Annotated in this window: 56 protein-coding genes and 1 tRNA gene (1 of these 57 only partly in view); 22 read left to right on the top strand and 35 right to left on the bottom strand. The window is 67.5% G+C overall.

Going from position 1 to position 55,654, the window contains the following annotated elements:
- Positions 1-337 precede the first annotated feature (337 nt).
- The 5 genes from rpsA (at position 338) to BMX37_RS01460 (ending at position 5,002) form a co-directional block, all read left to right on the top strand.
- A complete protein-coding gene (rpsA, locus tag BMX37_RS01480) occupies positions 338-2,044 on the top strand; it encodes a 30S ribosomal protein S1 (RefSeq protein ID WP_093663698.1) in 1,707 nt (568 codons plus the stop codon).
- A gap of 128 nt (positions 2,045-2,172) precedes the next feature.
- A complete protein-coding gene (locus BMX37_RS01475; protein WP_093663697.1) occupies positions 2,173-2,451 on the top strand; it encodes an integration host factor subunit beta in 279 nt (92 codons plus the stop codon).
- 47 nt (positions 2,452-2,498) lie between these two features.
- A tRNA-Leu gene (locus tag BMX37_RS01470) sits at positions 2,499-2,583 on the top strand.
- Positions 2,584-3,089: 506 nt separating this feature from the next.
- Positions 3,090-4,589: an ABC transporter substrate-binding protein gene (locus tag BMX37_RS01465; protein WP_244501333.1), complete on the top strand. Its 1,500-nt coding sequence runs from the start codon at positions 3,090-3,092 to the stop codon at positions 4,587-4,589.
- A gap of 17 nt (positions 4,590-4,606) precedes the next feature.
- Positions 4,607-5,002, top strand: a complete 396-nt coding sequence (locus BMX37_RS01460; RefSeq protein WP_244501332.1) for a DUF4112 domain-containing protein — start codon at positions 4,607-4,609, stop codon at positions 5,000-5,002.
- 53 nt (positions 5,003-5,055) lie between these two features.
- On the opposite strand, the gene BMX37_RS01455 is transcribed toward BMX37_RS01460, so the two are convergent.
- From BMX37_RS01455 to nadC, 3 genes are read right to left on the bottom strand one after another with little or no spacing between them, the layout of a single operon-like run.
- Positions 5,056-5,769, bottom strand: a complete 714-nt coding sequence (locus BMX37_RS01455) for a ribonuclease T2 family protein (RefSeq protein ID WP_093663695.1) — start codon at positions 5,767-5,769, stop codon at positions 5,056-5,058.
- The gene (locus BMX37_RS01450; protein WP_093663694.1) at positions 5,766-6,158 is read right to left on the bottom strand and encodes a hypothetical protein; all 393 of its coding nucleotides are present in this window, start codon (positions 6,156-6,158) and stop codon (positions 5,766-5,768) included. Before BMX37_RS01450 ends, BMX37_RS01455 begins: the two co-directional genes overlap by 4 nt.
- 37 nt (positions 6,159-6,195) lie before the next feature.
- The gene (gene nadC, locus BMX37_RS01445) at positions 6,196-7,044 is read right to left on the bottom strand and encodes a carboxylating nicotinate-nucleotide diphosphorylase (protein ID WP_170841828.1); all 849 of its coding nucleotides are present in this window, start codon (positions 7,042-7,044) and stop codon (positions 6,196-6,198) included.
- A gap of 136 nt (positions 7,045-7,180) precedes the next feature.
- Here nadC and BMX37_RS01440 point away from each other — a divergent pair, with 136 nt between their 5' ends.
- The gene (locus BMX37_RS01440) at positions 7,181-7,558 is read left to right on the top strand and encodes a hypothetical protein (protein WP_093663692.1); all 378 of its coding nucleotides are present in this window, start codon (positions 7,181-7,183) and stop codon (positions 7,556-7,558) included.
- Entirely contained in the window at positions 7,555-8,331 is a 777-nt protein-coding gene (gene ppk2 / locus BMX37_RS01435; RefSeq protein ID WP_093663691.1) for a polyphosphate kinase 2, read from the top strand. The genes BMX37_RS01440 and ppk2 overlap by 4 nt, the downstream gene beginning before the upstream one ends.
- 123 nt (positions 8,332-8,454) lie before the next feature.
- Here ppk2 and nadA read toward each other — a convergent pair whose 3' ends face one another.
- The gene (gene nadA, locus BMX37_RS01430) at positions 8,455-9,453 is read right to left on the bottom strand and encodes a quinolinate synthase NadA (RefSeq protein WP_093664216.1); all 999 of its coding nucleotides are present in this window, start codon (positions 9,451-9,453) and stop codon (positions 8,455-8,457) included.
- A 116-nt stretch (positions 9,454-9,569) separates the two neighbouring features.
- Here nadA and BMX37_RS01425 point away from each other — a divergent pair, with 116 nt between their 5' ends.
- A complete protein-coding gene (locus tag BMX37_RS01425; protein ID WP_093663690.1) occupies positions 9,570-10,925 on the top strand; it encodes a dicarboxylate/amino acid:cation symporter in 1,356 nt (451 codons plus the stop codon).
- A 13-nt stretch (positions 10,926-10,938) separates the two neighbouring features.
- On the opposite strand, the gene BMX37_RS01420 is transcribed toward BMX37_RS01425, so the two are convergent.
- From BMX37_RS01420 to BMX37_RS01400, 5 genes are all read right to left on the bottom strand, one after another.
- Positions 10,939-11,676, bottom strand: coding sequence for a DUF4230 domain-containing protein (locus BMX37_RS01420; protein ID WP_093663689.1), 738 nt, complete (start codon positions 11,674-11,676; stop codon positions 10,939-10,941).
- Positions 11,658-12,515, bottom strand: a complete 858-nt coding sequence (locus BMX37_RS01415) for an MBL fold metallo-hydrolase (RefSeq protein WP_093663688.1) — start codon at positions 12,513-12,515, stop codon at positions 11,658-11,660. The genes BMX37_RS01420 and BMX37_RS01415 overlap by 19 nt, the downstream gene beginning before the upstream one ends.
- Positions 12,516-12,862: 347 nt before the next feature.
- Positions 12,863-13,198: a Grx4 family monothiol glutaredoxin gene (grxD, locus tag BMX37_RS01410; RefSeq protein WP_093663687.1), complete on the bottom strand. Its 336-nt coding sequence runs from the start codon at positions 13,196-13,198 to the stop codon at positions 12,863-12,865.
- A 10-nt stretch (positions 13,199-13,208) separates the two neighbouring features.
- Entirely contained in the window at positions 13,209-13,439 is a 231-nt protein-coding gene (locus BMX37_RS01405) for a BolA family protein (protein WP_093663686.1), read from the bottom strand.
- A 3-nt stretch (positions 13,440-13,442) separates the two neighbouring features.
- Positions 13,443-13,802 carry a DUF1476 domain-containing protein gene (locus tag BMX37_RS01400; RefSeq protein WP_093663685.1) on the bottom strand — a complete coding sequence of 120 codons (360 nt, stop codon included), beginning with the start codon at positions 13,800-13,802 and terminating at the stop codon, positions 13,443-13,445.
- Between the two features lie 161 nt (positions 13,803-13,963).
- On the opposite strand from BMX37_RS01400, the gene BMX37_RS19270 reads away from it, so the two are divergent.
- Complete coding sequence (locus tag BMX37_RS19270; RefSeq protein WP_280139199.1) at positions 13,964-14,092, top strand: hypothetical protein; 129 nt, start codon at positions 13,964-13,966, stop codon at positions 14,090-14,092.
- Between the two features lie 145 nt (positions 14,093-14,237).
- Here the strand turns inward: BMX37_RS19270 and leuD are convergent, their stop codons facing one another.
- The 6 genes from leuD to BMX37_RS01370 form a co-directional block, all read right to left on the bottom strand.
- Complete coding sequence (gene leuD / locus BMX37_RS01395; RefSeq protein ID WP_093663684.1) at positions 14,238-14,855, bottom strand: 3-isopropylmalate dehydratase small subunit; 618 nt, start codon at positions 14,853-14,855, stop codon at positions 14,238-14,240.
- Positions 14,852-16,282 (bottom strand): 3-isopropylmalate dehydratase large subunit, encoded by a 1,431-nt coding sequence (gene leuC / locus BMX37_RS01390; RefSeq protein ID WP_093664215.1) that lies wholly within the window; start codon positions 16,280-16,282, stop codon positions 14,852-14,854. The genes leuD and leuC overlap by 4 nt, the downstream gene beginning before the upstream one ends.
- A gap of 72 nt (positions 16,283-16,354) precedes the next feature.
- The gene (locus BMX37_RS01385; RefSeq protein WP_093663683.1) at positions 16,355-16,990 is read right to left on the bottom strand and encodes a CoA transferase subunit B; all 636 of its coding nucleotides are present in this window, start codon (positions 16,988-16,990) and stop codon (positions 16,355-16,357) included.
- Positions 16,991-17,008: 18 nt separating this feature from the next.
- Positions 17,009-17,893: a 5'-nucleotidase, lipoprotein e(P4) family gene (locus BMX37_RS01380; protein WP_093663682.1), complete on the bottom strand. Its 885-nt coding sequence runs from the start codon at positions 17,891-17,893 to the stop codon at positions 17,009-17,011.
- Between the two features lie 20 nt (positions 17,894-17,913).
- Positions 17,914-18,651 (bottom strand): CoA transferase subunit A, encoded by a 738-nt coding sequence (locus BMX37_RS01375; RefSeq protein WP_093663681.1) that lies wholly within the window; start codon positions 18,649-18,651, stop codon positions 17,914-17,916.
- Positions 18,652-18,697: 46 nt separating this feature from the next.
- Positions 18,698-19,111: a hypothetical protein gene (locus BMX37_RS01370; RefSeq protein WP_093663680.1), complete on the bottom strand. Its 414-nt coding sequence runs from the start codon at positions 19,109-19,111 to the stop codon at positions 18,698-18,700.
- A 132-nt stretch (positions 19,112-19,243) separates the two neighbouring features.
- On the opposite strand from BMX37_RS01370, the gene BMX37_RS01365 reads away from it, so the two are divergent.
- Together BMX37_RS01365 and BMX37_RS01360 are read left to right on the top strand one after the other, a co-directional pair.
- On the top strand, positions 19,244-20,893 hold the full coding sequence (locus BMX37_RS01365) for a thiamine pyrophosphate-binding protein (RefSeq protein ID WP_093663679.1): 1,650 nt from the start codon (positions 19,244-19,246) through the stop codon (positions 20,891-20,893).
- A gap of 41 nt (positions 20,894-20,934) precedes the next feature.
- Entirely contained in the window at positions 20,935-21,699 is a 765-nt protein-coding gene (locus tag BMX37_RS01360) for a L,D-transpeptidase family protein (protein ID WP_244501331.1), read from the top strand.
- A gap of 144 nt (positions 21,700-21,843) precedes the next feature.
- Here the strand turns inward: BMX37_RS01360 and BMX37_RS01355 are convergent, their stop codons facing one another.
- Entirely contained in the window at positions 21,844-22,026 is a 183-nt protein-coding gene (locus BMX37_RS01355) for a CsbD family protein (RefSeq protein WP_093663678.1), read from the bottom strand.
- A 109-nt stretch (positions 22,027-22,135) separates the two neighbouring features.
- Positions 22,136-23,143 (bottom strand): sulfur carrier protein ThiS, encoded by a 1,008-nt coding sequence (thiS, locus tag BMX37_RS01350; protein WP_093663677.1) that lies wholly within the window; start codon positions 23,141-23,143, stop codon positions 22,136-22,138.
- A gap of 98 nt (positions 23,144-23,241) precedes the next feature.
- On the opposite strand from thiS, the gene aroQ reads away from it, so the two are divergent.
- From aroQ to arsC, 4 genes are read left to right on the top strand one after another with little or no spacing between them, the layout of a single operon-like run.
- The gene (aroQ, locus tag BMX37_RS01345) at positions 23,242-23,676 is read left to right on the top strand and encodes a type II 3-dehydroquinate dehydratase (protein WP_093663676.1); all 435 of its coding nucleotides are present in this window, start codon (positions 23,242-23,244) and stop codon (positions 23,674-23,676) included.
- A gap of 35 nt (positions 23,677-23,711) precedes the next feature.
- Complete coding sequence (gene accB / locus BMX37_RS01340; RefSeq protein ID WP_093663675.1) at positions 23,712-24,206, top strand: acetyl-CoA carboxylase biotin carboxyl carrier protein; 495 nt, start codon at positions 23,712-23,714, stop codon at positions 24,204-24,206.
- 5 nt (positions 24,207-24,211) lie between these two features.
- The gene (accC, locus tag BMX37_RS01335; protein WP_093663674.1) at positions 24,212-25,564 is read left to right on the top strand and encodes an acetyl-CoA carboxylase biotin carboxylase subunit; all 1,353 of its coding nucleotides are present in this window, start codon (positions 24,212-24,214) and stop codon (positions 25,562-25,564) included.
- A gap of 10 nt (positions 25,565-25,574) precedes the next feature.
- Positions 25,575-25,901 carry an arsenate reductase (glutaredoxin) gene (gene arsC, locus BMX37_RS01330; RefSeq protein WP_093663673.1) on the top strand — a complete coding sequence of 109 codons (327 nt, stop codon included), beginning with the start codon at positions 25,575-25,577 and terminating at the stop codon, positions 25,899-25,901.
- Positions 25,902-25,924: 23 nt separating this feature from the next.
- On the opposite strand, the gene BMX37_RS18370 is transcribed toward arsC, so the two are convergent.
- Genes BMX37_RS18370 through BMX37_RS01315 form a run of 3 tightly spaced genes read right to left on the bottom strand, consistent with a single transcriptional unit; the run spans position 25,925 to position 29,268 of the window.
- A complete protein-coding gene (locus tag BMX37_RS18370) occupies positions 25,925-26,755 on the bottom strand; it encodes a beta-1,6-N-acetylglucosaminyltransferase (RefSeq protein ID WP_139197926.1) in 831 nt (276 codons plus the stop codon).
- Positions 26,756-26,805: 50 nt separating this feature from the next.
- Entirely contained in the window at positions 26,806-28,257 is a 1,452-nt protein-coding gene (locus tag BMX37_RS01320) for an oligosaccharide flippase family protein (RefSeq protein ID WP_093663672.1), read from the bottom strand.
- A gap of 3 nt (positions 28,258-28,260) precedes the next feature.
- A complete protein-coding gene (locus BMX37_RS01315; protein ID WP_093663671.1) occupies positions 28,261-29,268 on the bottom strand; it encodes a glycosyltransferase in 1,008 nt (335 codons plus the stop codon).
- 390 nt (positions 29,269-29,658) lie between these two features.
- Between BMX37_RS01315 and BMX37_RS01310 the strand changes: the two genes are divergently transcribed.
- From BMX37_RS01310 to BMX37_RS01300, 3 genes are all read left to right on the top strand, one after another.
- Complete coding sequence (locus tag BMX37_RS01310; RefSeq protein WP_093663670.1) at positions 29,659-29,997, top strand: P-II family nitrogen regulator; 339 nt, start codon at positions 29,659-29,661, stop codon at positions 29,995-29,997.
- Between the two features lie 90 nt (positions 29,998-30,087).
- A complete protein-coding gene (glnA, locus tag BMX37_RS01305; protein WP_093663669.1) occupies positions 30,088-31,500 on the top strand; it encodes a type I glutamate--ammonia ligase in 1,413 nt (470 codons plus the stop codon).
- Positions 31,501-31,807: 307 nt separating this feature from the next.
- Entirely contained in the window at positions 31,808-32,890 is a 1,083-nt protein-coding gene (locus tag BMX37_RS01300) for an SPL family radical SAM protein (RefSeq protein WP_093663668.1), read from the top strand.
- Positions 32,891-32,893: 3 nt separating this feature from the next.
- Here BMX37_RS01300 and BMX37_RS01295 read toward each other — a convergent pair whose 3' ends face one another.
- The 10 genes from BMX37_RS01295 to BMX37_RS01250 all read right to left on the bottom strand — a co-directional run bounded on the left by BMX37_RS01295 (position 32,894) and on the right by BMX37_RS01250 (position 47,473).
- The gene (locus BMX37_RS01295) at positions 32,894-33,874 is read right to left on the bottom strand and encodes a quinone oxidoreductase family protein (protein WP_093663667.1); all 981 of its coding nucleotides are present in this window, start codon (positions 33,872-33,874) and stop codon (positions 32,894-32,896) included.
- A gap of 62 nt (positions 33,875-33,936) precedes the next feature.
- The gene (gene trxA, locus BMX37_RS01290) at positions 33,937-34,260 is read right to left on the bottom strand and encodes a thioredoxin TrxA (protein ID WP_093663666.1); all 324 of its coding nucleotides are present in this window, start codon (positions 34,258-34,260) and stop codon (positions 33,937-33,939) included.
- Between the two features lie 64 nt (positions 34,261-34,324).
- Positions 34,325-37,762 carry a double-strand break repair helicase AddA gene (gene addA, locus BMX37_RS01285; protein WP_093663665.1) on the bottom strand — a complete coding sequence of 1,146 codons (3,438 nt, stop codon included), beginning with the start codon at positions 37,760-37,762 and terminating at the stop codon, positions 34,325-34,327.
- The gene (gene addB / locus BMX37_RS01280; RefSeq protein ID WP_093663664.1) at positions 37,749-40,697 is read right to left on the bottom strand and encodes a double-strand break repair protein AddB; all 2,949 of its coding nucleotides are present in this window, start codon (positions 40,695-40,697) and stop codon (positions 37,749-37,751) included. The genes addA and addB overlap by 14 nt, the downstream gene beginning before the upstream one ends.
- Entirely contained in the window at positions 40,690-41,445 is a 756-nt protein-coding gene (locus tag BMX37_RS01275; RefSeq protein ID WP_093663663.1) for a nucleotidyltransferase family protein, read from the bottom strand. The genes addB and BMX37_RS01275 overlap by 8 nt, the downstream gene beginning before the upstream one ends.
- Positions 41,442-42,410, bottom strand: coding sequence for an aminoglycoside phosphotransferase family protein (locus BMX37_RS01270; RefSeq protein WP_170841827.1), 969 nt, complete (start codon positions 42,408-42,410; stop codon positions 41,442-41,444). Before BMX37_RS01270 ends, BMX37_RS01275 begins: the two co-directional genes overlap by 4 nt.
- The gene (gene tsaE, locus BMX37_RS01265) at positions 42,407-42,847 is read right to left on the bottom strand and encodes a tRNA (adenosine(37)-N6)-threonylcarbamoyltransferase complex ATPase subunit type 1 TsaE (protein WP_093663661.1); all 441 of its coding nucleotides are present in this window, start codon (positions 42,845-42,847) and stop codon (positions 42,407-42,409) included. Before tsaE ends, BMX37_RS01270 begins: the two co-directional genes overlap by 4 nt.
- Positions 42,844-45,195, bottom strand: a complete 2,352-nt coding sequence (locus tag BMX37_RS01260) for a sensor histidine kinase (protein WP_093663660.1) — start codon at positions 45,193-45,195, stop codon at positions 42,844-42,846. Before BMX37_RS01260 ends, tsaE begins: the two co-directional genes overlap by 4 nt.
- A 169-nt stretch (positions 45,196-45,364) precedes the next feature.
- Entirely contained in the window at positions 45,365-46,804 is a 1,440-nt protein-coding gene (ahcY, locus tag BMX37_RS01255; RefSeq protein ID WP_093663659.1) for an adenosylhomocysteinase, read from the bottom strand.
- Between the two features lie 108 nt (positions 46,805-46,912).
- The gene (locus BMX37_RS01250; RefSeq protein ID WP_093663658.1) at positions 46,913-47,473 is read right to left on the bottom strand and encodes a YqgE/AlgH family protein; all 561 of its coding nucleotides are present in this window, start codon (positions 47,471-47,473) and stop codon (positions 46,913-46,915) included.
- 110 nt (positions 47,474-47,583) lie between these two features.
- Between BMX37_RS01250 and BMX37_RS01245 the strand changes: the two genes are divergently transcribed.
- The 3 genes from BMX37_RS01245 (at position 47,584) to BMX37_RS01235 (ending at position 50,330) form a co-directional block, all read left to right on the top strand.
- A complete protein-coding gene (locus tag BMX37_RS01245; RefSeq protein WP_093663657.1) occupies positions 47,584-48,063 on the top strand; it encodes a peroxiredoxin in 480 nt (159 codons plus the stop codon).
- 82 nt (positions 48,064-48,145) lie between these two features.
- Positions 48,146-49,600 carry an AMP nucleosidase gene (locus BMX37_RS01240; protein WP_093663656.1) on the top strand — a complete coding sequence of 485 codons (1,455 nt, stop codon included), beginning with the start codon at positions 48,146-48,148 and terminating at the stop codon, positions 49,598-49,600.
- An 82-nt stretch (positions 49,601-49,682) separates the two neighbouring features.
- Complete coding sequence (locus BMX37_RS01235) at positions 49,683-50,330, top strand: hypothetical protein (RefSeq protein ID WP_093663655.1); 648 nt, start codon at positions 49,683-49,685, stop codon at positions 50,328-50,330.
- A gap of 67 nt (positions 50,331-50,397) precedes the next feature.
- Here BMX37_RS01235 and BMX37_RS01230 read toward each other — a convergent pair whose 3' ends face one another.
- The 4 genes from BMX37_RS01230 to BMX37_RS01215 all read right to left on the bottom strand — a co-directional run bounded on the left by BMX37_RS01230 (position 50,398) and on the right by BMX37_RS01215 (position 54,354).
- Complete coding sequence (locus tag BMX37_RS01230) at positions 50,398-51,174, bottom strand: SIMPL domain-containing protein (RefSeq protein WP_093663654.1); 777 nt, start codon at positions 51,172-51,174, stop codon at positions 50,398-50,400.
- 65 nt (positions 51,175-51,239) lie between these two features.
- A complete protein-coding gene (locus BMX37_RS01225) occupies positions 51,240-53,096 on the bottom strand; it encodes a M2 family metallopeptidase (RefSeq protein WP_093663653.1) in 1,857 nt (618 codons plus the stop codon).
- A gap of 57 nt (positions 53,097-53,153) precedes the next feature.
- A complete protein-coding gene (locus tag BMX37_RS01220; protein WP_093663652.1) occupies positions 53,154-53,921 on the bottom strand; it encodes an alpha/beta fold hydrolase in 768 nt (255 codons plus the stop codon).
- Positions 53,902-54,354: a GFA family protein gene (locus BMX37_RS01215; protein ID WP_093663651.1), complete on the bottom strand. Its 453-nt coding sequence runs from the start codon at positions 54,352-54,354 to the stop codon at positions 53,902-53,904. The genes BMX37_RS01220 and BMX37_RS01215 overlap by 20 nt, the downstream gene beginning before the upstream one ends.
- A gap of 134 nt (positions 54,355-54,488) precedes the next feature.
- Here BMX37_RS01215 and BMX37_RS01210 point away from each other — a divergent pair, with 134 nt between their 5' ends.
- Positions 54,489-55,109, top strand: a complete 621-nt coding sequence (locus BMX37_RS01210) for a YitT family protein (protein WP_093663650.1) — start codon at positions 54,489-54,491, stop codon at positions 55,107-55,109.
- Between the two features lie 43 nt (positions 55,110-55,152).
- Here BMX37_RS01210 and BMX37_RS01205 read toward each other — a convergent pair whose 3' ends face one another.
- A protein-coding gene (locus tag BMX37_RS01205) for an aspartate-semialdehyde dehydrogenase (protein WP_093663649.1) crosses the window boundary here: on the bottom strand, positions 55,153-55,654 show its 3' portion. The gene runs 557 nt beyond the window's last position; only the last 502 of its 1,059 coding nucleotides appear in the window; its start codon lies off the right edge, out of view — the gene reads right to left on this strand; the stop codon is at positions 55,153-55,155.

The raw sequence follows: 55,654 nt of genomic DNA, 5'->3' as shown, positions 1-55,654 counted from the left end.
TACGCCCCCGTCCTGCAGCAGGTTCAACACCACTCCTGCTTCCCACGCGCCAAGCCGGCCTTGCCACGCGCCCTGGCCCGTGCGCGTCAGGGCAGCAGCCTTGCCCCAACGGCCCCGATCGGCTAAGGGGAAACGGTCCGGTGGGCAGGTGCCCGCGGAGGTCGGCGCGGAGGAGCATGCTTCTCACGCGCCCTTTTCGCATCGTCGCGACAAGATGCCTCCGCTGGTCCGACCCGCCCGGATGCCGTGGCGGCATACGGCCATGCGGCGGAATGTAGGCCAAGACCACCGGAACCAACCGGTTGGCCGGAAACGACTATTAGGAACCAATTACTTTATGGCAACCCAGGCACAGCCCAGTCGCGACGATTTCGCGGCGATGCTCGATGACATGTTCGGCGGCGCCGACAGCTTCGAGGGACGCGTCGTTCACGGCACCGTGACCGCGATCGAGAATGATCTGGCGGTTATCGACGTCGGGCTGAAGAGCGAGGGCCGCGTGCCTTTGCGCGAGTTCGCCGCCCCCGGCCAGAAGGCCGACCTGAAGGTCGGTGACGAGGTCGAGGTCTATGTCGACCGCGTCGAGAACATGCATGGCGAAGCGATGCTGTCGCGCGATCGCGCCCGCCGCGAAGCCGCATGGGACAAGCTGGAAACCGAATTCGCGAAGTCGGCCCGTGTCGAGGGCGTGATCTTCGGCCGTGTGAAGGGCGGCTTCACCGTCGACCTGTCGGGCGCCGTGGCGTTCCTGCCGGGTAGCCAGGTGGACATCCGTCCGGTTCGCGACGTGCAGCCGCTGATGGACATCCCGCAGCCGTTCCAGATCCTGAAGATGGACCGCAAGCGCGGCAACATCGTGGTGTCGCGTCGCGCTGTGCTCGAAGAAACCCGCGCTGAGCAGCGTTCGGGCCTGATCCAGAGCCTGGCCGAGGGTCAGATCATCGACGGCGTGGTGAAGAACATCACCGATTACGGCGCCTTCGTGGACCTGGGCGGCATCGACGGCCTGCTGCACGTCACCGACCTCAGCTACAAGCGGGTGAACCATCCGTCCGAAGTGCTGAACATCGGCGACACCGTGAAGGTGCAGATCATCCGCATCAACAAGGACACTCAGCGCATCAGCCTGGGCATGAAGCAGCTCGAGTCCGATCCGTGGGACGGCGCGGGCGTGAAATATCCGGTGGGTGCGAAGCTGACCGGCCGCGTCACCAACATCACCGAATATGGTGCGTTCGTGGAGCTGGAGCCGGGCATCGAGGGCCTGGTGCACGTGTCCGAGATGAGCTGGACCAAGAAGAACGTCCATCCGGGCAAGATCGTGTCGACCTCGCAGGAAGTCGACGTGATGGTGCTGGAAGTCGACGCCGAAAAGCGCCGCATCAGCCTGGGCCTGAAGCAGGCGCAGAACAACCCGTGGGAGGCCTTCGCCGCCGCGCACCCGATCGGCTCGACCGTCGAGGGCGAGGTCAAGAACGCCACTGAGTTCGGCCTGTTCATCGGCCTGGACAACGACGTCGACGGCATGGTCCACATGTCCGACATCGCGTGGGGCGTTTCGGGTGAGGACGCGCTGGCCCTGCACCGCAAGGGTGAGACCGTGTCGGCCGTCGTGCTCGACATCGATCCCGAGAAGGAGCGCATCAGCCTGGGCATGAAGCAGCTGGAGCGCGGCGGCCCGGCGGTCGGCGGCGCGTCTTCGGGCAGCGGCGTCAACAAGAACCAGGTCGTCACCGTGACCATCCTGGAGGTTCGCGACGCGGGTCTCGAGGTGCAGGCGGGCGACGATGGCGCGACCGGCTTCATCAAGCGCACCGATCTCGGCCGCGACCGCGACGAGCAGCGTCCGGAGCGTTTCCAGGTCGGCCAGAAGCTGGACGCCATGGTCACCGGCTTCGACCGCTCCAAGAAGCCGACCTTCTCGGTCAAGGCGATGCAGATCGCCGAAGAGAAGCAGGCCGTCGCACAATATGGTTCGTCCGACTCCGGCGCATCGCTGGGCGACATCCTGGGCGAAGCGCTGAAGGCACGTACCCAGCGCTGAGGCACCATGGCGGGTCGGGGCGATAAGTATGTCGCCCCGACCCGTATTGTTGATTTGCATTCGCAACGATTTTGTACGAACAGGATGACGGCCAGTATCTGGCCCTGTGAACTCGCCGGGAACCAGTAATGATCCGTTCAGAACTTGTGCAAAAGATTGCCCAGAGCAATCCGGGGCTCGCCCCGCGCGAGATCGAGACTATCGTCACGACCTTCTTCGACACAATCATCGGCCGGCTGGCGGTGGATGGACGCGTCGAACTGCGCGGCTTCGGCGCGTTTTCGACCCGGGCCCGCGATGCTCGTACCGGCCGCAACCCGCGCACCGGCGAAGTCGTGGACGTGACTGCAAAGCGCGTGCCCTATTTCAAGCCGGGCAAGGAAATGCGCCTGCGCCTCAACGTCTGAGGCAGGCGATAACTTCCAGTCTCACCGGCGCTGAGCGCCGAGTACGAGCGGGCGTGGCGGAATCGGTAGACGCTGCCGACTTAAAATCGGCTTCCGTATGGAGTGCGGGTTCGAGTCCCGCCGTCCGCACCAATGGCATCGTCGGCTCCGCGCCGAGCAATTTGCAGACTTGCGCATCTTTGCTTGCGCGGTCGGCGCAATACTGTCGGAATAGTTATCGTTAACAGCTCACACACACGGCCGGGCGGGTTGAACCGGCACTGACGACCGGACCCTCAATCTATCAGCGGGACTAAGAGCCGCGCCTGGCGATTATCGCTCATTGCCCACTGCGCGAAGCGAGCAGGTGCTGAAATCCCCGTTCGGGGCTGAACCCCATAGATCCCCTACCACTGTCATCACCATTCCGTGCCGCCGGGTAAGCCGGCGTCGGTCAGCGCACTCTACTGATCTGCCGAAGCTGCTCGATCGCTGCGCAGTGTGTGACCGCCCGCTCAACACCCAACCCCGACACAGCTCCTTCCTCCCCAGGGGCTATCCCCCATTCCGGCTTTGGACCGGCCAGCGCGACTACCGACCTGCCAGTACCATAGGCACGGGCGGTGGATCATGGTGGCGAACTCTGCGATGAGACGCGGATGCCAGCCACCCAGCCCCGCGACATGAAGTTTCGTGGCCTCCTGCGGACGGGCCGTGGCGCGGCCCTGCTGCTCCTGATGCTCGCATCCGCCGGCTGCAATCGACGGCCCGACAGCGGCGCGGTGATCGTCAGCGCGATCGGTGGTCCGTTGCGCATGGCGGACCCGGACCGGCGACCGCTCGATACGTCGGAGCGGCTGACGCTCGACTCGCTCGCTCAGGGTCTCGTCCGCTTCGATGCCACGGGCCAGATCGAGCCGGGGCTGGCGGAGCGCTGGACCGTCATCGACGACGGCATGACCTACATCTTCCGCTTGCGCCGTGCGACCTGGCCCGATGAAACGCCCGTTTCCGCCGAAGAGGTCGTCGCCGCACTCCGCAGGCACGTCGCGCCCCGGTCGAGCAACCCGCTCGCCCCTTTCCTCACCGCCGTCGATGCGATCGTGGCGATGACGCCGGAGGTGATCGAGGTCCGGTTGAAGCGGCCGCGCCCCGATCTGCTCAGCCTGTTCGCTCAGCCGGAAATGGCATTGCTGCGCCCGCGCGGCACGGTCGGCACCGGCCCCTTCCGCGTGATCCAGGCCGGCATCGCGCCCTTGCTCCGCCCGGCGCCCGATCCCGATCGCGATCCGGATCAGGAGGTTCGCGACGATGCGGCCAATGACGTCCGGCTGATCGGCGAGAGCGCCGCCATGGCCGTCGCCCGCTTCGCAGCGCGACGGTCGGACCTGGTGGAGGGCGGCACCTTCGCCGACTGGCCACTGGTCGCGGCGGCGCAGGTCGCGCCGGTGAACATCCGCACCGACACGGCCAGCGGGCTGTTCGGACTGGCGATTCTGTCACGCGACGGCTTCTTGGCCGACCCGCGCAACCGGGCCGCGCTGTCCGAGGCGGTCGACCGGGCAGCGGTGCTGGATGCCGTCCAGCCCGGTTGGACCCCGACCGAGACATTGTTGCCCGACCAGCTCGACTCGTCGCTTCCGCCCGCGGCCGCGCCCTGGACGGCACAGGCGCTTGCCGAACGGCGTTTGGCCGCCGCGGCGCAGGTCGCGCTGTGGCCGGGCCCGCCCGTTCGCCTGCGCCTGGCCCTGCCCGATGCGCCGGGCGGCCGCCTGCTGTTCGCCCGCCTTGCCGCCAGCCTGGCCTCTATCGGCGTGACGCTGGATCGCGTCGCGCCCGGCGCGCCGGCGGAGTTGGCGCTGGTTGATGCCGTCGCGCCGTATGACAGCGCCCGCTGGTACCTGGCGACCGCGTGCCGCGCCTGCGGCGATCAGGCCGCCGCCGCGCTGATTGCCGCCCGTGACGCGCCGACGCTGGCGGAGCGATCACGCCTGATCGCCGCGGCCGACGCCGCGCTGACCGCAGATGCCAGCTTCATCCCGCTGGCGCGCCCGCTGCGCTGGTCGCTTGTCGCGCAGCGCCTGACCCGCTGGACGCCGAACGCGCGCGCATGGCACCCGTTGAACCGGCTACGTGCCACCACCACTTCGGTACCATGAACCCGCACCTCACTGCCATGTCCCGGCAACTCCCGATCGGACGTGACGCCGCCGCCGTGCGCCAGCGCATCGAGACGGTGGAACGGCTGTTGGAGGGATTGATCCGTATCCCCGGCACGAACCGTCGCATGGGCCTGGACGTCATCATCGACCTGATCCCGGTCGCCGGCAGCACGATTGGTGCCGGTTTCGGCGCGTATCTGGCCTGGGAGGCGCGCAACCTCGGCATGTCGAAGACGCAGGTTGCGCGCATGGCCGGCAATATCGCCTTCGACTGGGCGCTGGGCATGATCCCGCTGGTCGGCGCGGTGCCGGACTTCTTCTTCCGCTCTAACACCCGCAACCTGCGCATCGTCAAACGCCACCTCGACCGCCATCATCCTGCCACCGCGACGATCGAGGCGCGGCGTTGATCCAGCGTCGCCGCACCTCCGCCTGACGATCTCTGAGTCCGCGCAGGGAGGGACTACCGCGCCCCGCGCCAGATCTTGATCGAGGCGGCCGGGTCCAACCCGCCCTGATGCACAGGGCAGCGGGTGTAGCGGAACTGCTTGTCCAGACAGAACCAGATCTCGTCCAGCCAGCCGTGACGATTGGCCGTGATTCGCATCATATCCGCGCTCATCCCCGGATTAGCCGCCGCCACCGCCCGCGCCAGTCCGCCGGCGGTGATCGCGCCGCGCGACAGGGCATCCATGTCCGGATACCGCAACCGCGCATACAGGCCGGTCGAGCGCTGGAAATAGGCGGCGGGGCGCACGCCCGGCATGCAGGTGCCGTGCTTCGACCATTCATGCTGCAACAGCTGTGCCGACGGCGTCGCGCACATGTTCGCCCGGATCACCGCGCGCGGCAGGATGGGCGTGGACTTGCAATATTGCGGCCAGTCCTTCCCCACCCCGTCCGGCCAAAGCCCGTGCAGCGTGAAGCCGAACCGGTTGCCGCCGCCGCACTGAAAACGGGCGGACGGCTGACGCGCATGACCGCGGCAGTATTCCGGGGCCCAGGTCACAGCCAAGGTGTAGCTGCCGATCGGCAGCACCCGGCTCGGCTGGTCGGCGCTCGGCAGGTCCGGACGCGGACGCTCGACCGTCGCTGGCACCGAGCAGCGATAGGCCTGCCCCTGCGCCGCCACCGGCAGCGACAGCGCCACGACGCCGGTAAGAATCATACGCTTCATTCAACCGTCTCCAGCTCATCAGGCGTTTCGCCGAACCAGGGCAAGGCGTCGACGCGGAACAGGCACACCGCCGCCGCGATCGAGAGCGCAGTGGACAACAGGCTCAGCAACGACAGCATCACGCTCGGGCTGTGCCCCTGGATCAGCGTCATCAGCGTGCCCAAAGCGCCCAGCGCACCCAAGCCCGCCATCATCCCGCCCAACATCCCATGAAGCTGCGGATTGGCGATCACCGCCGGGTTCTGGTCCAGCATGGCCCGCCGCGCGGTCCAGCCGACCGACGTGTTCGCCAGCCCCAGCGCGATCGACGCCAGGTACAGGCGTTCGAACGTCACGATCGATGGCGGCCGCTGCATCAGCCCACCATCTTCCCCGTCCAGCCCGACCATGCTCCGTCCCCCCCCCTGTTACCCTCTCGACGCCGCGTCAGCGCGCGGTCGCCACGTCCAGTCCGATGTCCGCCGCCGGTGCCGACTGGGTAAGCCGCCCGACGGAAATGAAGCTGACCCCGGTGTCCGCAACCGCGCCGATCGTGTCCAGGTCGATGCCACCCGACGCTTCCGTCGGCACGCGCCCGGCGACCATGGCTACTGCCTCGCGCAGAGTCGCGGGCGGCATGTTGTCGAGCAGCAGGTGCGTCGCCCCCGCCTCCAGCGCGGGCGCGATCTGATCCAGCCGGTCCACCTCGACGATGATGGATGCGATACCCGCCAACCGCGCCCGCTTCACGGCGGGGCCGATGCCGCCGGCGACCGCGACATGGTTGTCCTTTATCATCGCCGCGTCCCACAAGCCCATGCGATGGTTCGTCGCGCCGCCCATGCGGGTGGCATATTTCTCCAGCCGCCGCAGCCCGGGGATCGTCTTGCGCGTGTCGAGCAACCGCGCGCCGCTGCCCGCGATACGATCGGCATAGGACCGGGTCAGCGTGGCGATGCCCGACAGATGCTGCACCGTATTCAGCGCCGACCGCTCCGCCGTCAGCATCGCGCGGGCGTTGCCCTCCATCCGCATCAGCGCCGTGCCCGGCTCTACCCGGTCGCCGTCCGCCACCAGCCGCTCCACCTGCATGTCCGGATCGAGCGCACGAAAGAACGCCTCCGCCAGCGGCAGGCCCGCGGCCACGATCGTATCGCGGCTGTCCATCACCGCACGGAACCGGGCGTCGGCCGGGATCACGGCCGTGGAGGTAATATCGCCGGCATCGCCCAGATCCTCCGCCAGCACGTCCCGGACAAAAGCGGCGGGGTCGAACCCGTCAAGGGCGAACGGCACGGTCATCGCGGGGGTCGGGCTCCTGAGGGATCACGCCTCGATAGCATGGTTGCACGCCAAGGCCAGCCGAACCGCCACGCCGGCACAGCGAACGGATCGGACGCCCGCGCGTTACCCTGTGAAAGGAGATCGCTTGATGCCCGACACGAACCCCAGTAACACCGACGCCAGCGACATCGCCGCCACCACGAATGCCCGCGACGACCGCAACGCAGCGTCGGTGCTGAACGATCAAGGTTCCGACACGATGGTCGGCGGCGGCGGCCTTGGCGGGGTTGCCGCGGCGGACGATCCGCTCAGCGGCACGGCGGCGGCGGGCACGGGCACCGCGCCGAACGCGGTGATCGACGTGCCCTTGCCCGCCGGGACGCTGGACGAGCATGGCCAGAACCCCTCCGCCACCCGCGCCGTGCAGGAAGAGGCCGCCGCCAACCCCTCTCCCGACGAGAACCCTCTGTCCCGCTCGGACGAGCCCGGTCATGATGGCCCCGCGACCGTCGGAGGCCGGCGATGAGCAAGAACAAGCATTCCGACGATCACGACGACCTGTCGCGCGATGACGTCCTTCAGCTCGGGCTTGTCCGTACGCAGGCGGCGATGGCCGAAACCGGCGATCGCGTGGTGGTCGTGCTGGAAGGCCGCGACGCGGCGGGCAAGGACGGCGCGATCCGCACGATCGTCCAGCATCTGTCGATCCGCAACACGCGCGTGGTGGCCCTGCCCAAACCCAGCGACCGCGAACGGTCGCAATGGTATTTCCAGCGCTATGCCGGCCATCTGCCCGCGGCGGGCGAACTCGTGATCTTCAACCGCAGCTGGTACAATCGCGGCGGCGTGGAGGTCGTGATGAATTTCTCCACCCCGGAGGAACAGGCCCGCTTCCTCGACGACGCGCCGGTGTTCGAGGCGATGCTGGTCGAAAGCGGCATTCGCCTGGTCAAGTTCTGGCTCGACATCGACAAGGACACGCAGGCCGAACGGCTGGAGTCGCGGCGCAGCGATCCGCTGAAGGCGCTGAAGACGTCACCGCTCGACGCGGTCGCGCAGGAAAAGTGGGACAGCTATTCCGCCGCGCGCGACACCATGCTGGCGCGCACCCACAGCGCCATCGCTCCGTGGATCGTCGTGCGCGGCGACCACAAGAAACAGGCTCGGCGCGCGATCATCCAGCACCTGCTGCGCACGATCGCGCCGCCTGACGTGGCGACCGAGGTGGACCTGCCCGATCCGGCGATCCTGTTTCCATTCGATCGTGCCGCGACCAGCGACGGTCGGCTGGCGCGTTGATGATCGTGAGGCTGTGAGGATCAACCCGGCTACCGGCCCGATCGGACCCGGTAGCCGACGCCTCTGCTCGGCCGGGAACTCGCGCTAAGTCCGGCCAATCGGCCGGTCCAGGCCGGCCTGCGGTCAGTCGCCCGTGACCCGCGCCGGACCCAGGTCGCCCTGCCCGACGCTGCTGCTCGCCATGCTCAGCATCGCATCCAGGCTCTTCTTCGCACGCAGGCGCAGTCCTTCCTCGATCTCGATCTGCGGTTTCAGGTCGCGCAGCGCCACGTACAGCTTTTCCATCGTGTTGAGCGCCATGTACGGACAGATGTTGCAGTTGCAGTTGCCGTCCGCACCTGGGGCACCGATGAAGTGCTTGCCCGGAAGCGCCTTTTCCATCTGGTGGATGATGTGCGGTTCGGTCGCGACGATCAGCGTGTCGCCCGACATCGCCTTTGCATAATCAAGGATGCCGCGGGTCGAGCCGACATAATCGGCATGATCCAGGATCACCGCCGGACATTCCGGATGCGCGGCGATCGGCGCGGTGGGATGCTGCGCGCGCAGCTTGAGGAGCTCGGTTTCGCTGAACGCCTCGTGCACGATGCACACCCCCGGCCACAGCAACAGGTCGCGTCCGGTCTTGCGCGCCAGATAGCCGCCCAGATTGCGGTCGGGGCCGAAGATGATCTTCTGGTCCGCAGGCAGCTTCGCCAGGATCGTCTCCGCGGATGAGGAGGTGACGATGATGTCGCTCAGCCCCTTCACTTCCGCCGAACAGTTGATGTAGGTCAGCGCGATATGATCCGGGTGCGCCGCGCGGAATGCAGCGAACTGTTCCGGCGGGCAGCTGTCCTCGAGCGAGCATCCGGCGTCCATGTCGGGCAGCACCACCGTCTTGTTCGGTGATAGGATCTTGGCCGTTTCCGCCATGAAGCGAACGCCGCAGAACGCGATCACGTCCGCGTCGGTCTCCGCCGCCTTGCGGCTGAGGTCCAGGCTGTCGCCGACGAAATCCGCCAGGTCCTGCAACTCCGGCTTCTGGTAGTAATGCGCCAGCACCACCGCGTTGCGTTCGCGACGCAGACGATCGATTTCCGCACGCAGGTCTAGGCCGGACAGGTTCAGGGGTTGTTCCATGGACCGGCATTTGGCCCGCGCGCGCGCATCGATCAAGTCTCCGCCACATTCTGCCTTTGCGGGGGGCGAGATGTTCTATCTCGGGTTTGCAGCCGACAGGCCCCACATCGCGTGGCATGACTGCCTCGTCTCTTTCCTCCAGGCCGCGCCTGCGCCTGCCCTCATTCGGTGTCCAGGTCCTGTTGGGCATGATCGCGGGCGTCCTGCTCGGTCTGATCGCGCGCGACCTGCCGCACACTCCGGGACAGGCGACCGCGCTCGGCGAGGCATTGCGGACGGTGGGCCAGATCTTCGTTCAGTTGCTGAAGGCGCTGGTGCCGCCGCTGGTGTTCGCCGCGATCGTCGGATCGGTGGCGGCGCTGCGCGACCTGCAGAACGCGGCGCGGCTGGTCGCCCAGACGCTGATATGGTTCGCCATCACCGCGCTGATCGCCGTGTCGATCGGCATCGTGCTGGGCGTGGTGATCCAGCCCGGACTGCATGCCGGCATCGACCGCGCCGCCGCCGTCGCCCCGACCAGCACGGGGTCGTGGATCGACTTCCTGAAGGGGCTGGTGCCGGTCAATTTCATCGGCCTGACCGCGTCCACTTCGCTGGAGGACGGGCATGCCAGCACGGGCCTGTCGTTCAACGTGTTGCAGATCATGGTGGTGGCGGTCGCGGTGGGCACGGCGGCGGTGCGGCTGGGACACGACGGCGAGCCTTTCCTAGCCTTCAACGCGTCGCTGCTCGCCATCATGCGCCGGCTGCTGCGCTGGGTCATCGCCCTGACGCCGATCGGCACCGCCGCGCTGATCGGGGATGCCGTCGCCCGCTATGGCTGGTCGACCATGGGTGCGCTGGGCAGCTTCGTCGGCGCCGTGTATCTGGGCCTCGCGCTGGTGATGCTGGTCGTCTACCCATTGCTGCTTACCGCGCACGGTCTCAGCCCGTGGCGCTTCTTCACCTCAGCATGGCCCGCGATACAACTCGGCTTCGTGTCGCGTTCGTCGGTCGGCACGCTGCCAGTGACCGAGGAGGTGACGGAACGTGCCCTTGGCGTGCCGCGCGCCTATGCCGCCTTTGCCGTTCCGCTCGGCGCCACGACCAAGATGGACGGGTGCGCCGCCATTTATCCGGCAATCGCCGCCATCTTCGTCGCGCAGTTCTTCGGCGTGCCCTTGTCGCTGTCGCACTATCTGCTGATCGTGTTCGTCGCCGTCATGGGCTCCGCCGCCACGGCCGGCCTGACGGGAGCGACCGTGATGCTGACGCTGACGCTCACCACGCTCGGCCTGCCGCTGGAGGGCGCGGGGCTGCTGCTGGCGATCGATCCCATCCTCGACATGGGGCGCACGGCCGTCAACGTGGCAGGACAGAGCCTGATCCCGACGATCGTCGCCAAGCGGCTCGGCATCCTCGACATGGACCGGTTCCGGTCGGGCGACACGGTCGGCAACCCGCGCGGCACGGCGGAACCGCTGCCCGCCTGAGCCGACGGGCCGGTCAGCGCCGGTTCGTCAGCACCTCGTCCAGCGAGCGCGACGTGTCCCATCGCTCGCTGCTCGCGACCGGTTCGTCGGCGAAGCGGACGCGCACCTCCGCCGGCACACCGGCCGCACGCAACGGCATCGCAAAGCTGCGCTCGACCGCCCGCCGTGTCGCATCGCGCGCCAGCCGCACCGGCGTCGCCTCCCGCGCCTGCCGCACCAGTTCGGCCTGCCCAGCGCGGCGATTGGCCTGATCGAGCGCGGTGTTCGCGTCGGTCAGCCGCGCCAGCATGCCCCCGGTGCCGTATTCGCGGATCGCGTTCAGGTCGACTTCCGGCCCGGTCACCTCGACCGGCGGCAGCGTGACCGACAGCACATGTTCCTTGGCGTCCCACGCCACATCGCGCTGCGTCAGCTTGCCCAGATCGACCTCGTACCGGACCATGCCCGGCATGATCAGGGTCTTTTCGGTGGAAAAGCCCAGCTGCGACCGGCGGCTCGTCACCACCGCGACGAAGCGCGCGGCGAAGGCGGACAGGCGGTTCTGCTCCCGCAACCCTTCCAGGCTGGCCGTGGCGACCGTGACCGGATCGGGCGCCAGCCTGCTCGCGATGTACCGCTGCACCCCCCACAGGGCGAGCAGCCCGGCCAGCACCAGCAGCAGGATCACCCCCGCCGCCCTGGCGAGGAAGCTCCCGACCGTGCCCGACGGGCGCGGCGGTGCAGGATCGGGGGTCACGGTCGGCTGCTCCATACGCCATCCTCCTGCCGCACCAGCCCCCGCGCGTCGAGGTCGATCAGATGCGCCAGCACCGATTGCCGTGCCGCCGGCAGCAGCCGTTCGTCCAGCCCGGCATACATGCCCGCTACCAGCGGCTCGATCCTCTCCGGACCCGCCGCCAGCCTGCGCAGGATTTGCCCCTCGCGCTGTTTGCGATGGCCCAGCATCCCGCGCACCATTCGCTGTGGCGCTTCGACGATGTCGCCATGGCCGGGGTAATAGATGCGGTCGGACCGGCCCAACAGCTTCTCCAGGCTGGCGATATACTGGCCCATGTTCCCATCCGGTGGCGACACGACGCTGGTCGACCAACCCATGACATGATCGCCCGAAAACAGCGCGCCGCTTTCCCGAAGCGCAAAGGCGAGGTGATTGGACGTATGACCCGGCGTCGCGACGGCCTCCAGCGTCCACCCCTCCCCCTCGATCGCCTCACCGTCCGCCAGCACGCGATCCGGCCTGTAATCGGCATCGAACGAGGCGTCGCTGCGTGTCGCGGCGTCTTCGCCGACAAAGGGTGCCGCGCCGATGATGGGCGCCCCCGTCGCCGCGGCCAGAGCGCGCGCACCGGGGCTGTGATCGCGGTGATGATGGGTAATCAGGATCGCGGTCACCTGCCGGGCGCCGATCGCCTGTAGCAAGGCCCCATGATGCGCGGCATCGTCAGGGCCCGGATCGATCACCGCCAGCGTGTCGGTGCCGACCAGATAGCTTTGCGTACCGGTGAAGGTGAAGGGCGATGGGTTCGGTGCGAGGACCCGCGCGACCAGCGGCTCCAGCCCGATCGGGATACCATAGGGCGGTTCTGCCATCCGCCCGATGTGGCGGCAACGGCCGCCGGGGGCAAGTCAGGTCGAAAGCGTGGGGCGTGAGGCACGCGAACAACAAGGCGAATGTCGCGGAGCTGAAATCCGGTCCAAATGGCCAAACACTTCACACCGAACCGACACGATGACGCGTTCCGGTGCCCTCACCTGTCGAAAAAACTTACAGGAGGCGGTCCAGGCTCAGCACGTTAACCAACAGACCTTGCGGTCCCTCGTGGCTCTGATCAACTGGCACGCCCGCTGCAAGACAACCTGCGCCGAGCGTTCATCGCTTCAGTAGGGCGGGTCGACAGCTTTTCCGAGCCTCGCGTCGATCCGCCCTCACCCGGCCCTCAGTCCTGCGGCTTCTCGTTTCCGAGCAGCGTCGCCAGCTCGCCGCTTTCATACATTTCCATCATGATGTCCGAACCGCCGACGAACTCGCCATGGACGTACAGCTGGGGGATGGTCGGCCAGTCGGAATAATTCTTGATCCCCTGCCGGATCGCCTGATCCTGCAGCACGTCCACACCCTCGAACTCCGCACCCAAATGCTGGAGGATGGCAACCGCGCGGCTGGAGAACCCGCATTGCGGGAACAACGGGCTGCCCTTCATGAACAGCACCACGGGGTTGCTCTTCACGATCGCGTCGATGCGGGCGTTGGCGTCAGTGGTCGTATCGGTCATCATCTTGTCCTCAGGCTGCTGCCGTTTTGAGCTGCAGGGCATGGAGTTCGCCGCCCATCCGGCCGCCGAGCGCCGCATAGACCGCCTGATGCTGCTTGCGCAGCGGCAGTCCCGCAAAGCTCGCCGACACGACATGCGCGGCATAATGGTCACCGTCGCCCGCGAGATCGGTGATCTCGACTTCGGCATCGGGGATGGCGGCGCGGATCATCTCCGCGATGGCGTCGGCGGTCATCGGCATGGATCAGCGACCCTCCGACGCGCGCGGCAATTGTTCCAGCAACTGGCGACGCGCTTCCACGACGCGATCCTCCAGCGCCCGGCGCACCATGTCGCCGTCGCTGTCCACCCCAGCCGCGGTCAGGTCGCCCAGCAGCTTGCGGATCACGTCCTCGTCGCCGGCTTCCTCGAAATCTGCCTGCACTACCGCCTTACAATAGGCGTCGGCCTCTTCGGGCGTCAGCTGCATCAAGTCGGCCGCCCACTGCCCGACCAGCCGGTTGCGGCGGGCGGTGATGCGGAACGCCATCTCCTCGTCGCGGGCGAGGGCAGGCCCACCCGACACAGCCTCCGCGCCACGCGCTCTATGGTCGAAGCTGATCATGGTTCAACAAGGCTCCCGGTACCTATGTGTCCAGATAAGCGCGCGCCTCGGAGCGTGCAACGCGAGAGAAAGTGACGACGAGCACATTTAGGGGCTTCACAGGCTTGTTATGATAAATGATCTTGTAAAAGAACAAGCAAATATCCTGAGAGGGTATGTCGATGGCCAACCCCATTCTCCCGCCTCCCTCGCGCTCGCTGAATCCCAACGCCTTCGCCGGTGTGGTATATGGCCTTGCCGTGTCGATGTTGATCTGGGCTGCGCTGGCGCTGCTGTTCCTGGCCTTCTGACTACGTCCATGCCGCCATTCGATGCAATATCGAGCGCCGCCATTTTTACGGTCCTGGGGGCAGTCATGCCCGGGCGGGATTAAGTCTGTAAGAACCTGAATGCCACCGGCTTCAGGCTGGCGCTGCCTCTCGCGGGTTCAGAAGTTCAAATCACCGACGTACCGGCCACCACCGACCCAGCAGGCCGCGTCCAGGGCCTCGCCACCCCGATCCTGCCTTCGAACGCCGCAATCTCCGCATCGCGGGCGAGGGTAAGGCCGATTTCGTCCAATCCTTCCATCAGGCACCGCCGACGGAACGGGTCCATTTCGAACACGAACCGATCCTGGAACGGTGTGGTCACGGTCATGCTTTCCAGGTCCACTGTCACAGGGTGGTCGTGCGCAGCCGCGATCAGGCGATCGATCGCCTCTTGCGGCAGGACCACGGGGACGATCCCGTTCTTGACGGCATTGCCTGAAAAGATGTCGGAAAAGCTTGGCGCGATGACCGCACGCACGCCCATGTCCGCCAGCGCCCATGCGGCATGTTCACGGCTGGACCCGCATCCGAAATTGTCCCCTGCGATCAGGATCGGGCTGCCGGCGTAGCGCGGATCGTCGAAGATGTTGCCGGGCACCGCGCGCACCGTCTCGAACGCGCCCTTGCCCAGACCCGTGCGGGATATCGTCTTCAGCCAATGCGCCGGGATGATCACATCGGTGTCGATGTTCTTCGCGCCCCAGGGATAGGCGGCGCCGCTGACCGTGACCACTGGCGTCATGCCATCAACTCCCGCACATCGGCCAGCCGGCCCGTGACCGCCGCCGCCGCCGCCATCGCGGGGCTGACCAGGTGGGTCCGCGCACCCGGCCCTTGGCGCCCGACGAAGTTGCGGTTGCTGGTCGATGCGCAGCGCTCGCCCGGCGGCACCTTGTCCGGGTTCATCGCCAGGCACATCGAGCATCCCGGCTCCCGCCACTCGAACCCCGCCTGCGCGAAGATGCGGTCCAGCCCCTCCTCTTCCGCCTGCCGCTTGACCAGGCCGGACCCCGGCACGACCAGCGCGCGCACGCCGTCGGCGACATGGCGGCCGTTGGCGATGCTGGCTGCCGCGCGCAGATCCTCGATCCGGCTGTTGGTGCAACTACCGATGAAGACGTGCTGCACGGGCACGTCCTGCATGCGCGTGCCCGGCGTCAGACCCATGTAATCCAGCGACTTGCGCGCCGCCGCCTGTTTCGCCGGATCGGCAAAGCTGGCGGGATCGGGCACGCTGCCGGTGATCGGCACCACATCCTCCGGGCTGGTGCCCCAGGTCAGCGCAGGCGCGATGTCGGTGGCATCGATCCGCACGCTTTTGTCGTACCGCGCGCCCGCGTCGGTAGACAGCGAACGCCACCACGCGACGGCGCGATCCCATTCTTCCCCGACCGGCGCCATGCGACGCCCCTTCAGATAGGCGAAGGTCGTGTCGTCGGGCGCGATCAACCCGGCCCGCGCACCGCCCTCGATCGACATGTTCGCGATCGTCAGCCGCCCTTCCGCCGACAGGGCGCGGATCGCATCGCCGGTATATTCGATGACGTGGCCGGTACCGCCCGCCGCGCCGATACGCCCGATGATTGCCAGGATGACGTCCTTCGCCGACACGCCGAAGCCCAGAGTGCCCTCGACCCGCACCTCCATCGTTCGTGACGGCTGCAGCAGCAGCGTCTGGGTCGCCAGCACATGCTCGACCTCAGACGTACCGATCCCGAACGCCAGCGCCCCAAGTGCGCCGTGGGCAGAGGTGTGGCTGTCGCCGCACACCAGCGTCGTGCCCGGCAGGGTGAAGCCCAGCTCGGGGCCGACGACGTGGACGATGCCCTGCTCCGCCGCCGTCGCATCGATGTAATCGACGCCGAATTCCGCGGTGTTGCGGCGCAGCGCGTCCAGCTGTGCCGCGCTTTCCGGGTCCGCGATCGGCAGCAGGCGACCGGCCGTATCGACACGGGGCGTGGTGGGCAGGTTGTGATCCGGCACCGCCAGCGTCAGCTCGGGACGCCGCACCGGCCGGCCGGCGGCGCGCAGCCCCTCGAAGGCCTGCGGGCTCGTCACCTCATGGACGAGATGCCGGTCGATATAGATCAGGCAGGTACCATCCTCGCGCCGTTCGACGACATGCGCGTCCCAGATCTTCTCGTAAAGCGTTTGCGGTTTGCTGGCCATGATGCCGTTCCCGGTAATCGATTGATGCGCCGTGACCAACCTCATCTTTTCGATAGATGCGAACAGCTGGCCTTAGTCGTCGAACGACGCGGTCGTCTTCGCGCGCACCTCGTCGGCGGTGACGCCGGGTGCCAGCTCGGTCAGGCGGAACGCGCGGTCGTGATCGGGCCGCTGGAACACCGCCAGGTCGGTGACGATCATGTCGACCACGTTGCGTCCCGTCAGCGGCAGGGTGCAGGCGGGGATGAACTTGGGGCTGCCGTCCTTTGCGACATGCTCCATCACCACTATGATCTTCTTCACGCCCGCGACCAGGTCCATGGCGCCGCCCATGCCCTTGATCATCTTGCCCGGGATCATCCAGTTGGCGATGTCGCCGCCCTCGCTGACTTCCATCGCGCCCAGCACGGTCAGGTCGATATGGCCGCCGCGGATCATCGCGAAGCTCTGCTCCGATCCGAAATAGGCGGACTGCGGCAGCTCGCTGATGGTCTGCTTGCCCGCGTTGATCAGGTCCGCGTCGACCTCGTCCTCATACGGAAAGGGACCGATGCCCAGCATCCCGTTTTCGGATTGCAGGGTGACCGTCATGCCGTCGGGAATGTTGTTGGCGACCAGCGTCGGGATGCCGATGCCCAGATTGACGTAATAGCCATCGCGCAATTCCTTGGCCGCGCGCGCCGCCATGCCGTTCCGGTCCCAGGGCATAAGCTATCCTTTTCGTGATCAGGGTTCGGGGGCCCAGCGCGCATCGGCGGGGAAGATGTCGTCCAGCGTCCCCTTCAGCGCGGTGCCGTAGACCGGGTTGGGCAGCACGAACCAGCCACGCCCCCACAGCCCGGCGACCGCCGGAGCCTCCGCAGCCGAGCGACGGGCCGCCGGTGTCGCGGGCGCATTGAACAGGTCGCTGAAATCACCCAGCTGATCGCCGCCCATGGCGATGACGCAGTATCGATCCGCGATCCGCCAGCGCCGCGCGTCCTTCAGGCTGCCCGTATTGTCGTCGCCCTTCAGGAACAGGGTCTCGCCGTGCACCGCCGGGCCTAGCCCCGCACGCTCGATCGCGACGCGCGTCGCCTCGACATTGGCGGCCGCGCGGTTGCTGTTGAAGATCACCGTCACGCCCAGTCGGCGCAACGCATCGATCCCCGCCTTCGCGCCCGGCACGGCCACCGTGGTCGTGCCGCCGGTGATCTCATACGCACGCCACCGCGCATCCTCATACGGGCGCCCGCTCGCCGCGTCATATTCGAACCCGCGGTTGAGCAGCACCGTCTCGTCCACATCGAACACGGCGGCATAGGGTTTACGATCACAGGAGGCGAAGCGTGGCGCCGCCAGCGTCGCGTCCTCCTCCAGCACTACGCCGCTGACGGGCCGTTGCCGGACGCGCTCCTCCACATAGCCGGTCAGCGCGTTCCAGGCCTGGATGCTGATCGCCGCCGCCTCGCCAGACCCATAGAGATATTGCATGCCCGCGGGCACTGATTGCGCTCCAACAACCACGGCCGGGGCTATGACCGGGCCAGGGACGGGCGCAGGCTCCGCCACGCATCCGCCCAGCAACAGCGCGCAAGCGAGCACCGGACGCGCCCCCCAACCCCGCGCCATCCGACCCGGCCGCACGTCGATCAAGCGCCCACTTCCGATCCCGCCGCGGCGGTCGCATCCGGTCGCTGGCGCGTGGTGCGAAACTCGATCTTCTTGTCGTACGGGGCGCCGACGATCATCCGCTTCACATAGATGCCCGGCAGGTGGATCTGGTCCGGATCGAGCGAGCCGACCGGCACCACCTCCTCAACCTCCGCGACGCACACCCGCCCGGCGGTCGCCATCGGCTGGTTGAAGTTGCGCGCCGTTTTGCGAAAGATCAGGTTGCCGCTCTCATCCGCCTTCCAGCCCTTGATGATCGACAGGTCGGCGCGGATGCCGCGTTCGAGGATGTAATCCTCCCCGTCGAACTGCTTCACCTCCTTGCCCTCGGCCACAAGCGTGCCGACGCCGGTCTTGGTGTAAAAGCCCGGGATCCCCGCACCCCCCGCCCGGCAACGCTCCGCCAGCGTACCCTGAGGACAGAACTCCACCTCCAGCTCGCCGGCCAAATATTGCCGCTCGAACTCCTTGTTCTCACCGACATAGGAGGAGATCATCTTGGCGACCTGACGCGTGCGGAGCAGCTTGCCCAGCCCCTCGCCATCGATGCCGGCATTGTTGGACGCGATGGTCAGGCCGGTGACGCCCGCTTCTCGGATCGCGTCGATCAACCGTTCAGGAATTCCGCACAGCCCGAATCCACCCGCGCAGATGGTCATGCCGTTCTTCAGCAGCCCGTCCAGCGCGGCACCGGCATCGGGATAAAGCTTGTTCATGCGGGTCCCTCCTGCCCCCGGCGATAGCCATCGGGGCGGAACCGGGTCAAGCTGGGGTTGGGCTTGCCTTGGGCGCGCCGTCCGCCCGGCGATAGGGGATGAAGTCGCCCAGCACCACGAAGCCGTGCTGGAAATTGCCCGCCCGGCTGACCAGGTTGACCGTGTCCAGCCGGCACAACTGCCCGCCGAACACGCGCGTCACCAGGATATCGTCGTCGCGCAGATGCTCCACGCCGCCGGGCCGGTTGACGTACAGGGTGCTGCCGATCTCATACACGATCGCCCGCCCCTCGATGATGCGCGTGCTCCGCGCCATCGACAGGTCGATGCAACCGGTCGGCTTGTCCGCGACGCGGTTGCCGATCAGCTTCGCCAGCTCCGCATCCGGCGACAACCGCGCCGAAGTGGCAGGAGCGGCCATGACGGCCCCGAACGCGAGGGCGAGCAGCAGCTTTTTCATGATGGCCTCAGCATGATCCGACGCGGCTGAACGGCGGCTGACCGCGTCCGGCCACCGACCCGCTTGCCCCCCCTGCCCAGCCGTGAAAAGAACGACCACGACTATTTCAGCGACAAGGATCAGCCCCACGCCATGACCGCATCCAGAACCGGCGGACGCATCCTGGTCGACCAACTCGTGGCGCAGGGATGCGAGCGGGTCTTCACCGTTCCGGGCGAAAGCTTCCTGGCCGTGCTCGACGCGCTGCACGACACGCCTGCCATCCAGACCGTCACCTGTCGTCAGGAGGGCGGCGTGACCTTCATGGCCTGTGCCGATGGCGCGCTGACCGGACGGCCGGGCATCGCCTTCGTGACGCGTGGGCCCGGCGCCACCAACGCCGCGATCGGCGTCCATGTCGCCATGCAGGACTCCCAGCCGACGATCCTGTTCATCGGCGACGTCGATCGCGGCACCCGCGACCGGGAGGCGTTTCAGGAGATCGACTTCGCCGCGATGTTCACGCCCATCGTGAAATGGGCGGCGCGGATCGACGACGCGGCGCGCATCCCCGAATATGTCGCCCGCGCCTATGCCACCGCGATGAACGGACGCCCCGGGCCCGTGGTACTCGCCCTGCCGGAGGACATGCTGCTCGATCAGGTGGAGGCGACCGACCGGCGCCGCCTGTCGCCGGCCATCCAGGGCTGCGACCCCGACGCTCTGGCCCAACTCGGCGACCTGCTCGCCACCGCTGAACGACCGCTGGCGATTGTCGGCGGCGCCGACTGGAGCGGCGTGGCGGGACAGGACATCGCCGCCTGGGCCGATCGCACCGGTGTGCCTCTGGTCGCCGCCTTCCGGCGACAGGATGCGGTGCCGAACGACTGCCCGGCCTATGCCGGCAATCTCGGCTATGGCCCCAATCCCAAACTGCTTCAGCGTGTCCGGGAGGCCGACCTGTTGCTGGTGATCGGCGCGCGGCTGGGAGAGGCGACGACCGATGGCTACACGCTGATCGCGCCGGATCATCCCGGCCAGCGCCTGGTCCACGTCCACCCGGACCCTGAGGAACTGGGCCGCACCTACCGCACCGATCTGGCGATCTGCGCTGGCATGGCCTCCTTTGCGGAAGGGCTGGCGGAACTGGACGGTCCCTCGCACCCCGCCGGGGCGGAGGCGCATGCCGACTATCTCGCCTGGTCGACGCCGGCCGCGCGGCCGGACATCGCGCTCGACCTCGGCCCGTGCGTGACGGCGATGCGCGACGCGCTGCCCGCCGACACGATCATCTGCAACGGCGCGGGCAATTATTCGGGCTGGTGGCACCGTTACTGGCCGTACGCCGCCCAAGGGACTCAGCTTGCCCCGACCGCCGGTGCCATGGGTTACGGCCTTCCCGCCGCCATCGCCGCCAGCCTTCGCCATCCGGATCGCACCGTCGTGGCACTGGCGGGGGACGGCGATTTCCTGATGAACGGGCAGGAACTCGCCACCGCCGTCCAGCATGGCTGCGCGATCCTCGTGCTGGTGGTCGACAATCGCAGCTACGGCACCATCCGCATGCATCAGGAACGCGAGTTTCCGGGACGCACCGTGGCCACGACGCTGGCCAGCCCCGATTTCGCCGCACTGGCGCGCGCCTTTGGCTGCTGGGCGGAAACGGTGGAGCGGACGGAGGACTTCGCGCCAGCACTCGGTCGCGCGATGGAACAGGGCGGCGTGCGCCTGCTCCACCTCGTCACGGATGTGGAGGCGATCACCCCGGCCGCCACCCTGTCCGCCATTCGGAAACCACGCTGACGTTTACGGCTTGGGCACCCCTTGGCTGCTAGGATGGCTGCATGAGCGCCACTCCCGCCCAATGGGCTGCCCGCCTGATCCTGGTCGCCGCGCTGGGCGCCGGGCTGGCCTTTGCCGTGTCGCGGCTGGACATGACGTCGCCGGCATCCGACCCCCAGCCGGAACCTGCGGCGCCAGCGAAGGGCCCAGCGCCGGCTTCGGCGCCCAAACCCGATGGCCGCTACGGCGCCAGCTTCCCCATCCCCGGCGAGGAAGGACCGGAGCCGCCCGCCGCCCCCGCACCGACCGTGGCGCCACAGACAGCCGCATCGGCACCCGCCGCGAGCCCTCCGGCTGCCGACGATCAGTATCGGATCAAGCGCGTGCTCGATACCGGCGGGCCCATCAAATACGGCGCATGGTTCTGGGACGACAAGGATGTGCCGGCCGGCCAGACGATCATCACCGTCGACACTCGCGCGAACGTCCTGTCGATCTTCCGGAACGGGTACGAGATCGGGACCGCCGCTATCATCTATGGCGCGGACGAGATGCCGACGCCGCTCGGCGTGTATCCCATCATCGGCAAGGACGCGCACCACGTATCGAACCTGTACAACGCGCCCATGCCCTACATGCTGCGCCTCACCAACGACGGCATATCCATCCATGGCAGCAAGGTCGCGTTCGACGCCGCGACCCATGGCTGCATCGGCGTGCCGACGCCCTTCGCACGCAAGCTGTTCGAGGCGGTGAAGCTGGGCGACAAGGTGATCGTGACCCATGGGGAGACGCTGGCAAAGGATCGGCCCGTCACCGCCCTGTAGTCAGTGCCCTGTAGTCAGTGCCCTGTAATCGCAGCCCTGCAGCCGCCGCCATGTAACCCATCTTCCGCGCGCAAAGAGAAAGGGCCGCCCCGGACAATCCGGAACGACCCTTTTCTCGTTCAACAGCCGGTCAGGCTGGCATCATCAGATATCGTCGCCCAGCGCACCCTTCACGGCGCCCTTGAACTGCTGACCCTTGCCGGTCGTTTCCTGCGCGGCGCCCTCGGCGGCCAGATCGGGATCGTTCTGGTTCTTGCCGATGGCTTCCTTGGCCTTGCCGACGGCTTCGTTGATGTTGCCCTTGATCTTGTCGGTCAGCTCGCCCATCGGAACCTCCTTGGTGGTCTCTCGCGCCTCAGGCCGGGATTGGCCGATCGCGCCGGGTCACGAAGGAGAAAACTTCTACCCGGCCGCGATGTTCCGCGAGTTCCTTACCTTAGATCAGTCCGGCCAGCGGGCTGGACGGGTCGGCATAGCGCCGCTGCGCCATACGTCCCGCACGATACGCCAGCCTCCCGCTCTCAACCGCCGCCCGCATCGCACGCGCCATCATCACCGGGTCCTTCGCCTCCGCGATCGCCGTGTTCATCAGCACGCCGTCGCAGCCCAGCTCCATCGCCAGCGACGCGTCGGATGCCGTGCCGACGCCCGCGTCGACCAGCACCGGAACCTTCGCGCCCTCTACGATCAGGCGGATCGTGACCTTGTTCTGGATGCCCAGCCCGGACCCGATCGGCGCGCCCAGCGGCATGATCGCCACCGCGCCCGCCTCTTCCAGTTGCTTGGCCGCGATGGGGTCGTCGGTGCAATACACCATCGGCTTGAACCCCTCGCGCACCAGCACCTCGGTCGCCTTCAGCGTTTCGCGCATGTTGGGGTACAGCGTCTTGGCCTCGCCCAGGACCTCCAGCTTGACTAGGTCCCATCCACCCGCTTCGCGCGCCAGGCGCAGCGTACGGATCGCGCTGTCTGCGTCGAAACAACCGGCGGTGTTGGGCAGATAGGTCACACGCTTCGGGTCGATGAAATCGGTCAGCATCGGCGCCTTCGGGTCGGACACGTTGACCCGGCGCACCGCCACGGTGACGATCTCCGCGCCCGATGCCTCCAACGCGGCGGCGTTCTGGGCGAAGTCCTTGTACTTGCCCGTCCCAACTATCAGCCGCGACCGGAACGTCCGACCCGCGACGGTCCAGCTGTCGTCGGTGATCGGCGCGACATGGTCGCCACCCCCGACGAAGTGCACGATCTCGATATCGTCGCCATCCTCGACCAACACCTCCGCAAGGGTCGACCGGGGCACCACCTCCAGGTTGCGCTCGACCGCCACCTTTTCGGGCACCAGCCCCATTTCGGTTGCCAGCCGCGCCAGCGTCAGGCCGGCGGCGACCCGCTTGTGCTCGCCGTTCACGCTGATCGTCACGGTTCCGTCGCTATGGGGCATGGGTGTCCTCCGGGGGCATGGACCCCCACCTTCCATTCGGGCTAAGTCGATGGGGCTTACCTAGGCGCGCAGTCACGCGGGTCAACCGAAAGGCCATCATGCCCGACACCGTTTTCGTTCTGAACGGCCCCAACCTGAACCTGCTCGGCCTGCGCGAGCCGGAAATCTACGGCCACGACACGCTGGACGACATCGCCGGCATGCTGGAGGACCGGGCGCGGGAACTCGACCTGGACATCGACATGCGCCAGTCGAATCACGAGGGGCATCTGGTCGACTGGCTGCACGAGGCGCAGGCCACCAATGCGCGGGCCGTGCTGCTCAACGCGGGTGGCTTCACCCACACGTCCGTCGCGGTGCACGACGCGATCAAGAGCGTGAAGACGCCTGTGATCGAGGTGCACCTGTCCAATCCACACAAGCGCGAATCCTTTCGCCATGTCAGCCTGATCGGACAGGCCGCACGGGGAACCATCGCGGGGTTCGGCGCGCTTTCCTACATCCTCGCGCTTGAAGCGGCGGCGCGCTTCTGACAGGGCCGCGCGCTTAAAAGGGGAATTCTGGGCTCATGGCCGAAAACACCGAACGTACCGCGATGCAGATCGACGTGGACCTGGTCCGCCAACTCGCCGAACTGCTCGACACCACCCAGCTGACCGAGATCGAGGTGGAGGACAAGGACCGCAAGATCCGCGTGGCGCGCAAGGCGGCGGCTCCCGCCCCCGTTCATTACGCACCCGCCGCCTCTGCACCCGCGCCGCTGACGGCGTCCAACGTGCCCGCCGCACCGGTGGCGGCAGAGATCGGCGCGTCGGCTCCGGCCAGCACGGCCAACGCCGTCAAGTCGCCCATGGTCGGCACAGCCTATCTGGCCGCGGAACCCGGCGCGAAGGCGTTCGCGGCGGTCGGGCAAAAAGTTGCGGCCGGCGACACGCTGCTGATCGTGGAGGCGATGAAGGTCATGAACCCGATCACCGCCCCCTCCGCCGGCACGGTGACCCAGGTGCTGATCGAGAACGGGCAGCCCGTCGAGTTCGACCAGCCGCTGATCGTCGTCGAGTAAGCACGTTGCGCCAAATCAAGAAGCTGCTGATCGCCAACCGCGGCGAAATCGCGCTCCGCATCCACCGCGCCTGCCATGAAATGGGCATCAAGACGGTGGCGGTGCATTCCACCGCCGATGCCGATGCGATGCACGTGCGCCTGGCGGACGAGGCGATCTGCATCGGTCCGCCGTCCGCGACCGACAGCTATCTCAACATCCCCAACATCATCTCCGCCGCCGAAATCTCCGGCGCGGATGCCATCCATCCCGGTTACGGCTTCCTGTCGGAGAATGCGCGCTTCGCGGAAATCGTGGAGCTGCACGACATCCTGTTCGTCGGCCCGAAGCCCGAACATATCCGCACCATGGGCGACAAGGTGGAGGCGAAGCGTACCGCAGGCGCGCTCGGCCTGCCGCTGGTACCCGGATCCGACGGCGCGATCACCGATGTGGCGGAGGCGAAGCGTCTCGCCGCCGACATCGGCTATCCGGTGCTGATCAAGGCGGCGTCGGGCGGCGGTGGCCGCGGCATGAAGGTGGTGCCGAGCGAGGATCAGCTCGAAACGCTGATGCAGCAGGCCGGGTCGGAGGCGAAGGCCGCATTCGGCGACGCCACCGTCTACATGGAGAAGTATCTCGGCAACCCGCGCCACATCGAGTTCCAGGTCTTCGGCGACGGCAACGGCAACGCCATCCACCTTGGCGAGCGCGACTGCTCGCTCCAGCGCCGCCACCAGAAGGTGCTGGAAGAGGCCCCCTCCCCCGTCATCTCGAACGAAGAGCGCGAGCGGATGGGCGGCATCGTCGCCAAGGCGATGGCCGACATGGGCTATCGCGGCGCGGGCACCATCGAGTTCCTGTGGGAAGATGGTGAGTTCTACTTCATCGAGATGAACACCCGCCTCCAGGTCGAACATCCGGTGACGGAGATGATCACCGGCCTGGACCTGGTGCGCGAACAGATCCGCGTGGCGGAGGGGCATCCGCTGACCTTCCGTCAGGAGGATGTCCGTTTCCGCGGCCACGCCATCGAATGCCGCATCAATGCGGAGGATCCGCGCACCTTCGCCCCCTCGCCCGGCCTGGTGAAGCAGTATCACGCCGCAGGCGGCATGCACGTGCGCGTCGATTCGGGCCTGTACGCCGGATACCGCGTCCCGCCGTACTACGACTCGATGATCGCCAAGCTGATCGTGTTCGGCAACACCCGCGCCGGTGCGCTGCGCCGCCTGCGCCGTGCGCTGGAGGAAATGGTGATCGAGGGGCCGACCACCACCATCCCACTGCACCGCGCGTTGCTCGACGATCCCGAGTTCCAGCAGGGCCAGTACACGATCAAGTGGCTGGAAGAATGGCTGGCGAAGCAGGACGCGTGAGCGGCCGCCGATGAAGGCCACGATCTACCACAACCCGCGCTGTTCCAAATCGCGCGAAGCGCTCCGCCTCCTTCGGGAGGCGGGCGCAGAGGTAGTGGTGGTCGAGTACCTCAAGCAACCACCATCGCGCGACACGCTCGCCGCACTGATCGCGGCGGCTGGCGTGTCGGTTCGCGATGCCTTGCGCGCCGAAGCGGGCGCCTCCGCCCGTGCGAGCGACGAGGCGGCACTCACCGCCATGGTCGCCAACCCGGCGCTAATCGAGCGTCCGATCGTGGTCACGGAAAAGGGCGTCGTCATCGCGCGCCCGCCGGAACGGGCGCTGACCTTCCTCTAATTGGCAGTCACCCGCCCGCCGGCTCATCCCTTCTCTACGGAGGCCATCGACATCGCCGGGTGAAAGTCGACATATTTTCGCGCGAACAGGGCCGGGCCCGCGATAAACGCCGCATGCATCGCCGGCGTGATCGTCTCGGGATGCGCCTTGCCCTGCACCCATATGTCCCCGGTCGGCGCGTCGCCGCCGACGGTGACGCCCAGCGGCGCCAGCAGCGTGTGGAACAGCATCTCGTCGGGACAATCGGACAGGCGGAACTCGGCCCAGAACCACGGATTCTCGTCCAGGAAGCGCACGATCCTCTCCACCGTCTCGCGCTCGAACAGCCACCAACACCCGCCGCCGTACAGCCGGATGCCGCGCAACCGGCTCAGCGGCCGGTCGGGCAGGCAGGCGAACAGCGGCTTCGCCACCAGCCGGGCCAGCGGGTTGCGCACGTCGTGCGGCCAGCGGCGCTGATAGCGTTTCAACGGCTTGTGGCTGGCCGGCATGGCATGCATCTCGATCAGATTGGCCGTTCCCGGCGCCAGGCCCGCAATCCTCGCCTCGATATCGGCATCGCTTTTGACGGGGTAGCATTGCCCGCTCATGTTGTAGAAATGCGTGATCTCCGGATCGCGCAGCGCTTCCCTGAACTGCATCACCGTGGCCTCGACCTGGCTGAGGCCGCCCCAGTTCACCTGGATACGATCGGCAAGGAACGTCGCCTTTCCCAGCGATCGATCGAACATGCCCATGTCCGCCTTGCGGTCGATATGAACGTAAGGCGCCCAGAGCGGCCCGGCGAGCCTGTCGAGCAGCACGTCGAGATGCTCGGGTTTGTGATAGGCGCGGATCAGGGCGGCGATCTTCATGGGGACAGCCTCTCGGTGCAGCGGATCGGAGGGTCGGCGGGGACCATGGCTCAGATGGTCGCCCGGCGCGGCAGGTAGGGGCGTATCATCTCCACGCCGCGCTCCAGCTCGCGCCAGGTCGGGTGACGAAGCAGCGCCAGCGCGACCAGCCACAGGCCGGCGCCGACGATCATCGATCCGACCGCGATCGAGATCGTCAGGATCGTCCCGCCATGGCTGAACACCGCGGCCGGCAGGCACGCCGCCAGCGTGCAGAGCCCGCTGCGCGCATGAGTCGCGAACAGCGCCGTGCGTGCGAAACCCACGATCCGCCGCATCATGCCCAGATAGATGAAGAACCAGATGCCGCCATAGACCAGCCGCGCGATCGCCGCCGCCTCCAGCCCGAACCGCACCAGGCACAGCAGGCAGATCAGCGCCGCCGCCGTGTCCAGCACGTTGCGCACCAGCAGTTCCTTGAGATGTCCGCTGAGCAGCGGCACTTCCGTGTGCAGGGGCAGCGCGAAGAAGACCAGCTCGCTCAGCGCGACCCATCGCATCGCATCCGCCGCCTCCCGCCACCCCGTTCCGTACACCAGCGTCACGATCGGCGTGGCGAGCAGCGACAGGAGGATCATCGCCGGCCACATGATGCTGGTGTAGCAGGCGACCAGGTCGAGATAGACTCCGTCCAGTCTGCGCTTCGTCCGGATCAGCTGCGCGAAATGGCTGTAGAACACCGACGATATGCCGCCATCCAGCAACGTGCGCAGCCCGTCCACCATGCCGGCCGCCCGCCCGAACAGGCCCACCGCCCGCATGCCCAGCACGCGCCCGATGATGAGGTCGGGCGACCGAGTACCCAACGCGCCGCTGATCGCCAGAACGGTGGTGCCTCCGCCAAAGGAGATCACCGGCCGCGCGCCCTTGAACGACGGGGTCCAACGCATGCCGCGCGGACTGAGCAGCGCCGCGGTGACCCCGCGCACGGCCTGTTGTGCAAAGAAACCCAGCGCCAGCGCCACGGGACCATAGCCACGCCAGGCGAACAGGATTGAGACAACCCCGTTCGCCGCCGCCGCGCACAGGCCGACCAGCGACAGCGTCCGGAAATCCACCGCGCGCTGCAACAGCGCGACCGGCACGACGTTCAGCGGCAGCAGCAGGAACGCGCCCCCGATCAGCACCATGATCGGCACCAGCTGCGTGTTCTGGTAATACCATGCCGCTGGCAGGCTCAGGCCCGCGATCACCGCACAGATCGCCGCTCCGACGCACAGCGTGATGGTGGTGCAGGTCGCGATCATCTGGTCGGTCAGCTCTTCCGATCGCAACAGGAAGCGGCTCAACCCGAAATCCTGCAACGTGGAGATCATCGCCGCCGCCGCGAAACCGACTGAATAGGTACCCACCGCCGATGGCGGCAACAGATAGCGGGCCAGGATGACGCTGACCGCGAAGTTGAGCACGAAGACGAGCCACTGGCCGGTCACCGACCACAGGGCCGCGATGCGTACGCTCATCGGTCAGCCATCCACTCGCGTGCGCCGCGACCGCGACAGGCTCGCGGCAAGCCGTGCCGCACCGCGATATTCGCCGAAGCGCAGCAATCGCGGCACGACCCGGGGCAACGCATGGCGATCCCCGCCATCCGCGACATGCTGGCACAACAGGTCCGCACCCCCGGACGTCAGCGCGGGCTGCGACCACAGCACCTTGGGCACCACCCGCTCCCGCACGCGCCGGGCGACGCCGGACTTGCCGAACAGGCGATCGAGATCGCCCAGCTGTCGGACCGACGGCAACTCACCCAGCGCCGTCGTCGGATCGGGTCGCCCGGCCTGCCGCTCGCGGTGCGCTTCCCACGCGACTGCCGCGCCGATCTCCATCGGCAGCAGGTGCCGCTTCGTCACCTGTCCCGGATCGAGGCGATAGCGGTGAAGGAAGTCCTCGACGCTGCACAGCTTGGTCACCTCGGACAGGCGCAGCCACAGGTCGTAATCCTCGCAATGGCGATACAGCGGACGATACCCGCCGACCTTCTCGAACGCGGCCCTGTCGATGATCGCGCTGGGATGGTTGATGAGCATGTCGCTTTCCATCGCCGCGCGGAATGCTTCGTCGGTGCGGGGATACGCATCGAACAGGCCGACGACCTTGCCGGTCGCATCGATGTTGATCGTCTGCGCGCCGATCACGCCGTGGTCGGGATGCTTGTCCAGGAACGCCAATTGCCGCTCGAACCGATGTGGCAGCGACTCGTCGTCGCCATCCATCCGCGCGACCAGATCGCCCGTCGCCATGGCGAAACCACGGTTCAGGCTGGCCACCAGGCCACGGTTCTCCTGCTCCACCAACCGGATGCGCGGATCGGCCGTTGCCAGCCGGCGCAGGATGTCGGTCGATCCGTCGGTGCAGCCGTCGTTGATGATGATGAACTCGAACCCGGACCAGCTCTGCCGCAGGATGCTCGTCACCGCGCGCTCCACGAAGGGCGCATCGTTGTAGACGCTCATCACCACGGAAAGCCGCATCACCCAGTCCCTTCTCCCCGCATACGCGATCCGGCCGGATGCGCGCGGGGACAGGGTCGGCGGCTATCGCAATCGGGTTAAGGAGTAATGGCCGTGCCGCTGTCCTACACGGCGTCGGCCGGCTTAGGATCGCACGATGACGTCACGCCTGACCCCGCTGTCCGCCCTGTGCCCTGCCGATGTGGAGAAGTGGCAAAACCAGCGTTCAGCTCTCCACTTTCTCCACTTTGCCCGTTCATTAGGCAGCCTTTCCCGAACTGCTCAAAATATGGGCAGCAAAGCGTGCTGCCATGCAGCAGAATCCCTCTTCCCCCTCGGGCTTCCCGCTGGCACGTTCGGTGCAAGGCCCCGCGCGGGGCGAGGATTCTACCGGGGCGGGATTAGCGACACGTGAAAAAGGTTGAAGCGATCATCAAGCCGTTCAAGCTGGATGAAGTGAAGGAAGCGCTTCACGAGATCGGCGTCAGCGGCATCACCGTGACCGAGGCGAAGGGCTTTGGCCGGCAAAAGGGCCACACCGAACTGTATCGCGGCGCCGAATATGTGGTCGACTTCCTGCCCAAGGTGAAGCTGGAGGTCGTGGTCGACGACGCGCTGGCGCCGCGCGTGGTGGAGGCGATCGCCGCCGCCGCGCAGACCGGCCGCATCGGCGACGGCAAGATCTTCGTCATGGCCGTCGAATCCGCCCTGCGCATCCGCACCGGGGAGCGTGACGAGGACGCCATCTGATCGTTCAGGGCCTCGGCATCCGCCGAGGCCTTTCGTTTTACACAGGAAAGCCCCGGCGTGCCGTCGGGGTGACGTTTGAGGAAGGTTATCATGGCGAATTCTGCCAGCGACGTTCTGAAGAAGATCAAGGACGAGGAGATCGAGTGGGTCGATCTGCGCTTCACCGATCCCAAGGGCAAGTGGCAGCACCTGACCATGGTCGCGTCCGTCCTGGGCGAGGATGAGTTCACCGACGGCCTGATGTTCGACGGCTCGTCCATCGCCGGGTGGAAGGCGATCAACGAGTCGGACATGATCCTGAAGCCGGATCTGGATGCGATCTACACCGACCCGTTCTCCGCGACGCCGATGCTGATCGTGTTCTGCGACGTGGTCGAACCGTCGACCGGCGAACTCTACGCCCGCGACCCGCGCTCCACCGCCAAGCGCGCCGAAGCCTATGTGAAGAGCACCGGCATCGGCGACACCGTCTATGTCGGGCCCGAAGCCGAGTTCTTCATGTTCGACGACGTGAAGTTCGACACCAGCTACAACCAGAGCTATTTCAAGCTCGACGACATCGAGCTGCCGACCAACACGGGCCGCGATTACGAGGGCGGCAACCTTGCCCACCGTCCGCGCGCCAAGGGCGGCTATTTCCCCGTCGCGCCGGTCGACTCGGCCGTCGACATCCGCGGGGAGATGGTGTCTACCATGCTCGAAATGGGCCTGCCCTGCGACAAGCACCACCACGAGGTCGCCGCCGCGCAGCACGAGCTGGGCCTGACCTTCGGCACGCTGACGCAGACCGCCGACCGGATGCAGATCTACAAGTATGTCGTGCACCAGGTGGCGCATGCTTATGGCAAGACCGCGACCTTCATGCCCAAGCCGATCAAGGAAGATAACGGCTCCGGCATGCACACCCACTTCTCGATCTGGGAAGGGAAGACGCCGCTGTTCGCGGGCAACGGCTATGCCGGCCTGTCGGAAACCTGTTTGTTCTTCATCGGCGGCATCATCAAGCATGCCAAGGCGGTGAATGCGTTCACCAACCCCGCCACCAACAGCTACAAGCGACTGGTGCCGGGTTACGAGGCACCCGTGCTGCTGGCCTATTCCAGCCGCAACCGCTCCGCCTCCTGCCGTATCCCGTACGGCACGGGCGCGAAGTCGAAGCGGGTCGAGGTCCGTTTCCCCGACGCGCTGGCGAACCCGTATCTCGCTTACGCCGCGCTGCTGATGGCCGGGCTCGACGGAATCCAGAACCGCATCCATCCGGGTGAGGCGATGGACAAGAACCTGTACGACCTGCCGCCCGCCGAACTGGCCGAGGTGCCCACCGTCTGCGCATCGTTGCGCGAGGCGCTGGAAAGTCTGTCCGCGGATCACGACTTCCTGCTGAAGGGCGACGTGTTCTCCAAGGACCAGATCGAGGCCTATGTCGAACTGAAGTACGAAGAGGTCGCGCGTTGGGAAATGACCCCCAGCCCGGTCGAATACGACATGTACTATAGCGGCTGAGCCATGCTGGCCGGCAGCGGCGATCGGATGGTCCGATCGCCGCTGCCGACCGGATTTCCCGCGGGGCGGATCGACGTCACGGCACCACACTGACGTTCCCGCCTCGAAGGGGCTGACGGTCCGCTCACCATCCTCTGTCCAGCGTCGAAAGCCACATCGGCGCAATCCCAACTCCACACCAGACTGCGTCCAGCCGCCCCGAGTGCAACCGGTCAGCAGCCTGCGATCGGACCCACTAAGTTCTACGAACTGCACCCCAGGCAACATGGATCACGGCACAGGCGCAGCCGGTCCGCGTTGACCCGCCATGGCCTCGACTGCCGCGCTTCCCTCGCCCCGTATCTGGCTCCCCAAACGCCTGTTGGTCACCCCGTCGGCCCTCGAATGGGAGCATGGTCGCGCCATCGTCGCGCGCGCTGAAGAATATGGGGTGCAGGTCGACCGGCTATCCAGCGATCGGATAAAGCTCGACCTGCCGGACGACCCCCGCCGCCAATATGGGGAGGCCAAGCGTACCGTTGCCCTCGTCGTCGCGTCCCCCTCGCGCCGACGCCTTCAACCCATCGCACCGTCAGCCGACTGGCGGATCGACTTGGCGGAGGGATGCCCGGCTCATTGCAGCTACTGCTATCTCGCCGGGTCGCTGAAGGGTCCGCCGATCACGCGGGTCTATGCCAACCTCCCGGAAATCTTGGAGCAACTGCCTGAACATCTCGGGCGCGGACAGGTCACCAGCCGGTCACATGCCCGCGCGCATGAGGGCACGACGTTCGAGGCGTCCTGCTACACGGACCCGCTGGTCCTCGAACCGCTGACCGGGTCGCTATCCGCGCTGATCGCCTGGTTCGGTCAGTGGCAGGCCGATGCGCAGTTGCGCTTCACCAGCAAGTTCGCCGACGTCGACCCGCTCCTCTCCATCGCTCATGGCGGCCGGACTCGCATGCGGGCCTCCATCAACCCAGCCCGCTTCGCACGTTTCGAGGGGGGCACGGCGCCCGTGGCAAACCGGCTCGCCGCACTTCGTCGCATGGCGGATGCGGGGTACAAGGTCGGCCTGACCATCGCACCGATCATCGCTGCCCCCGGTTGGCGAGATGCCTATGCGGAATTGATCGACCAGGCTTCCGTCGCGCTGGCGGATGCTGCGGGGGCGGACCTGACGGTGGAGCTCATCACCCACCGCTTCACGCCCGGATCGAAAGCGGTTCTCGACAGCTGGTATCCGGGATCGTCACTCGACATGGACCCTGCCGCTCGCTCCGAAAAGCGAACGAAGTTCGGCTCGGTCAAGCACGTCTATGACGCCGCCACGATGCGCGAGCTTCGGACCTTCTTCCAAGAGCGGATCGCAGCGCTGCTGCCATCCGCACGCATCCTCTACTGGACCTGACGATCAGCCCTGTGGAATCAGCAGCGTGCTGCCCCGCGTCTCGCCGGCCTCAAGCGCGCGGTGCGCATCCGCCGCCTCTTCCAAGGCGAAGGTCCGCCCGATCTTCGGCCGGATCGCGCCCTGACGCAGCATGGCGAACACACGCCCGGTTCCGGCGCGGCGCTGCTCGCTGTCGGCATAATAATCGAACAGCGTCGGGCGCGTGACGAAGATCGACCCGTGCGAGGCCAGCGTGCCGAGCGCGACGCGGGTCACCGCACCGCCCGCATTGCCGTAGCTGACGATCAGACCACGCCGCGACACGGACGCCAGCGATGCGTCCCAGGTCGCCATGCCGACACCGTCGAAGACGATCGGCACGCCTGCGCCACCGGTGATCTCGCGGACACGAGCCGCGACGTCCTCTGCGCGATGATCGATGACATGGTCCACGCCCGCATCCCGCACACTCGCCAGCTTGTCGGCGCCGCCGGCCACGCCGATCACGACCGCCCCAATGGCCTTCAGCCAGCCGACGAGCAGGTGACCGACACCACCCGCCGCCGCCCAGACCAGCACGATCTGACCGGCCTTCACCTCAGCACAACGCTCCACCAGGAACTCGGCCGTGCAGCCCTTCAGCAAGATCGCCGCGGCGGTACCATCATCCACACCGTCGGGCAGCAGGATTACCTCGTGCGCGGGCAGGTTGCGCGCCGTGGCGTAGGTACCCCGGCTCGGCCCCAGCATGCCGACCCGCATGCCGGAAGAGAGCCCTTGCACGCCGTCGCCTACCGCCTCGATGACACCGGCCGCCTCCGTACCCAGCCGGGCGGGCAGATCGACCGGATACACGCCACCGCGATGATAGGTGTCGATGTAGTTCAGCCCGACCGCGGTGAGGCGCACCTGCACCTCACCGGCAGCAGGCGGCGGCAGGGTCTCGTCGAACCATCCGATGACCTCGGGCCCTCCGGTGCGATCGAGACGGGCGTAGCGGGTCATGCGGATGGTCCTCTGACATGTCCCGCGCAGGCCCAAGACCTGCGCGGACCGTTACGAACGGGTCAGGCGAGCTCGCCCTGCAACCACGCCTTCAGCTGCCCCTTGGGCGCGGCACCGACCTTTGTCGCGGCCGGCGCACCACCCTTGAACAGGATCATGGTGGGGATACCGCGCACGCCATACTGGCCCGGCGCATCGGGGTTGTCGTCGATGTTGAGCTTCGCGATCGTGACTTCCTCGCCCAGCTCGTCCGAAATCTCCTCCAGGCTTGGCCCGATCATCTTGCACGGCCCGCACCATTCCGCCCAGAAGTCGACCAGTACCGGCTTGTCGGACTTAAGGACGTCGGCCTGGAAACTGGCGTCGGTGATCTGCTTGGTGGGCATGAGAATGTTCTCCTTCTGATGTGCGATCTAGGATGCCGTATGCCGCCGCTCAACGGCCGGACCGCTAGCTTTGCTCCGGCCCCGGATAGCCGGGCTTGTGACGGTGGAGCAGCTCGGCCGACAGCGGCACCAGAACCGGCCCGCCCGTGTACAGCAACGCGGCCTCGACCCGCCGTCCCGGAAAGATCACCTCCAGCGCCGCAGCATAGGCGCCCATCTGGTCGAGATGGTAGGAGGGTACCTCCTCCACCCCCGCAGGAACCCGGCGACTGGTCTTGAAATCGACCAGCATCACCCGATCAGGCGCGACCAGCAAGCGGTCGACGGTGCCGGCCACCACCGTGCCGTTCGCCAGGGTCGCCGTGATCGGCGCCTCCGCCAACCCTTCGGCATCGAACAGGTCGCGAAAACGCGCGTCGTCCAGGATCGAACAAACGCTGGTCGACAGCGCTGCCCGCTCGGCCGCGCCGAGGATGCCGCCGCCATGCTGCAGCCAGCGGTCGGCCGCCTCCCTGCGTCGCTCGACAGGCACCGCCGGCAGGCGCTCGAACAGCGCGTGGATCAGGCGACCCCGCTCCGCGGCCTGCCGCAGCGCAGGGGTAGGCGGCGGGTCGGCGACCATATCGACGCCGATCGCAGAGGGGGCGAGCGGCCGCGACGGACGCTGCTCGAGCGGCGCGAGCGTCCGGGCCCAGTCCGGCAAGGCAGGTCGCTCGACGCGCGCAGCAACGACTGACGCTTTCCGGGACGCTGCAGCCTGAGCGACAGTGCCGCGAAAGATACGCGCGCCCTCGCCGCCGGGCACACCCAGCGCGGTCAGCGCGCGATCGGTCGCGGCGTACCAGCTCGCCTCCGGCGGCACACCCTTCGCCCGCGGACCCAGCGCGCCGGCGATCACCAGCCGTTCCTCCGCGCGCGTCGCCGCGACGTAGAACAGGCGCCAATGCTCCTCGAGTTCCTTGGCCTCCGCCATCGACAGCGCGGCATCCAGCGGGCCGCCGCGCTCCGCCGCCTTCGGGCGCAACACGGGTATCGCCGGCTGTTCGCCATCGGGGCTCCAGCGCAGGATGGAGCGTGGCGCGGCGGCCGGATCGGCGGTCGCGTCCGCCAGGATCACGAGCGGCGCCTGCAATCCCTTTGACCCGTGCGCGGTCATCACCCGCACCGCGTCCTGCGGTGCCGATGCGTCCCGCACGATCTCCACCTCGCCTCGGTCGAACCAGTCCAGGAACCGCTGCAACGAGGGCGTGGTCGTCGTCTCGAACGTCAGCGCCGCGCCGAGCAGTTCCTCGATCGGGTCGCGCGCCTCCTCGCCCAGACGTCGGATCAGCTTGCGCCGCCCGTCCAATGGCCCCGACAACAGCTCCTCGAGGAACTGGTACGGCGTCGTGAAATCCGCTCTTGCCAGCATCGCGGACAGCGGTGCTAGGCGTTCCTCGGGTTGAGTGTGGCGCAGGTGCGTCCACAGACTGCCCCGTTCGCGCGGCGCGGCAAGCATCAGCTCGTCCTGCGTCCAGCCGATCAGTGGCGATACCAGCAGGCTGGCGAGCGACAGATCGTCCGCCGGCTGCAACACAAAGCGGATCGCAGCCAGCAGGTCCTGCACCGCCAGCGGCGCGTTCAGGCGCAGGCGATCCACACCGGCGACGGGCACGCCCTCCGCATACAGCCGTGCCACGATCAGAGAGGCGAGGTCGCCGCGACGTTTGACCAGGATCATCACGTCCTCGGGCCGCAGCGGGCGACCCTTCGCCTCCAGCATCAGCGGTTCGTCGCGTGTCCAGCGGCGGATCGCACGGGCGATGTCGCCCGCCAGCTTGCGGGTCGCATCGCCGACCCAGCCCTCCTCGTCCTCCTCGCTGCCGCCATCGCCCTCGATCGCCGGCGGCCATAGCTCGACTTGACCCGGCCCGGCGACTTCGCTGGCATGCGCCTCCACATCGGGCAGGCCCAGGCCCGGTTCGGGTAGGGCACCGATCGCCTCGTCCACGAACTCCAGGATCGGGCGCGTCGACCGGAACGAGCTGGTCAGCGACAGCTGATGCATCGGCAGGCCGGTTTCCTCCATCGGCCAATCCGGATCGCCCGTCAGTTCCGCCACCTTGTTGCGGAAGAACATCTCGGCGGCCCGGAATGTGTTCGGATCCGTGCCCTGAAAGCCGAAGATCGCCTGTTTGAAATCGCCCACCGTGAAAAGCGTCCGCGTCCACGGCGCATGCACGCCGCGCTCAACGAAGAACTCGTCGACCAGCGCCCGCACGATGGTCCATTGCGCGATGTTCGTGTCCTGCGCCTCGTCGATCAGGACATGTTCGGTCTGCTGGTCCAGCTTGTAGCGGATCCAGTCGCCGATGCCGTCCTGACGCAACAGCCGCACCGCCGTCGCGATCAGGTCGTCGAAATCCACCCCGCCGATCCGCCGCTTCGCCCGGGCATAGGCGCGCGCATATTCGCGTCCCACCTCCAGCCCGGCGGCGAGCAGGTCGGCATAGGCGGCACGCGTGGCCAAGGACATCAACTCGGCGCAGCGGCCGCCGATCTCCTGAGCGAGCGTCTCGTAATCCGGCTCGGCGTCGATCAGCTTCTTTGACGCCTTACGCGGCTCACCCTTGGCCGTGTGCACCACGCTGCGCAGCGCCTCCAGCCCGGCGACGCGCGCCGATCGGTCGCCTGCCAGCCAGGACGCGATCGCGTCCGCATGGGCCAGGCCCGTCGCCGTGCCCCAGGCCGCGTTGGCACGGGCGAGCCGCTGCACCGCGCCGGCATCGATCCGATCGCAACCGTCCGCCATCGCCTCGGCGACGTTACCGGCCGGAAGGTCCAGCGCGCGGCGAAGCCAAGGATGGATACCGCTCGGCAGCGCGTCCAAGGCGTCGAGCGAACGGGCGCAGGTCGCCAGGAACGACTCCGCGCCGCCCTCCCCCAGTCTCAGGCTCAGCGCGCCGATCGCCTCGACGGGTGCGGCGCGCCCCTCCCTCTCCGCGTCGGACAGCATCTGTGCCAGGGCTTCGCGCTGGAGCAGGGCTTCCTCGCGCGGCTCCAGCGGACGAAAGCCGGGGGTCAGCCCTGCCTCCACCGGAAATGCCGCGAGCAGCGACTGGCAGAAACCGTGGATAGTGCCGATCCGCACACCGCCACCGGGCGCGTCCAGCACCCGCGCGAACAGCGTCCGCGCCCGATCGCGCAGGTCCTGGGTCGGCACCTCCCCCAGCGCGTCCAGGTCGCGCGACAGCATCGGGTCCGGCATCCGCACCCACGCCGCCAGCCGGTCGCTGATCCGCGCCGTCATCTCCGCGGCGCCCGCCTTGGTAAAGGTCAGGCACAGGATCGCACCCGGATCGACGCCGCGCAGCAACAGGCGGAACACGCGCGCCGCCAGTACCTGCGTCTTGCCGGTGCCGGCCGACGCCGACAGCCAGACATGAGCGTCGGGCGCGCTGGCATCCGACTGCGCCGGGGTCAGCGGCGGCAGCGGCCGGGTCGCGCCTTTAGTCGCGGCCATACCATTCGTCCCGTCGCATCAGCTGATCGTAATCGGCATAGTTCACATATTCCGGCCGCAACTTTGCGGTGAAAGGCGCGCCCCCGGTCAGCCACGTGCCCGCCGCATCGGCGAAGTTGGCGGCCGCGACGCTCGTGAAATCCGCCGTGACGATGCGGTCACGCTTCCCTTCCGGATCGCAGGGGCTCGTAACCTGCCCGAAGCCGCTCTGCGACTTGGCCATGGACCAGTATTCGAACGCACCGGCATCACCCGTGACGTCTCCGAAGCCGCCGCGTTCCGCGATGACGCCAAGCAGTCCGAGCTGCAAAGAGAAACCCGCGCGCACCGCTGCCGACGACGGAGCCTTGCCGGTCTTGTAGTCGACGATGGCCAGCTTGCCGTCGGGCAAGGTGTCGATCCGGTCATAGCGGCCGGACAGGGTCACGTTCGCCAACTGGATGCGGCCCTTCCCCTCGGCATGGGTGACATGGCGCCCGGCTGCGGCATCCTCGGCCACGCGGCCGGCGATGAAGTCCACCGCCTCCAGCAGGCGCGGCTGCCACAGCGCGCGCAGCATCGGGTGGGTCGCTCCGTCGCGCAGCATCGCAACCGCGCGCGGCCGCAGGGCATCGGCGGCGCAGCGATCCTCCTTCCACCATTCTTCAAGGATGGCGTGCACCGCATTGCCGCGCCAGGCCGGGGTCGGATCGGCGTCGACGGGTTCCAGCGGCGACAGTGCCAGGTAGCGCCGGGCGTAAAAGGCGTACGGGTCCGCCTTCAGCCGGTCGACCTCTGTCACGGAAATGACCGTCGGGCGGACGGCGAGCGGGGGAGACGGCGCCGGACGGTCAGCGGGCAGGTACTCGCCGGGATCGTCCAGCGCGCGCGTCCAATCCTCCAGCGTCTCCGCGCGCTCCAGCCGGTCCTCCGCCATCGCCTGCAACCGCAGCCAGAAACGGGACGCAAGCGCGGGCGCGCTGCCGTCACGCCGGGCGCGGGTGATCAGAACCGACGGCGCGCCCATCGCTTGCCCGAAATCATGCGCCGCCACGCCGATGCGCCGCTCCAGTCCCGGAAGGCCCAGCTCGGCGCGGATGCGCGGTGCCAACCATGGATCGGGCGCCGGACGGCCGGGCCAGACACCCTCGTTCAACCCGCTCAGGATCATCACATCGGCGGACTGCAACCGAGCCTCGATCTGGCCGTAGATCGCGAGGCGCGGGTGATTGAGCCGCAAAGCGAGGCGCACCGCCACCTCGTCCGACAGGGTCCGCAGCATCGGCGCGACCTCCGCCGGATCGACGGCCGCGGGGCCGGATGCGGCATGCGCCTCCAGCTCCGCCAGCAGGTCCGCCGCGGCACGCCCCGCAGGCCCGCTCCACACCGCGTCGCCGCCCAGCGACCCGGCGGTATCCCGCAACACCGCCACCAGACGCGCCAGCGGTTGATCGCCATCACCGAACGCCGATGCGAGCGGCTCCAGCAATGGTCGCGCCGCGGCCCACCAGCGCGCCGCCAGCCCCTCACCCACCTGTCCGTCCAGTCCGGCCAGACCCGCCGGGGGACGCGGCCCCCGCAATGCGAGGTCCATTGCGCGCACGCCATCAAGCCAGGCCAGCCGCCCCATGCCGCCGTCCACCAACGGATGCTTCAACAGGGTCAGCAGCGCCAGCGGCGCGAAACCCTGTGCCGCCACCTCGGCCAGGCTGAGCAGCAAAGTCCCCGGCGGCAGGATAGACAGGGGGCGACCGGCGGAGTCGTCGATTTCTATGTTCCAGCGCCGGCAATGCGCTGCCACGCGCCGCGCCAAGCCGCGATCGGGCGTGACCAACGCGGCGGTTCGGCCCGGCGTCTCCAGCGCCTGCCGCAGCGTCAGGGCGATACCCTGCGCCTCGTCCGCCGCAGTCGCGAACTCCGCCGCCTGGACACCCGACAGCCGGCGATCGGCGGGGCCAAGCGCGGTCCATTTGCCGGTAAACTCCGCCGGGGTAAGCGCATTCGCCACCGCACGACCGCGCGCAGCGTCGGACGCGGCTCCTGCCGCATCCTTCCACGCCGTTACCTCACCGCGCCCGACATCCATCCGGTCGAGCATGACCTTCAGGTGGAATTGCGGGTGCACCTCGATCGCCCGCTTGCGCCGCCCCGTGATCGGATCGGGCTGGTGCGGACCCAGCGCGTTCCACTCCTCGGTATCCATGGCGAGGTCCAGCCCGGCGAACACCACCATTCCCTGTGGCAGGTCGGCGACACAGCGCAGCAGGCGGGCAACGGAGGGCGCGGTGTCCGTGATGCCAGCGGCACAGACCGGCGCGGCCGGCGGATCGCTGCGCCACCGGCGCGCGACGGCATCCAATATCAACCGCCGCCGGTCCGCCGCATCGATCCGCCCCAAGCGTGCAAGCTCGCGCGGCCAGCGGTCCAGCAGCACCTCCAGGCTGGCCAAAGCACGCTGCCAGTGCACCGACAGGTCGGGCCCGAGGTCCAGATCCTTCAACCGCGACGGATCGACCTCCTCCACCAGCAGCTGGTCGCGCACCCGCGCCAGCTCCCCGGCCAGCCGTACCGCCTCGGCGGCGCCGACGGGCTGCCCTTCGCGCGCACGCTCCTCGGTGATCAGGCGGGTCAGGATCAGGCGGCGTTGATAGGCGCTGACCGCCGGGGCCGGTGGGGCGGCATCGTCGGCATGATCCAGCGCCGACCCGATCGCCTCCCCGATCTCCGGATCGCCCAGCGCCACCAGGCGCGGCAACAGCAGGGCGCCGCCGCTCTCACGTACGAACGCGTCCGTCACCGCCCGCACCGCGCGGTTGTTCGGCAACAACATGGTGGTTCGACCCAGCGCCAGCGGATCGCCGCCGACGCGCCGCTTCAACCCGGCGACCAGCGAGTCGGCAAAGGCGCGGTGCCCGGCAATGGTGAACAGCTGTGGTCGGCGCGCGCCCTCAGCCATCGTCCAGCATCGCCTCCGTCGCGGGGATGGCGGCCGGCGTACCGACGTCGAACCACAGGCCCTGATGCACCATACCGAACGCCCGCCCAGCCTCGATCGCGCGATCCCAGAACAGGTTGGTGGAGAAGGGCCCCTCGGGCGCATCGACGAGGATGCGCGGGTGCAGGATCTGTATGCCGGTATAGACGAACGGCGCCACGCGCCCGGCACCACGCCGCCGCGTGATCCGCCCATCTGGGCCGAGGTGGAAATCGCCCTGTCCGCGATGGTTGTTCGCCCGTGCCAGCGGCACGAGCAGCAGCAGCACATCCATCGTCGCGTCGTTCCAGCGCGATGCGAGCAGCCGGATCGCATCCACCGGGCCGTCGACCCACAGATTGTCGCTGTTCACCACCAGCAGCGGCGCGTCGCCCAGCAGCGGGCGCGCGTGCATCAAGCCGCCCCCGGTCTCCATCAAGCGGGCGCGCTCGTCGGAGATGACGATGTCCATGTCCGGACAACAGGCGGCCAGATGCGCCTCCAGCGCGTCGGCCAGGTAATGCACGTTGACCACCGCGCGCTGGATGCCGGACGCGCGCAGCCGATCCATGACATGGTCGATCAAGGGCTTCCCCGCCACCTCGACCAGCGGCTTGGGCCGGGTCGCCGTCAGCGGACGCATCCGCTTGCCCAGGCCTGCCGCCATCACCATCGCGGTCTGTGGCACCTGCCCGCCGGGATCGGGTCGGATCGCGAGTTGTCGGCTCATCCGGCCAGCACCATGGGGTCGCCGCGCAATTCGGGCGGCACGTTCCGCTCCATCCACGCCTCGATCGGCGCCAGGACCGGAAAGGACAGATCGCGCTCCAGATAAGCCCAGACGCGCGGGCACATGGTGGGATAGCGGGGCTTTCCATCCCGCTGCCAAAGGCGCGTGAAGAGGCCGATCACCTTCGCGTTCCGCTGCGCACCGAGCACGTGATAGGAGCGCATGAACGCATCGCCGTCCCCGGTCGCGGCGAGATATCGCGCCAACATCGCCTCCTCCACGTTTGGATCGACGTCGCGCCTGGCATCCTGAAGCAAGGAAACGAGATCGTAGGCCGGATGACCCGCCAGCGCGTCCTGGAAATCGAGCAGGCCCAACGGTTCGCCCGTTCCGCGCAGCATCAGATTCTCAGCGTGATAATCCCGCAGCACGGTCACGGGCGCGTCACTCAATCCGTGGCCCAGCACCTCGTCCCAGGCCGCATGCCAACCATCCGAGTCGACCGACAGACTGACGGCGGGGCAATACCATTCGACGAACAGGCCGACCTCGCGTTGCAGGAACGCGCGGTCATAGGGTTGCAGCGCGCCCGGCGCATGGGTGCGCAACTGCACCAGCGTGTCCACCGCCGATTCATACAGCGGCAACACGGCCGCCTCGTTCGCATCCGCCGCCTCGCGCATTCGGTCGTTGCCGAAATCCTGCAACAGCACCAGGCCGGCGTCCGCATCGGCGGCATGGATGCGCGGCGCGGCAAAGCCCCGCTCACCCAGCCACTGCGCCATGTCGAGAAACGCGCGCGGGTTCTCGCGCGGCGGGGGCGCATCCATCAGCATGGCGCTGCGCCCATCCTGCGTGATTCGGAAATACCGGCGAAACGACGCATCGCCGGTCAGGGGATCGATGCGCGCGCCGGCCCATCCGTGCGCGGCGAGGAAGCCGGCGGCACCCGCCGGCGGGGTCATGTCGGCCATCGGTTTTCCCAAGCGGGGGGCACCCGCACTGTCAAGCCTCGCGCGCCGTCCGGCTCGATCGACAGAAGCAGCGCCAGCGCATCCGGCCACGCGCCGTCCCCGGCGCGTTCCGGCCATTCGATCAGGAGAGCGGAGTCCATGCGCGCCTCGTCCAGGCCAAGCTCGTCCACCTCGTCTGCGGCGTCCAGCCGATAAAGATCGACGTGCAGCACCGGCAAGGTCACCTCTGGCACGTCATAGGGCTGCACGATCGCGAAGCTCGGGCTGGGCGCTTCGCCCTCCAGACCCAGGGCGGACAACACCGCCCGCGCGATGCTGGTCTTGCCTGCGCCCAACGGCCCGGACAGCGTCACCACATCGCCGGGCCGCAATCGTGCCGCCAGTCGGCGGCCGAACGCCTCCGTCGCCTCGGCATCGGCCAACCTCATCGGCGGGGCAGTTCGACGGTGACCAGCGTTCCGTCGCCCGGCCGGGACACCAGGCTGATGGTGCCGCCATGTGCCTCGACGAACTGCTTCGCCAGGGGGAGGCCGAGGCCCAGCGCGCGCTCACCCGTCGGCGTGATGCCCGGCTCCGCGAACCGGTCGAACGCGTGCGCCACCTGGTCCTCATCCATGCCCGGCCCGTCGTCGGACACGATGATGCGCGCATGCGTCGCGTTGCCATCTGTGTGCAGCAGGATGCGGCCACCCTCCGGCGTGCCCTCCAGCGCCTGGCGGAGCAGGTGCTCCATCACTTCCTTCAGGCGCTTTGCGTCGCCGGTGACGCGCCCGGTCGACCGGGCGAGTTCCAGCACGAACTCCAGCTTGCGCCGGGCGATGGCGGGGCGCACCGTCTCATGCGCGGCCTGCGCCATCCCGGCGACGTCGACCGGCGTTCGCTCCATCTCTCGCCCGGTCTCGCCGGCCGTCAGGTCCAGCACGTCGTCGATCAGCAGGCCCAGCCGCTCGACCGAATCGATGATCGCCTCGACATAGCCGTCCGCCTTTTTGGGCAGCTTCCCCGCATAGCCGCCGTGCAGCATCTCCGCGAAGCCGCTGATCGAGGTCAGCGGTGTGCGCAATTCGTAGCTCATGTTCGCGACGAACTGCGTCTTGACCTTGTCCGCCGCCTCCAGAGCCTCCGCGCGATCGCGCAGCGCCTGTTCCGCGCGCCGGCTGTCGGTGATATCCAGCATCGTGAACAGCGCATTGCCATCGGGCAATGGGACCGCCGCGAATTCGAAATGGCGTCCGTCGGCGAAGGCGACGCGGCCGCCGCGCTGTTGCCGCTCCGCGGTGGCGGATCGGACCAGTTCGGGGATCAGCGACGACCGGCTCGGCATCGACAGGCGCGACGCAGCGACCTCTGCAAAGGCGTCGACGCGCGGATGCCCGGCCAGGAACTCCTCCTCGAAGCCCCAAAGCGCGCGGAACCGGTTGTTCCACAACTGCAGCCGCCCGTCCGCGGCGAACACGCCCAGCGCCTCGAACAGATTGTCGAACGTCGCGGTACGGACCCGCAACAGCGTGTCGCGCGCGGAGGCCAGCTGCACCTGCTCCGTCCGATCCTCGAAGATCAGCAACAGGCCACCATCGGGCAGCGGCTGCGCGACGACGCGGATATGCACGCCGGCCGGCAGGTGCCAGGTTTCCTCGATCGCGCCATCGGTCTGGGTGAACCAGTCCCGTCGCTCCAGCTTCCACCCCGGAAAGTCCCGCACCTCTGGCACGCGGTTCGCCTCGCGCATCCGCTCCAGCACGCGCTCGAACTCCGGGCGGTCGGCGAGCCACTCGGTACGCATCGCGAACATGCGGCGGAACGGTTGATTGCAAAACGTCAGCGCGCGGTCCGGCCCGAATTGCGCAACGCCGGCCGACAACCGGTCCAGCATCGCCCGCTGCGCCTCGGCGAAGCGACGATAGCTGGTGCGCGACTGCTCCAGATCCTCGATATCGACCGCGAACCCCGCGACCCCACCGGTCGGCAGCGGCACGTCGTACAGCCGCAACGATCGGCGCGCGCCGCCGATCGTGGCAGGCACCACCTGTTCGTGCGGCCGCGCCGCGTCGCGCGCCGTCGCCGCGCCGGCCAGCGGCCCGCCGCGATCCGAGCCCTCGATCAACTCGATTCCGCGCGACACCACATCGGCGGCGTCGCGCCCGTCCACCGCGGCGACATAGGCCGAATTGACCATCGACAGCCGCAGGTCGGGGCCGCGATACCACATCGGCAACGGCGCCGCCTCGATCAGCCCGGTCAACGCCTCGAAGGCTGCTCCCAGGCGCGACCCCTCGCTGCGCAGCCGCGCGATCTCCGCCTCGGAGTCGGTGGCGTCGAACGCCCAGACGATCACCGTGCCCGGCGATCCAGCCCCGGTCGGCGCCCGCGCGCCGCGCAGCGTGATCGCCTTGCTAGACCCCAGCGGCCGCACCGCACGCACAAAGGCACGCCCGGCGCGCTGCGCCGCGTTCACGTCCGCCGCCAGCCCTGCCGCTTCGTCCGGCAACAGCCCCCTTTCGCCCGCCGCCAGTTCGGCCAGGAACGGTGGCGACTTGGGCAGGCCCAGCCAGTCGGCCATGCGTTGCGGCATGTCGAGCCGGCCGTCGGCATGAATCACCATCGACAGGGCGGGCGCGGATTGCAGCACCGCGCGCAACCGCCCGTTCTCCGTCTCCACCGCCGCCAGGTGCGCCCGCACCCTGAGCCCGCGGAACAGAAACACGACCGATGCGACCACCAGCACCAGCAGGATCGCACCCGCCAGGACGGCGGCGCCCGTCTTCAGAACGATCATGGCTGTGGCACGCGGCGCGAAGCGGTCATCTGGGTCTGTCTAGAACAGCCGGGCGTGAAGGGGAATTGGCCTGACGTCAGTCTTTTTATTGGCCCCCAAAAGACAACGGGCGCCCCGTTCGACCGGAGCGCCCGTGATCGCGGCGGAAGCTTTGGCCCCCCGACGGCTCTTAGTAGCGGTAGTGGTCCGGCTTGAACGGGCCGGCCACCGGCACGCCGATATACTTGGCCTGCTTCTCGGACAGCTTGGACAGCTGCACGCCCAGCTTCTCCAGGTGGAGCGCGGCCACTTTCTCGTCCAGATGCTTGGGCAGGACGTACACGTCGTTCTTGTAGTTCTCGCCCTTGGTCCACAGCTCGATCTGGGCCAGCGTCTGATTAGTGAAGCTGGCCGACATCACGAAGCTGGGGTGACCGGTCGCGCAACCCAGGTTCACCAGCCGACCCTTGGCCAGCACGATGATCTGCTTGCCGTCCGGGAACTCGACCAGGTCGGTGCCGGGCTTCACCTCGGTCCACTTGTAGTTCGACAAGGCGGCAATCTGGATCTCGCTGTCGAAGTGACCGATGTTGCAGACGATCGACATGGGCTTCATCGCCTTCATGTGATCGGCGGTGATGACGTCGGCATTGCCCGTCGCGGTGACGAAGATGTCGGCGCGCTTCACGGCCTCGTCCATCGTCACGACCTCGAACCCTTCCATCGCCGCCTGCAGCGCGCAGATCGGGTCGATTTCGGTCACGAGCACACGCGCACCGCCGTTGCGGAGCGACTGGGCCGAGCCCTTGCCCACGTCACCGAAACCGGCGACCGCGGCGACCTTGCCCGCCAGCATGACGTCGGTGGCGCGACGGATCGCGTCGACCAGCGACTCCTTGCAGCCGTACAGGTTGTCGAACTTCGACTTGGTGACCGAGTCGTTGACGTTGATCGCCGGGAACGGCAGCTCGCCCTTCTTCGCGATCTCGTACAGGCGATGCACGCCGGTGGTCGTTTCCTCCGACACGCCCTTCAGGTTCTTGACCGTTTCGGTCAGGTAACCGGGCTTCTTGGCGATGAACGCCTTCAGCGCGCGCTGGAACTCGACTTCCTCTTCGTTCTCCGGCTCTCCGAAGCTCTGCCCGGCTTCCAGCTTCGCGCCCCACAGCGCGAACATGGTGGCGTCACCGCCATCGTCGAGGATGATGTTCGCGGTCTGACCCTCGACACCGTTATCCCACGAGAAGATGTCGCCGACATAGTCCCAGTAATCCGCCAGGCTCTCACCCTTGATCGCGAACACCGGCACGCCCGTCGCGGCAATGGCGGCGGCGGCATGGTCCTGGGTCGAAAAGATGTTGCAGGTCGCCCAGCGCACATCGGCGCCGAGCGCGGTCAGCGTCTCGATCAGCACAGCGGTCTGGATGGTCATGTGCAGCGAGCCGGTGATGCGCGCGCCCTTCAGCGGCTGCGACGCACCGAACTCCTCGCGCAGCGCCATCAAGCCCGGCATCTCGGTTTCCGCGATCTTGATCTCGGCGCGACCAAAATCGGCCAGGCTGATATCCTTGATCGCATAATCATGCTGCGAGCCGTTGGTGTTCGGCGCGAGAGCGGTGGCCACGGGCATAGCTCCTGAAACTTCGAATGATCGGCGGGCCGCACGCCCGTGCCGGATGCGGCGCCCCTTACCCGCTCCCGCGCCGCCACGCAAATATAAAGGTTTCTTTATATGAGCTCAGGCGGTGCCGGCCCCAGCCACCAGCAGGCGGGGATCGATGCCCGCCGACGCGAACCCGCGAGCCCAGCGCTCGTCGGCCACCGCGTCGAACAACAGAGCGTCGTCGCCCGCGACATTGAACCAGCCGGGCCGCGACAACTCGCCCTCCAGCTGTCCCTCGCCCCAGCCGGCGTAGCCCAGCGAGACGGTCCAGCGGCGCGGACCCTCACCCGCCGCGATCGCCCGCAGCACGTCGACCGTCGTTGACAAGGCCCAGCGCCCCGCCACGTCCACGGTGTCCACGCCGCTCCAATCGCGGCTGTGCAATACGAAGCCCCTGCGCGACTCGACCGGTCCACCGAAATGCACCGGCACGTTCGCGACATCGCCATGATCGATCTGGAAACTGTCGAGCAGGTCGTGAAAGCCCAGCCCCTCGACCGTAGCGCCCAGTCCGACGCCCAAAGCTCCACGCTCATCGTGCGAACACATGGCGATGACGGCATGCTCGAACCGGGGATCACCGATACCGGGCATGGCGAGCAGGATCTGGCCAATCATGAAGGCAGGGGCTTGCATGGGCAATGAGATAGGCACTGACCTTCGCCACCGCCACGCTTGAAAAACGAACCCTCTCACTTCAGAGTCGCACGCGACCATTCCATGCGCCGCATCAAAGGAGATTGCCCATGACCATCAGCGTCGGAGAGCGCCTGCCCAACGCCACGTTGGTCACGATGACCGATGGCGGACCGGAACAGGTCCAGGCGGACAGCTTCTTCGCCGGCAAGACGGTCGCCCTGTTCGCTTTGCCCGGCGCCTATACGCCGACATGTTCCGCCCGCCACCTGCCCGGCTTCGTTGAAAAGGCGGACGCGTTGAAGGCGAAGGGCGTCGACGAGATCGCGTGCACCGCAGTCAACGACGCGTTCGTCCTGTCCGCCTGGGGCAAGGCCAACGGTGCCGACGGCGTCACCATGCTCGCCGACGGCAACGGGGAGTTCGCCCGCGCGCTCGGGCTGGATTTCGACGCCAGCAAGTTCGGCATGGGCCAGCGCAGCCAGCGTTACGCTATGGTCGTGGAGGACGGCGTGGTGAAGCAGTTGCACGTTGAGGAACCCGGCGCGTTCAAGGTGTCCTCGGCCGACTATCTGCTCGATCAGCTCTGAGTAATGTCGCGAGGGCGGGCGACGCGGCTGCGTGCCGGCACCCGCCCTTGCCACTCGGGCCGCTGGCGCTAAACACTGGCCGATGACCAGAGCTTCCATCATCGTGGCGGAGCTGAACCGCCTTTACCGCGCGTCCGTCGAGCGACTTCAGACGGCCCTGACCGCTTATGCAACCGAGGGGCGCCGCCCCGATCCGCAGGCGCGTCACGACGGCAGCTTCGCTTATCCCGAAATCCTGCTCACCTATCGCGGTGGAGAGGATGCGCGCCCGGTTCCCGCGCGCTCGTTCGGCCGGCTGAGCACACCCGGCACCTATCGCATCAGCGTGACCAAGCCGGACCTGTTCGCCGACTATCTGACCGAACAGCTGACGCTGCTGATCGAGGATTACGACGTGGAGGTTCAGGCCGTTCCCGGACGGCAGGAAATCCCGTTCCCCTATGTCCTGGATCCGGGTCACGCGCTCAGCCTGGACGAGGTGTCGGCCAGCGAGCTTGCCCGCTTCTTCCCCGCGACCGAACTGGCGAACATCGGTGACGAGATCGCGGACGGGCGCTGGCTGTCGCCCGACACGATGCGTCCGCTCGCGCTGTTCGACGCGCTGCGCACCGACTTCAGCCTGGCGCGCCTGCGTCACTATACCGGCACGCCGGCCGAACACACGCAGCGCTACGTGCTGTTCACCAACTACCACCGCTATGTCGACGAGTTCGTCCGCTGGGCGGTTGGGCAGCTGGGGCCGGACCCGGACGGCAACCCCAGCCGCTTCACCGCCGTATCGGGCGCAGGCGGCGTGATGATGCAGGCGGGCGACGATCCGGACCGCGTCGTCACCGACAGCGCGTGGCGGCGGCACCAGATGCCCGCCTATCACCTGATGGCGCCGGATCGTACCGGGATCACGCTGGTCAACATCGGTGTCGGCCCGTCCAACGCGAAGACGATCTGCGACCATCTGGCGGTGGTCCGGCCCGAGGCGTGGTTGATGATCGGCCATTGCGGCGGCCTCCGCCCCAGCCAGCGTATCGGCGACTATGTCCTCGCCCACGCCTATCTGCGCGACGACCATGTGCTGGACGACGTTCTGCCGCCCGAGATCCCTGTCCCCGCGATCGCGGAAGTGCAGGTGGCGATGGCGCGCGCGGCAGAGATCGTGTCGGGCCAGTCGGGGGAGGAGCTGAAGCGTCGCCTGCGCACCGGCACCATCGTCACGACCGACGATCGCAACTGGGAATTGCGCTATTCCCAATCGGCGCTGCGCTTTTCCCTGTCGCGCGCGGTGGGCATCGACATGGAATCGGCCACCATCGCGGCGCAGGGCTATCGCTTCCGTGTCCCATACGGAACGCTGCTGTGCGTGTCGGACAAGCCGCTGCATGGCGAGATCAAGCTGCCGGGACAGGCCAACCGCTTCTACGAACGCGCGATCAGCGAGCACATGCGCATCGGCATCGAGGCGTGCGAGCAACTCCGGCAGGAAGGCGCCAAACTGCACAGCCGCAAGCTGCGCGCGTTCGACGAGCCGCCGTTCCGCTAAGTACCGGTTCGGCATCACGGCGGAAACCAACCGGCGCCAGTGCGTTACGCTCCCGAATCAACCAGGACAGGGAGCCGTAGCCATGGCCGACACACCCGAGACGCCCGCCGCGGGCGCCGACGACAAGACCGCGCCGACCCCGCGTCGCCGCGCCGCGCCGCGCAAGACCACCGCGAAGGATGCCTCTGCGTCCCCGAAGGCAGCCCCTGCCCGCCGCGCGCCGTCCAAGCGTCAGGGATCGGACGCAGGTATCGTCGCCGAGGCGAGTGACGCGATCAAGACGATCGAGGGCGGCGCGACCAAGGCCGCACGCTCCACCAAGGCGGCCGTGACCCGCACCGCGAAGAAGGCGGAGGATGCGGCGGCCACGACCACGCGCAAGGCGGCAACGGCGCTCGGCGTGGTCAAGCCCCGGTCGACCAAGCGATCCACCAATCACACCCCGCCGAAGCGAGGCACAGCGGCAAAGAGCGCGCCTCGCGCAGCGCCCGCGAAGGGTCCGGCCCGTTCTGGCCTGTCCCGCACCGCGGACAAGGTCGGTGGCAAATGGGGCGCAGCCGCGATGGTTGGCGGTCTCGCCGCCGCCGGCGCGGCGGCAGCGGCGCTGTTGAGCATCCGCTCGAGCACTCCAAAGGCAGACGCGCCCGCTTCGCCCACCGGTACAAAGCGGTCCGGCAAGCACGGTGCTACGAACAGCACCGGAACACCACCCGACAAGTCGAACGATTGACCGTTTCGACGGCCCTGTGCATGCATCCGGGACGGGCGCGTTCGGCGCCGTCCCGGATCATCAGCGATTACCGCGGCACAAGCGCGTAATCGATCCATATATCGGTGGTTCGTACAAGTTCGCCAGCCGAGAGCGGCGGAGCAAGTGGCTCCGCCGGCGCGTCGATGGAAAGACGCGATCCTGTCACGACCATGTCTTCGGATATCGGCCGCACGGCACTGCCCCGCTCGCTGACCCGGAGTACTCGGCCGACCTTCAGCCCCAGCCCCGCAGCGTAATCGTCCGCCTGTCGCCGGGCGTTGTCGATCGCCTGACGTCTCGCTTCCTGCATACCGAGCAACGGATTGCGGGTTTGCAGATTTGGACCCTGTACCGAGTTGGCGCCCGCGCCAAAGGCCGCGGCGATTACATCGGGCGCAGACGACAGGCGCAGTACCGTCACCAAGACCGAATTGCGCGACACGTAACCGGTGATACGGGCCTGCCCCTCATAGTCGGCCGGACCCTCGCGCGCGAAGCGAGGCTCGACGACGATCTGCTGCGTGCGGATGTCCTTGGCCTCGACGCCCGCCTTGCGCAGCGCGGCGACGACGTTCGTCATCTGCCGCGCATTGCCGTCGGTCGCTTCGCGCGCCGTGCTGCCGGTCGACACCACGCCGACGTTTAGCGTCGCCATGTCCGGAGCGAGCCGCACCTGTCCGCTGGCCTGCACCTCCAGCAGGGTCTCGCCTCGCTCCGGCTGCCCCACCGCCGGTGTGGCGGTCTGCTGTGCAACCGCCTGGTTCGACCCCACTACCGACGCCAGCAGCAGTGCCGCGAGTCCGATGTTTACCGTTCGTGCCATGGCTCTCCCCCTATTTCTCGGCTTCAGCCGGTACGGACCCACGGCGCCGACACTTTGCCATCCCGTCACCAACCGCTCGGCTTGCCCTTGTTCTGCTTGTCCAGCCACGTCTTCAGCGGCGCGAAATAGGCGACCATCGCCTTGCCCGACATCTGCCGGCTGCCGGTGAACACCTGAAGCGCATCGGGCCACGGTTTCGACTGTCCCATGGCCAGCATCGCGTTCAGCTTCTCGCCGACCTGCTTGTTGCCGTAAAAGGAGCAACGGTGCAGCGGCCCCGTCCAGCCGGCCTGCTTGCACGCCGCCTGATAGAACTGGAACTGCAACACGCGCGCCAGGAAGTACCGCATGTACGGCGTTCCGGCGGGGATGTGGTACTTCGCACCCGCGTCGAACCGCGTCTCGTCACGCGCGACGGGCGGCTTGATCCCCTGATATTGCAAGCGCAGCCGATCCCAGGCGCCCTGATACTCGCCCGGCTTGATCTCGCCCGACGACACGCCCCAGCGCCACTTGTCGACCAGGAGGCCGAACGGCAGGAACGCCACCTTGTCCATCGCCTGGCGCAGCAGCAGGCCGATGTCCTTGTCCGGACCCGGCACCGCCGACCGATCGAGCAGGTTGATCTGCACCAGATATTCCGGCGTAATCGACAGGGCGATGGTGTCGCCGATCGCTTCGTGGAAGCCGTCATTGGCGCCGTTCTTGTACAGGAACGGCTGCTGGTTGTACGCCCTCTGGTAGTAGTTGTGCCCCAATTCGTGGTGGATGGTGACGAAGTCGTCGGCATTCACCTTCGTGCACATCTTGATGCGCACGTCGTTGAGGTTGTCGATGTCCCATGCGGAGGCGTGGCAGATCACCTCGCGGTCGGCCGGCTTGACGATCTGCGACCGCTGCCAGAACGTCTCCGGCAAGGGCGCGAAGCCGATCGAGGAATAGAACGCCTCACCCTGCTTGACCATGCGCACGGGGTCATAGCCCTTAGCCTTCAGCAGTTCGCCCGTGTCATATCCGATCGATCCCGATCCGGCCGGCGCGACGATGTCGTAGATGTTGCCCCATTCCTGCGCCCACATATTGCCGAGCAGGTCGGAACGGATCGGCCCGGTCCTGGGCTGAACCGCATCCCCGTACTTCGCGTTCAGCTTCCACCGGACATAGGTGTGCAGCGACGTATACAGCGGCTCCACCTCCTTCCAGATTCGGTCGGTCAACTGCGCGAACTGTTCGGGCGACATGTCATAGCCCGACCGCCACATCGCACCCATGTCGGCAAAGCCCAGTTCCCGCGCGCCCTCGTTCGCCAGCGCCATCGACTTCTGGTAATCGGGACGCAGCGGCGCGCCGACATTGTCGTTCCAGCTGGTCCACATCTCCTGCAATTTGGCCGGGTCCCGCACGGTGCCCATCGCCGCTTCGATGTCCGATCCGTTGATCGGCTTGCCGTCCAGCGTGCCCTTTCCCTTGCCATAGGCGGACGACATCTTGGTCCCCAGCGTCGACAGCTCGTCCGCCGCCCCGGGGCGGGTCGGGGCGGGCGTGGTGATGCCGCCGCGCAGCAGGTCCAGCTTGCGCTTCGTGTCCACCGACAGGCCGGGCAGCGCCTGGTACTTCGCCGCCTCCAGCGCCTGGTTGACCTGCAGCGTGATCTGCTTGGCGCCCGCCGCTGCCGCCAGCGCATCGGTATCGTCGGTGATGTAGGTCGCGTTGACCCAGGCGATGCGCGCGCCGTCGATCGACATCGCCGCCTGTTCATCCTCCGCCCGCTTCACGAACGCATCCGCCTGCGCCACCGTAGCCGGGGCGGTCACGCCGCTGGCCGGTATCGCAGCGGTGGCAGAAGGCGCCGTCTGCGCCATACTAGGCGCGGCGACCAACGCGCCGGCCAGCGCCAGCACGGAAACATGCGGTCGGATCATCAGAAATTCCCCGTGTTCAAGTCTTTACGGCGATTGTCGCGCCGTGGTCCGGCAGGGTCAACCCACCAGAAAGTTCGCGATCACCTCACCCAGCTCCCGCTTCGTCACCGCGCTCATGTGGTTGCCGGGCAGTTCGCGATAATGTCCGTCGGGCAGCGCCGCCGCCAGTTCCTCCGCCGAGCCGTTGTCGTCGTCATCCACACCACATGCGACCAGAACCGGCCTCGTAATCGTGCCAAGCTGATCGAGGGGCGTGTCGACAAAGGTTTCCAGCACCCGGAGCAGCGCCTGCGCATCGCCGCCGGTGGTCTTCAGGAACGCTTCGGTCAGCCACTCGGCAGACCCGCGCTCGAACGACCCCAGATTGGTCAACACATGGCGGAAGTAGCCACCCCGCCCCGCAGTCGACACGATCCCGGTCAGACCCATGCCCGTCAGCGCCACCCGCCGCGGCGTGGCGCCGTTGGCCAGCATGCGCACCGCCGTGCGCGCGCCGAGCGAGTACCCCCCCAGGTCGTAATCGGTCACGCCCAGCCGCGCGATCAACGCCAGGCCGTCACGCATCAGGGCATCCGGCGGATAGGCCGCGGCGTCATGCGGCCGGCCGCTTTCGCCATGGCCGCGCAGGTCCGGCATGATGACCCTGAACCCGCGCGCGGCGATCGCGGCAGCGTGACCATATTTGATCCAGTTGACCTGAGCGGTCGAGAAATAGCCATGTATCAGCACCAGCGGACGGGCATCCGCCTCCCCCATCTCGCGCCAAGCGATGGGTACGCCGTCGAAACTGTCGAAGAAGCGCGTTTCAGTCGGGGAGATGGCCAAGTGTCCTGATCCAGCGGTCGCGAGTGCTCGGGTTGTCCTCGCTCCGTATGCCGGGAAGCGCGCCCGTGTCGACCCATGCGGCATGCCTGCTCTCGATGGCGAAATGCTGCGTCGGGCGGAAACGGCCCGGCTGGTCGAAGCTGCCCACCGTCAGGTCCATGTGCGTGGAGTCCGCGTCCGAGAACTCGAACGTGAGCGGCGTGCCGCACGCCGAGCAAAAGCCGCGATGCGCGATCGGTGACGAGCGGTACCGATCCGGCTCCTGCGCCGTCCACCGTACCCGCGCACGCTCCACGCCCTTCAACGCGGCCGACACGCCGCCCGTCGCGCGCTGGCACATGCGGCAATGGCACAGATAGGCGTCGTCGTCGTCGATGCCGACTTCGTAGCGGACGCGCCCGCACTGGCATCCGCCGGTCACTGTCTCGGACATGGCCTTCTCCTCACACGACCTTGCTATGCCGATCGCATGCCGGCCCGCAATGCAAGCGCGTTGCGAAGAAGCGGCTGATCGCGCTAGGGCGCGCCAAACGGGGGAGGATGCCTGACCACCAGTGCAGAGGTCAGATGCCGCATACCGACACCCTTCCCCTCGGCCGGCCGCACAGCGCGGCGGAGGATGCCTATGCGCTGGCGATCGGCTGCATCCTGCTGGTTCTCGGCCTGGTGTTCCTGAAGGCGGCGGGACTGGTGACCGGGGGCGTCGCCGGCGTGGCATTGCTGCTCAGCTATCTGGTGCCGCTGCCCGCGGGTGTGCTGTTCACCCTCATCAACATCCCCTTCTTCGTCTTCGCGCACCGGGTCATGGGCATGCGGTTCGCGGTCAAGACGGTGCTGGTAAACGTCGGCATCGCGGGGTTTTCCGCCATGGCGCGGCTGTCGATGCACGTCCGCGACATCCATCCGCTGTTCGCGGCGCTGGTCGGGGGCACGGTGATCGGCCTGGGTATCCTGGTGCTGGCGCGGCACCAGGCGGGCGTGGGCGGGACCGGCGTGCTGACGCTGTGGCTCCAGCGGACGCGCGGCTGGAACGCCGGCCGGACGCAGATCGCGCTGGACATACTGATCCTCGCGGCCGCCATTCCCGTGGTCAGCGGGCCACGACTGGGCTGGTCGGTGCTCAGTGCCGCCGCGATCAGCCTGATCCTGATCGCGTGGCATCGCCCCGGTCGCTATATCGGCCATTAGGGCCCAGGCGGCCGTCCCGATCGGACCGGCCGCCTGTAGACGCTCAGTCGACCGTGTCGTCGACCAGCGCCGCCTCGTTGCCCTTTTTCAGGTGACGGCGGCCGAGCAGCTCCGCGATCTGTACCGCGTTCAGCGCGGCGCCCTTGCGCAGATTGTCCGACACGCACCACAGCGCCAAACCGTTCTCCACGGTCGGGTCCTCGCGCACGCGGCTGACATAGGTGGCGTCATCGCCCGCCGCCTCGATCGGGGTAACGTATCCGCCGTCCTCAGCCTTGTCGATCAGCATGACGCCGGGCGCCTCGCGCAGGATGCGCCGTGCATCCTCCGCGCTGATCTCTTCCGCGAACTCCAGGTTGATCGCTTCGGAATGGCCGACGAAGACGGGCACGCGGACGCAGGTCGCGGTCACCTTGATCTTGGGGTCAAGGATCTTCTTGGTCTCGACCACCATCTTCCATTCTTCCTTGGTGGACCCGTCGTCCAGGAAGCTGTCGATGTGCGGAATGACGTTGAACGCGATCTGCTTGGTGAATTTGGTCGGG

The organism is Sphingomonas gellani (assembly GCF_900110035.1).
Lineage (GTDB): Bacteria > Pseudomonadota > Alphaproteobacteria > Sphingomonadales > Sphingomonadaceae > Sphingomonas > Sphingomonas gellani.
Note: the sequence above shows the minus strand (reverse complement) of the source record. Positions and strands in the feature narration are given on the sequence as shown.

Bases quoted from the DNA above. Each gene is read 5' to 3' on its own strand.
- rpsA (WP_093663698.1), top strand. From the start codon at position 338: ATGGCAACCCAGGCACAGCCCAGTCGCGACGATTTCGCGGCGATGCTC.
- BMX37_RS01475 (WP_093663697.1), top strand. From the start codon at position 2,173: ATGATCCGTTCAGAACTTGTGCAAAAGATTGCCCAGAGCAATCCGGGG.
- BMX37_RS01465 (WP_244501333.1), top strand. From the start codon at position 3,090: ATGCCAGCCACCCAGCCCCGCGACATGAAGTTTCGTGGCCTCCTGCGG.
- BMX37_RS01460 (WP_244501332.1), top strand. From the start codon at position 4,607: ATGTCCCGGCAACTCCCGATCGGACGTGACGCCGCCGCCGTGCGCCAG.
- BMX37_RS01455 (WP_093663695.1), bottom strand. From the start codon at position 5,769: ATGAAGCGTATGATTCTTACCGGCGTCGTGGCGCTGTCGCTGCCGGTG.
- BMX37_RS01450 (WP_093663694.1), bottom strand. From the start codon at position 6,158: ATGGTCGGGCTGGACGGGGAAGATGGTGGGCTGATGCAGCGGCCGCCA.
- BMX37_RS01440 (WP_093663692.1), top strand. From the start codon at position 7,181: ATGCCCGACACGAACCCCAGTAACACCGACGCCAGCGACATCGCCGCC.
- ppk2 (WP_093663691.1), top strand. From the start codon at position 7,555: ATGAGCAAGAACAAGCATTCCGACGATCACGACGACCTGTCGCGCGAT.
- nadA (WP_093664216.1), bottom strand. From the start codon at position 9,453: ATGGAACAACCCCTGAACCTGTCCGGCCTAGACCTGCGTGCGGAAATC.
- BMX37_RS01425 (WP_093663690.1), top strand. From the start codon at position 9,570: ATGACTGCCTCGTCTCTTTCCTCCAGGCCGCGCCTGCGCCTGCCCTCA.
- BMX37_RS01420 (WP_093663689.1), bottom strand. From the start codon at position 11,676: ATGGAGCAGCCGACCGTGACCCCCGATCCTGCACCGCCGCGCCCGTCG.
- BMX37_RS01415 (WP_093663688.1), bottom strand. From the start codon at position 12,515: ATGGCAGAACCGCCCTATGGTATCCCGATCGGGCTGGAGCCGCTGGTC.
- grxD (WP_093663687.1), bottom strand. From the start codon at position 13,198: ATGACCGATACGACCACTGACGCCAACGCCCGCATCGACGCGATCGTG.
- BMX37_RS01405 (WP_093663686.1), bottom strand. From the start codon at position 13,439: ATGCCGATGACCGCCGACGCCATCGCGGAGATGATCCGCGCCGCCATC.
- BMX37_RS01400 (WP_093663685.1), bottom strand. From the start codon at position 13,802: ATGATCAGCTTCGACCATAGAGCGCGTGGCGCGGAGGCTGTGTCGGGT.
- BMX37_RS19270 (WP_280139199.1), top strand. From the start codon at position 13,964: ATGGCCAACCCCATTCTCCCGCCTCCCTCGCGCTCGCTGAATCCCAAC.
- leuD (WP_093663684.1), bottom strand. From the start codon at position 14,855: ATGACGCCAGTGGTCACGGTCAGCGGCGCCGCCTATCCCTGGGGCGCG.
- leuC (WP_093664215.1), bottom strand. From the start codon at position 16,282: ATGGCCAGCAAACCGCAAACGCTTTACGAGAAGATCTGGGACGCGCAT.
- BMX37_RS01385 (WP_093663683.1), bottom strand. From the start codon at position 16,990: ATGCCCTGGGACCGGAACGGCATGGCGGCGCGCGCGGCCAAGGAATTG.
- BMX37_RS01380 (WP_093663682.1), bottom strand. From the start codon at position 17,893: ATGGCGCGGGGTTGGGGGGCGCGTCCGGTGCTCGCTTGCGCGCTGTTG.
- BMX37_RS01375 (WP_093663681.1), bottom strand. From the start codon at position 18,651: ATGAACAAGCTTTATCCCGATGCCGGTGCCGCGCTGGACGGGCTGCTG.
- BMX37_RS01370 (WP_093663680.1), bottom strand. From the start codon at position 19,111: ATGAAAAAGCTGCTGCTCGCCCTCGCGTTCGGGGCCGTCATGGCCGCT.
- BMX37_RS01365 (WP_093663679.1), top strand. From the start codon at position 19,244: ATGACCGCATCCAGAACCGGCGGACGCATCCTGGTCGACCAACTCGTG.
- BMX37_RS01360 (WP_244501331.1), top strand. From the start codon at position 20,935: ATGAGCGCCACTCCCGCCCAATGGGCTGCCCGCCTGATCCTGGTCGCC.
- BMX37_RS01355 (WP_093663678.1), bottom strand. From the start codon at position 22,026: ATGGGCGAGCTGACCGACAAGATCAAGGGCAACATCAACGAAGCCGTC.
- thiS (WP_093663677.1), bottom strand. From the start codon at position 23,143: ATGCCCCATAGCGACGGAACCGTGACGATCAGCGTGAACGGCGAGCAC.
- aroQ (WP_093663676.1), top strand. From the start codon at position 23,242: ATGCCCGACACCGTTTTCGTTCTGAACGGCCCCAACCTGAACCTGCTC.
- accB (WP_093663675.1), top strand. From the start codon at position 23,712: ATGGCCGAAAACACCGAACGTACCGCGATGCAGATCGACGTGGACCTG.
- arsC (WP_093663673.1), top strand. From the start codon at position 25,575: ATGAAGGCCACGATCTACCACAACCCGCGCTGTTCCAAATCGCGCGAA.
- BMX37_RS18370 (WP_139197926.1), bottom strand. From the start codon at position 26,755: ATGAAGATCGCCGCCCTGATCCGCGCCTATCACAAACCCGAGCATCTC.
- BMX37_RS01320 (WP_093663672.1), bottom strand. From the start codon at position 28,257: ATGAGCGTACGCATCGCGGCCCTGTGGTCGGTGACCGGCCAGTGGCTC.
- BMX37_RS01315 (WP_093663671.1), bottom strand. From the start codon at position 29,268: ATGCGGCTTTCCGTGGTGATGAGCGTCTACAACGATGCGCCCTTCGTG.
- glnA (WP_093663669.1), top strand. From the start codon at position 30,088: ATGGCGAATTCTGCCAGCGACGTTCTGAAGAAGATCAAGGACGAGGAG.
- BMX37_RS01300 (WP_093663668.1), top strand. From the start codon at position 31,808: ATGGCCTCGACTGCCGCGCTTCCCTCGCCCCGTATCTGGCTCCCCAAA.
- BMX37_RS01295 (WP_093663667.1), bottom strand. From the start codon at position 33,874: ATGACCCGCTACGCCCGTCTCGATCGCACCGGAGGGCCCGAGGTCATC.
- trxA (WP_093663666.1), bottom strand. From the start codon at position 34,260: ATGCCCACCAAGCAGATCACCGACGCCAGTTTCCAGGCCGACGTCCTT.
- addA (WP_093663665.1), bottom strand. From the start codon at position 37,762: ATGGCCGCGACTAAAGGCGCGACCCGGCCGCTGCCGCCGCTGACCCCG.
- addB (WP_093663664.1), bottom strand. From the start codon at position 40,697: ATGGCTGAGGGCGCGCGCCGACCACAGCTGTTCACCATTGCCGGGCAC.
- BMX37_RS01275 (WP_093663663.1), bottom strand. From the start codon at position 41,445: ATGAGCCGACAACTCGCGATCCGACCCGATCCCGGCGGGCAGGTGCCA.
- BMX37_RS01270 (WP_170841827.1), bottom strand. From the start codon at position 42,410: ATGACCCCGCCGGCGGGTGCCGCCGGCTTCCTCGCCGCGCACGGATGG.
- tsaE (WP_093663661.1), bottom strand. From the start codon at position 42,847: ATGAGGTTGGCCGATGCCGAGGCGACGGAGGCGTTCGGCCGCCGACTG.
- BMX37_RS01260 (WP_093663660.1), bottom strand. From the start codon at position 45,195: ATGATCGTTCTGAAGACGGGCGCCGCCGTCCTGGCGGGTGCGATCCTG.
- ahcY (WP_093663659.1), bottom strand. From the start codon at position 46,804: ATGCCCGTGGCCACCGCTCTCGCGCCGAACACCAACGGCTCGCAGCAT.
- BMX37_RS01250 (WP_093663658.1), bottom strand. From the start codon at position 47,473: ATGCAAGCCCCTGCCTTCATGATTGGCCAGATCCTGCTCGCCATGCCC.
- BMX37_RS01245 (WP_093663657.1), top strand. From the start codon at position 47,584: ATGACCATCAGCGTCGGAGAGCGCCTGCCCAACGCCACGTTGGTCACG.
- BMX37_RS01240 (WP_093663656.1), top strand. From the start codon at position 48,146: ATGACCAGAGCTTCCATCATCGTGGCGGAGCTGAACCGCCTTTACCGC.
- BMX37_RS01235 (WP_093663655.1), top strand. From the start codon at position 49,683: ATGGCCGACACACCCGAGACGCCCGCCGCGGGCGCCGACGACAAGACC.
- BMX37_RS01230 (WP_093663654.1), bottom strand. From the start codon at position 51,174: ATGGCACGAACGGTAAACATCGGACTCGCGGCACTGCTGCTGGCGTCG.
- BMX37_RS01225 (WP_093663653.1), bottom strand. From the start codon at position 53,096: ATGATCCGACCGCATGTTTCCGTGCTGGCGCTGGCCGGCGCGTTGGTC.
- BMX37_RS01215 (WP_093663651.1), bottom strand. From the start codon at position 54,354: ATGTCCGAGACAGTGACCGGCGGATGCCAGTGCGGGCGCGTCCGCTAC.
- BMX37_RS01210 (WP_093663650.1), top strand. From the start codon at position 54,489: ATGCCGCATACCGACACCCTTCCCCTCGGCCGGCCGCACAGCGCGGCG.